At 35.8% G+C, this 57,671-nt stretch carries 57 protein-coding genes, 2 tRNA genes and 1 riboswitch (2 of these 60 only partly in view); of the genes, 32 read left to right on the top strand and 27 right to left on the bottom strand.

The genetic code is table 11. The features are described 5' to 3' along the window. Positions 1-1,109, bottom strand: the 5' portion of a protein-coding gene (locus tag B4F31_RS03630; RefSeq protein ID WP_286760644.1) for a T9SS type A sorting domain-containing protein. 8,593 nt of this gene lie to the left of the window's left edge; only the first 1,109 of its 9,702 coding nucleotides appear in the window; the start codon lies at positions 1,107-1,109; its stop codon lies beyond the left edge, outside the window. A gap of 325 nt (positions 1,110-1,434) precedes the next feature. After that, positions 1,435-3,078 (bottom strand): L-glutamate gamma-semialdehyde dehydrogenase, encoded by a 1,644-nt coding sequence (pruA, locus tag B4F31_RS03625; RefSeq protein ID WP_075324665.1) that lies wholly within the window; start codon positions 3,076-3,078, stop codon positions 1,435-1,437. A gap of 139 nt (positions 3,079-3,217) precedes the next feature. Here pruA and B4F31_RS03620 point away from each other — a divergent pair, with 139 nt between their 5' ends. Next, positions 3,218-3,934: an NRDE family protein gene (locus B4F31_RS03620; protein ID WP_075324664.1), complete on the top strand. Its 717-nt coding sequence runs from the start codon at positions 3,218-3,220 to the stop codon at positions 3,932-3,934. On the opposite strand, the gene apaG is transcribed toward B4F31_RS03620, so the two are convergent. The 3 genes from apaG to B4F31_RS03605 are packed head-to-tail and all read right to left on the bottom strand — an operon-like array spanning position 3,931 to position 6,680. Continuing rightward, positions 3,931-4,317, bottom strand: coding sequence for a Co2+/Mg2+ efflux protein ApaG (gene apaG / locus B4F31_RS03615; RefSeq protein ID WP_093304019.1), 387 nt, complete (start codon positions 4,315-4,317; stop codon positions 3,931-3,933). The two genes, B4F31_RS03620 and apaG, sit on opposite strands and share 4 nt — an antisense overlap. A gap of 3 nt (positions 4,318-4,320) precedes the next feature. Next, positions 4,321-5,397: a DUF3667 domain-containing protein gene (locus B4F31_RS03610; RefSeq protein ID WP_075324662.1), complete on the bottom strand. Its 1,077-nt coding sequence runs from the start codon at positions 5,395-5,397 to the stop codon at positions 4,321-4,323. A gap of 29 nt (positions 5,398-5,426) precedes the next feature. Next, positions 5,427-6,680 carry a DUF5103 domain-containing protein gene (locus B4F31_RS03605; protein WP_286760643.1) on the bottom strand — a complete coding sequence of 418 codons (1,254 nt, stop codon included), beginning with the start codon at positions 6,678-6,680 and terminating at the stop codon, positions 5,427-5,429. A 170-nt stretch (positions 6,681-6,850) separates the two neighbouring features. Here B4F31_RS03605 and B4F31_RS03600 point away from each other — a divergent pair, with 170 nt between their 5' ends. The 11 genes from B4F31_RS03600 to B4F31_RS03550 all read left to right on the top strand — a co-directional run bounded on the left by B4F31_RS03600 (position 6,851) and on the right by B4F31_RS03550 (position 16,553). Continuing rightward, the gene (locus B4F31_RS03600; RefSeq protein ID WP_093304016.1) at positions 6,851-8,194 is read left to right on the top strand and encodes a Na(+)-translocating NADH-quinone reductase subunit A; all 1,344 of its coding nucleotides are present in this window, start codon (positions 6,851-6,853) and stop codon (positions 8,192-8,194) included. A 14-nt stretch (positions 8,195-8,208) separates the two neighbouring features. Next, positions 8,209-9,390 carry an NADH:ubiquinone reductase (Na(+)-transporting) subunit B gene (locus tag B4F31_RS03595; protein WP_075324659.1) on the top strand — a complete coding sequence of 394 codons (1,182 nt, stop codon included), beginning with the start codon at positions 8,209-8,211 and terminating at the stop codon, positions 9,388-9,390. A 2-nt stretch (positions 9,391-9,392) separates the two neighbouring features. Further along, entirely contained in the window at positions 9,393-10,136 is a 744-nt protein-coding gene (locus B4F31_RS03590; protein ID WP_075324658.1) for a Na(+)-translocating NADH-quinone reductase subunit C, read from the top strand. A gap of 2 nt (positions 10,137-10,138) precedes the next feature. Beyond that, positions 10,139-10,885, top strand: coding sequence for an NADH:ubiquinone reductase (Na(+)-transporting) subunit D (locus tag B4F31_RS03585; protein WP_075324657.1), 747 nt, complete (start codon positions 10,139-10,141; stop codon positions 10,883-10,885). A 29-nt stretch (positions 10,886-10,914) separates the two neighbouring features. After that, positions 10,915-11,529, top strand: a complete 615-nt coding sequence (gene nqrE, locus B4F31_RS03580) for an NADH:ubiquinone reductase (Na(+)-transporting) subunit E (RefSeq protein ID WP_075324656.1) — start codon at positions 10,915-10,917, stop codon at positions 11,527-11,529. Between the two features lie 16 nt (positions 11,530-11,545). Beyond that, the gene (nqrF, locus tag B4F31_RS03575) at positions 11,546-12,832 is read left to right on the top strand and encodes an NADH:ubiquinone reductase (Na(+)-transporting) subunit F (protein ID WP_075324655.1); all 1,287 of its coding nucleotides are present in this window, start codon (positions 11,546-11,548) and stop codon (positions 12,830-12,832) included. 48 nt (positions 12,833-12,880) lie between these two features. Further along, complete coding sequence (locus B4F31_RS03570) at positions 12,881-13,237, top strand: Na(+)-translocating NADH-quinone reductase subunit F (protein WP_286760642.1); 357 nt, start codon at positions 12,881-12,883, stop codon at positions 13,235-13,237. Positions 13,238-13,300: 63 nt separating this feature from the next. Beyond that, positions 13,301-14,308, top strand: a complete 1,008-nt coding sequence (locus B4F31_RS03565; RefSeq protein WP_075324653.1) for an FAD:protein FMN transferase — start codon at positions 13,301-13,303, stop codon at positions 14,306-14,308. Positions 14,309-14,465: 157 nt separating this feature from the next. Then, the gene (locus B4F31_RS03560; protein WP_286760641.1) at positions 14,466-15,092 is read left to right on the top strand and encodes a hypothetical protein; all 627 of its coding nucleotides are present in this window, start codon (positions 14,466-14,468) and stop codon (positions 15,090-15,092) included. Positions 15,093-15,159: 67 nt separating this feature from the next. After that, the gene (locus B4F31_RS03555; RefSeq protein ID WP_286760640.1) at positions 15,160-16,029 is read left to right on the top strand and encodes a hypothetical protein; all 870 of its coding nucleotides are present in this window, start codon (positions 15,160-15,162) and stop codon (positions 16,027-16,029) included. A gap of 14 nt (positions 16,030-16,043) precedes the next feature. Beyond that, positions 16,044-16,553, top strand: coding sequence for a S41 family peptidase (locus B4F31_RS03550; RefSeq protein WP_286760639.1), 510 nt, complete (start codon positions 16,044-16,046; stop codon positions 16,551-16,553). Positions 16,554-16,589: 36 nt separating this feature from the next. On the opposite strand, the gene B4F31_RS03545 is transcribed toward B4F31_RS03550, so the two are convergent. The 6 genes from B4F31_RS03545 to gpmI are packed head-to-tail and all read right to left on the bottom strand — an operon-like array spanning position 16,590 to position 21,270. After that, positions 16,590-17,354, bottom strand: coding sequence for a class I SAM-dependent methyltransferase (locus B4F31_RS03545; protein ID WP_286760638.1), 765 nt, complete (start codon positions 17,352-17,354; stop codon positions 16,590-16,592). Between the two features lie 19 nt (positions 17,355-17,373). Beyond that, positions 17,374-17,937: an HNH endonuclease signature motif containing protein gene (locus B4F31_RS03540; RefSeq protein ID WP_075324649.1), complete on the bottom strand. Its 564-nt coding sequence runs from the start codon at positions 17,935-17,937 to the stop codon at positions 17,374-17,376. After that, positions 17,921-18,745, bottom strand: a complete 825-nt coding sequence (gene map, locus B4F31_RS03535; RefSeq protein ID WP_075324648.1) for a type I methionyl aminopeptidase — start codon at positions 18,743-18,745, stop codon at positions 17,921-17,923. Before map ends, B4F31_RS03540 begins: the two co-directional genes overlap by 17 nt. Positions 18,746-18,754: 9 nt before the next feature. Continuing rightward, positions 18,755-19,162 carry a BT0820 family HAD-type phosphatase gene (locus B4F31_RS03530; protein WP_286760637.1) on the bottom strand — a complete coding sequence of 136 codons (408 nt, stop codon included), beginning with the start codon at positions 19,160-19,162 and terminating at the stop codon, positions 18,755-18,757. Between the two features lie 49 nt (positions 19,163-19,211). After that, positions 19,212-19,745 carry a TlpA family protein disulfide reductase gene (locus B4F31_RS03525; RefSeq protein WP_093303998.1) on the bottom strand — a complete coding sequence of 178 codons (534 nt, stop codon included), beginning with the start codon at positions 19,743-19,745 and terminating at the stop codon, positions 19,212-19,214. 7 nt (positions 19,746-19,752) lie between these two features. After that, positions 19,753-21,270 (bottom strand): 2,3-bisphosphoglycerate-independent phosphoglycerate mutase, encoded by a 1,518-nt coding sequence (gene gpmI / locus B4F31_RS03520; protein ID WP_075328033.1) that lies wholly within the window; start codon positions 21,268-21,270, stop codon positions 19,753-19,755. 391 nt (positions 21,271-21,661) lie between these two features. Here gpmI and B4F31_RS03515 point away from each other — a divergent pair, with 391 nt between their 5' ends. After that, positions 21,662-22,402: a murein L,D-transpeptidase catalytic domain family protein gene (locus tag B4F31_RS03515; protein WP_075327826.1), complete on the top strand. Its 741-nt coding sequence runs from the start codon at positions 21,662-21,664 to the stop codon at positions 22,400-22,402. On the opposite strand, the gene B4F31_RS03510 is transcribed toward B4F31_RS03515, so the two are convergent. The 3 genes from B4F31_RS03510 to B4F31_RS03500 are packed head-to-tail and all read right to left on the bottom strand — an operon-like array spanning position 22,399 to position 24,923. After that, a complete protein-coding gene (locus B4F31_RS03510; RefSeq protein ID WP_198036126.1) occupies positions 22,399-24,042 on the bottom strand; it encodes a L,D-transpeptidase family protein in 1,644 nt (547 codons plus the stop codon). The genes B4F31_RS03515 and B4F31_RS03510 overlap by 4 nt on opposite strands. A 43-nt stretch (positions 24,043-24,085) precedes the next feature. Continuing rightward, positions 24,086-24,367 (bottom strand): GNAT family N-acetyltransferase, encoded by a 282-nt coding sequence (locus tag B4F31_RS03505; protein ID WP_286760636.1) that lies wholly within the window; start codon positions 24,365-24,367, stop codon positions 24,086-24,088. Between the two features lie 4 nt (positions 24,368-24,371). Continuing rightward, entirely contained in the window at positions 24,372-24,923 is a 552-nt protein-coding gene (locus B4F31_RS03500; RefSeq protein WP_075327823.1) for a ClpP family protease, read from the bottom strand. 206 nt (positions 24,924-25,129) lie between these two features. Between B4F31_RS03500 and B4F31_RS03495 the strand changes: the two genes are divergently transcribed. From B4F31_RS03495 to B4F31_RS03475, 5 genes are all read left to right on the top strand, one after another. After that, a tRNA-Gly gene (locus B4F31_RS03495) sits at positions 25,130-25,202 on the top strand. A gap of 382 nt (positions 25,203-25,584) precedes the next feature. Next, a riboswitch (TPP riboswitch) is annotated at positions 25,585-25,673 on the top strand. Between the two features lie 69 nt (positions 25,674-25,742). Then, on the top strand, positions 25,743-26,468 hold the full coding sequence (locus B4F31_RS03490) for a class I SAM-dependent methyltransferase (RefSeq protein WP_286760635.1): 726 nt from the start codon (positions 25,743-25,745) through the stop codon (positions 26,466-26,468). Continuing rightward, complete coding sequence (locus B4F31_RS03485; RefSeq protein WP_286760634.1) at positions 26,468-27,523, top strand: AIR synthase-related protein; 1,056 nt, start codon at positions 26,468-26,470, stop codon at positions 27,521-27,523. The genes B4F31_RS03490 and B4F31_RS03485 overlap by 1 nt, the downstream gene beginning before the upstream one ends. Further along, positions 27,520-28,182, top strand: a complete 663-nt coding sequence (locus tag B4F31_RS03480) for a thiamine phosphate synthase (RefSeq protein WP_075327820.1) — start codon at positions 27,520-27,522, stop codon at positions 28,180-28,182. Before B4F31_RS03485 ends, B4F31_RS03480 begins: the two co-directional genes overlap by 4 nt. Continuing rightward, the gene (locus B4F31_RS03475; protein ID WP_075327819.1) at positions 28,160-28,456 is read left to right on the top strand and encodes a Trm112 family protein; all 297 of its coding nucleotides are present in this window, start codon (positions 28,160-28,162) and stop codon (positions 28,454-28,456) included. The genes B4F31_RS03480 and B4F31_RS03475 overlap by 23 nt, the downstream gene beginning before the upstream one ends. 68 nt (positions 28,457-28,524) lie before the next feature. On the opposite strand, the gene rho is transcribed toward B4F31_RS03475, so the two are convergent. Further along, positions 28,525-30,183 (bottom strand): transcription termination factor Rho, encoded by a 1,659-nt coding sequence (gene rho, locus B4F31_RS03470; RefSeq protein WP_286760633.1) that lies wholly within the window; start codon positions 30,181-30,183, stop codon positions 28,525-28,527. A gap of 197 nt (positions 30,184-30,380) precedes the next feature. Here rho and B4F31_RS03465 point away from each other — a divergent pair, with 197 nt between their 5' ends. After that, positions 30,381-30,791 carry a DUF4293 domain-containing protein gene (locus B4F31_RS03465; protein WP_286760632.1) on the top strand — a complete coding sequence of 137 codons (411 nt, stop codon included), beginning with the start codon at positions 30,381-30,383 and terminating at the stop codon, positions 30,789-30,791. A 507-nt stretch (positions 30,792-31,298) separates the two neighbouring features. Continuing rightward, entirely contained in the window at positions 31,299-32,696 is a 1,398-nt protein-coding gene (gene ltrA, locus B4F31_RS03460; protein WP_286760631.1) for a group II intron reverse transcriptase/maturase, read from the top strand. 299 nt (positions 32,697-32,995) lie between these two features. Here the strand turns inward: ltrA and B4F31_RS03455 are convergent, their stop codons facing one another. Then, positions 32,996-33,490, bottom strand: coding sequence for a metallophosphoesterase family protein (locus tag B4F31_RS03455; protein WP_286760630.1), 495 nt, complete (start codon positions 33,488-33,490; stop codon positions 32,996-32,998). A 114-nt stretch (positions 33,491-33,604) separates the two neighbouring features. Between B4F31_RS03455 and truA the strand changes: the two genes are divergently transcribed. Together truA and B4F31_RS03445 are read left to right on the top strand one after the other, a co-directional pair. Then, a complete protein-coding gene (gene truA, locus B4F31_RS03450; protein WP_286760629.1) occupies positions 33,605-34,348 on the top strand; it encodes a tRNA pseudouridine(38-40) synthase TruA in 744 nt (247 codons plus the stop codon). Further along, entirely contained in the window at positions 34,349-36,115 is a 1,767-nt protein-coding gene (locus tag B4F31_RS03445; RefSeq protein ID WP_093305811.1) for an ABC transporter ATP-binding protein, read from the top strand. A gap of 3 nt (positions 36,116-36,118) precedes the next feature. Here the strand turns inward: B4F31_RS03445 and cdaA are convergent, their stop codons facing one another. Together cdaA and folP are read right to left on the bottom strand one after the other, a co-directional pair. Beyond that, positions 36,119-36,892, bottom strand: coding sequence for a diadenylate cyclase CdaA (gene cdaA / locus B4F31_RS03440; protein WP_075327814.1), 774 nt, complete (start codon positions 36,890-36,892; stop codon positions 36,119-36,121). 37 nt (positions 36,893-36,929) lie between these two features. Then, a complete protein-coding gene (gene folP, locus B4F31_RS03435; RefSeq protein WP_286760628.1) occupies positions 36,930-37,754 on the bottom strand; it encodes a dihydropteroate synthase in 825 nt (274 codons plus the stop codon). A 121-nt stretch (positions 37,755-37,875) separates the two neighbouring features. Here folP and B4F31_RS03430 point away from each other — a divergent pair, with 121 nt between their 5' ends. From B4F31_RS03430 to B4F31_RS03390, 9 genes are all read left to right on the top strand, one after another. Continuing rightward, positions 37,876-38,421, top strand: coding sequence for a DUF1599 domain-containing protein (locus B4F31_RS03430; protein WP_075327812.1), 546 nt, complete (start codon positions 37,876-37,878; stop codon positions 38,419-38,421). A gap of 46 nt (positions 38,422-38,467) precedes the next feature. Continuing rightward, positions 38,468-39,562 (top strand): BT_3928 family protein, encoded by a 1,095-nt coding sequence (locus tag B4F31_RS03425; RefSeq protein ID WP_286760627.1) that lies wholly within the window; start codon positions 38,468-38,470, stop codon positions 39,560-39,562. A 139-nt stretch (positions 39,563-39,701) separates the two neighbouring features. Beyond that, complete coding sequence (gene tpiA / locus B4F31_RS03420) at positions 39,702-40,454, top strand: triose-phosphate isomerase (protein ID WP_286760626.1); 753 nt, start codon at positions 39,702-39,704, stop codon at positions 40,452-40,454. A 1-nt stretch (position 40,455) separates the two neighbouring features. Next, positions 40,456-41,289, top strand: coding sequence for a 50S ribosomal protein L11 methyltransferase (gene prmA / locus B4F31_RS03415; protein ID WP_286760625.1), 834 nt, complete (start codon positions 40,456-40,458; stop codon positions 41,287-41,289). Between the two features lie 50 nt (positions 41,290-41,339). After that, the gene (locus tag B4F31_RS03410; protein WP_075327808.1) at positions 41,340-41,609 is read left to right on the top strand and encodes an ATP-dependent Clp protease adaptor ClpS; all 270 of its coding nucleotides are present in this window, start codon (positions 41,340-41,342) and stop codon (positions 41,607-41,609) included. Between the two features lie 88 nt (positions 41,610-41,697). Next, a tRNA-Arg gene (locus B4F31_RS03405) sits at positions 41,698-41,771 on the top strand. 227 nt (positions 41,772-41,998) lie between these two features. Beyond that, positions 41,999-43,237 (top strand): site-specific integrase, encoded by a 1,239-nt coding sequence (locus B4F31_RS03400; protein WP_286760624.1) that lies wholly within the window; start codon positions 41,999-42,001, stop codon positions 43,235-43,237. A gap of 714 nt (positions 43,238-43,951) precedes the next feature. Continuing rightward, a complete protein-coding gene (locus tag B4F31_RS03395) occupies positions 43,952-45,373 on the top strand; it encodes an amidohydrolase family protein (RefSeq protein WP_286760623.1) in 1,422 nt (473 codons plus the stop codon). A 20-nt stretch (positions 45,374-45,393) separates the two neighbouring features. Continuing rightward, positions 45,394-46,926: a membrane dipeptidase gene (locus B4F31_RS03390; protein ID WP_286760622.1), complete on the top strand. Its 1,533-nt coding sequence runs from the start codon at positions 45,394-45,396 to the stop codon at positions 46,924-46,926. 62 nt (positions 46,927-46,988) lie between these two features. Here B4F31_RS03390 and B4F31_RS03385 read toward each other — a convergent pair whose 3' ends face one another. The 4 genes from B4F31_RS03385 to B4F31_RS03370 form a co-directional block, all read right to left on the bottom strand. After that, on the bottom strand, positions 46,989-48,878 hold the full coding sequence (locus B4F31_RS03385) for an alkaline phosphatase D family protein (protein WP_286760621.1): 1,890 nt from the start codon (positions 48,876-48,878) through the stop codon (positions 46,989-46,991). Positions 48,879-48,890: 12 nt separating this feature from the next. Beyond that, positions 48,891-49,457: a hypothetical protein gene (locus B4F31_RS03380; RefSeq protein ID WP_286760620.1), complete on the bottom strand. Its 567-nt coding sequence runs from the start codon at positions 49,455-49,457 to the stop codon at positions 48,891-48,893. Between the two features lie 245 nt (positions 49,458-49,702). Beyond that, positions 49,703-49,945, bottom strand: a complete 243-nt coding sequence (locus tag B4F31_RS03375) for a hypothetical protein (protein WP_286760619.1) — start codon at positions 49,943-49,945, stop codon at positions 49,703-49,705. A 12-nt stretch (positions 49,946-49,957) separates the two neighbouring features. After that, a complete protein-coding gene (locus B4F31_RS03370) occupies positions 49,958-50,305 on the bottom strand; it encodes a hypothetical protein (protein ID WP_286760618.1) in 348 nt (115 codons plus the stop codon). A 774-nt stretch (positions 50,306-51,079) separates the two neighbouring features. Between B4F31_RS03370 and B4F31_RS03365 the strand changes: the two genes are divergently transcribed. Continuing rightward, positions 51,080-51,640 (top strand): hypothetical protein, encoded by a 561-nt coding sequence (locus tag B4F31_RS03365; RefSeq protein ID WP_286760617.1) that lies wholly within the window; start codon positions 51,080-51,082, stop codon positions 51,638-51,640. 4 nt (positions 51,641-51,644) lie between these two features. On the opposite strand, the gene B4F31_RS03360 is transcribed toward B4F31_RS03365, so the two are convergent. The 5 genes from B4F31_RS03360 to B4F31_RS03340 form a co-directional block, all read right to left on the bottom strand. Continuing rightward, the gene (locus tag B4F31_RS03360) at positions 51,645-52,361 is read right to left on the bottom strand and encodes an Eco47II family restriction endonuclease (RefSeq protein ID WP_286760616.1); all 717 of its coding nucleotides are present in this window, start codon (positions 52,359-52,361) and stop codon (positions 51,645-51,647) included. A gap of 42 nt (positions 52,362-52,403) precedes the next feature. Beyond that, complete coding sequence (gene dcm, locus B4F31_RS03355; RefSeq protein ID WP_286760648.1) at positions 52,404-53,699, bottom strand: DNA (cytosine-5-)-methyltransferase; 1,296 nt, start codon at positions 53,697-53,699, stop codon at positions 52,404-52,406. 381 nt (positions 53,700-54,080) lie between these two features. After that, positions 54,081-55,040 carry a hypothetical protein gene (locus tag B4F31_RS03350; RefSeq protein ID WP_286760615.1) on the bottom strand — a complete coding sequence of 320 codons (960 nt, stop codon included), beginning with the start codon at positions 55,038-55,040 and terminating at the stop codon, positions 54,081-54,083. Beyond that, positions 55,027-57,096: an AAA family ATPase gene (locus B4F31_RS03345; protein ID WP_286760614.1), complete on the bottom strand. Its 2,070-nt coding sequence runs from the start codon at positions 57,094-57,096 to the stop codon at positions 55,027-55,029. The genes B4F31_RS03350 and B4F31_RS03345 overlap by 14 nt, the downstream gene beginning before the upstream one ends. A 165-nt stretch (positions 57,097-57,261) precedes the next feature. Continuing rightward, positions 57,262-57,671, bottom strand: partial view of an HNH endonuclease gene (locus B4F31_RS03340; RefSeq protein ID WP_286760613.1) — the 3' end only. 892 nt of this gene lie beyond the right edge of the window; 410 of the gene's 1,302 nt are visible here — the last part of the coding sequence; its start codon lies beyond the right edge, outside the window; its stop codon occupies positions 57,262-57,264.

Below are 57,671 nucleotides of genomic sequence, written 5' to 3'. Positions count from 1 at the left end.
TTACCAGGGGTATTAGGAATATCTGCTTGCACAGTGATGTTTAACTCACGTGCAATACTCTCTCCACAAGTATTTATAGCGATTACTTCTAAAATCGTATTGCCTGGATTCCCGGTTGTTAGGTCAATTGTATTAGTGGTACTACTGCCGCTCCAATCGCTAGGAAGAATCCATTGGTAAGACTCTGCATTTGGAACTTCACTTATTGAATAACTTTCAGGGGTGCCGGGACATACTTCAGTATTGCCGGAAATTCCTCCCGGCTGAGTAGGGGCACCCGGTTCCACATTTACAGAAAGTGTCTGCTCAGTTTCCCCACAATCATTAATAGCTCTTACACTAATTTCTCCTCCCTGGCTTCCTGTGGTCACTTCTATACTGGTGCCGGTGCTGCTACCATCCCAACCCTCAGGTAATTCCCATATATAGGAATCAGCAAAATTTACTGCTGAAATATTATAAGTAGTGCTTATGCCCGGACAAATACTTATTTCTCCCTGGATGCTTCCAATACTTGCCGGTGGACCGTCTTTTTCGCTTATACTAATAACATTACTGGAAAAATCTTCTGTACAGGGTAAGCTGGAACTTACTAAAAGCTGTACATTATCTCCTTCAACTAAGTTTCCGGAAAAAGAATTGCCTGAACCTTGAATTTCACCATTCACCTGCCATTGATAATCTGGGTTGGTTCCTGTATTGGAAGAAGATGCTATATTAAAGCTGATGAGGTCACCGGGACAAATTTCTTCTGAATTGGCTGCAATCACCGCGCTTCCTACTCTAACGGGGTTTACTGTCATCTGAATATAATCACTGGTAAGGTTACATTCTGTATCATCATCACTGGTCACAATAACTTTTATGCGGTCATTATGTGAAAGAGTACTGGTGGTAAATTCGGCGGCATTAGGGCCAGTATTCGTATTGTTAATTTGCCATTGATAATTAAGATTACTGCCAGTATCTGCCGTGGCGCTGAAAGTGACTTCTTCTCCCGCACAAATTTCCCTGCCGTTGTTAGAACTTATACTTAGCGAGTTGGGGCAGGCCTGCCCGTAAATACCTAAAGGAACTATTATAAATATTAGGAGTAGTATTTTTCCCATAATTGTAATGGATTAGCCGATTAAAAAAAATACGTAGGGGTATAAGGTTAAATGGCTTGAGACGATAAGTCCCTGGGGTGAAGTCGATTAACAATTAAAAATACTACTTTAAAAAATCGTTCTAAGTGATTATCGTTGAAGTGAAGTTTTATTCGATTAACTACTGATTTTACGATTTTTCCTACTAAAATTAATGAAGTACTGAAAATTAGTAGTCTGTAAGGATTTTAAAGCAGGAGGAAATACAAAATTAACTTTCAAAAATTATTAAATAAAAAAGCCACAGCTTTTAAACTGTGGCTTTTTGAAATTATATTTTACAGAATTATTCTCCCAAAAATGGATATCTGTAATCTTTTGCTGGTACAAAAGTTTCTTTAATCAGCCTAACTGAAGCCCATCTTAATAGGTTCATTTTAGAACCGGCTTTATCATTAGTACCGCTGGCGCGGGCACCACCAAATGGTTGCTGTCCAACTACTGCGCCGGTAGGTTTATCGTTTATATAGAAATTACCTGCAGCATTTTGAAGTAAGTCGGTAGCGATTGCCGCCATATAACGGTCTCCAGAGAAAACTGCTCCAGTAAGTCCGTAAATACTGGTGTTATCTACAGTTTTTAGTAAGTCTCTCCACTTTTCTTCACTGTAGTTTTTATCATCATATACATAGATGGTTACCACTGGGCCAAATAATTCGGTTTCCATTGTAGTATAATGAGGATCTGAGGTGAGAATAACGGTAGGTTCAATAAAATAACCTTCAGATTTATCATAATTTCCACCAATTACTACTTCAGCGTTTTTGTCTTTTTTGGCGCGGTCTATATAGCCTGCCAGTTTATCAAATGCTCCTTCGTGGATAACTGCATTAATAAAGTTAGACATATCTTCTGGAGAACCCATTTTAAAAGATTCTAAATCTGTTTTCACAAATTCTTTAATCTCTGGCCAAAGACTTTCTGGAAGGTAAACTCTTGAAGCGGCACTACATTTTTGTCCCTGGTATTCAAAAGCACCACGGGAAATTGCCGTAGCTACTTCTTTTGCGTTAGAAGTTGGGTGAACCACAATAAAGTCTTTACCACCAGTTTCTCCTACAATTCTTGGGTAGGTTTTATATTTATTGATGTTGTTACCAATTTTACCCCAAATTCCTTTAAATACGTCTGTACTTCCTGTAAAGTGAATTCCGGAGAAATCAGGACTGTCAAGCACGGTATTGGTGATCATTTCAGGATCTCCCATAACCATATTAATTACACCATCTGGTAGACCGGCTTCCTGGAATACTTCCATAATCACCTGCGCAGAGAAAATCTGGCTGTCACTGGGTTTCCAAACAGCTACATTACCCATAAGGGCTGCACTTGAAGGAAGGTTGCCAGAAATAGCGGTAAAGTTGAAAGGTGTAATTGCGTATACAAAACCTTCCAATGGTCTATATTCTACTCGGTTCCAGTTTCCGTCAGAAGATTCAGGTTGCTCATTGTACATATCTGACATATATTCTACGTTAAAACGTAAAAAGTCACAAAGTTCGCAAGCTGAATCAATTTCTGCCTGGTATATATTTTTTGACTGCCCAATCATAGTGGCAGCGTTAATTCTTGATCTGTAAGGCCCTGCAATTAAGTCGGCTGCTTTTAAGAAAATCGCAGCACGTTGTTCCCATTCCAGTTTTGCCCATTTTTCTCTGGCCTTTAAAGCCTCGTCTATCGCTTGTTGAACGTGCTTCTTCTTGGCGCGGTGGTAAGTTCCTACTTTATGTTTATGATCATGAGGAGGACGAATATCTGCAGTATCTCCTGTCTTTATTTCTTCAGATCCAATATAAAGTGGTACTTCCATATTGGAATTGTAGAGATCTTTATAAGTGAGTAAAACTTCTTCCCTTTCCGGGGTTCCCGGAGCATAAGTTTTTACCGGCTCGTTAACCGCCTGTGGAACGTGAAAAAATCCTTTTCCCATAGTTATTTTATGTTTTTTTGGTTTTTAATTATTGTGAGTATAAAGGTAAAAAATTTAGGTGATTTTGAATCCTTATGAAAGCGCATTCACGAAAGCTTAACTATTTTTGTAAATTCAATACTTTTATTAAGATAATTTTATGTGCACCATAAGTCTCACGCCTCATTTCAAAAATTCCAACGGATTTATCTTAACATCTAATAGAGACGAAGCTACAGAGCGGGAAACCTATCCGCCTGATTTTAAAATCGAAAAAAATACTTTATTACTTTTTCCTGAAGATGCCGTGGCCGGTGGAAGCTGGATTGGTGTGAGTGAAAAACAACGGGTTTTATGTTTGATGAATGGCGGTTTTGAAGCTCATAAACGCGAAGATTCTTATCGAAAAAGCAGGGGCGTGGTATTAAAAGACTGGCTAATTGCTGAAGATATTAAAACCGAAATTGAAAACTACAATCTCAAAAACATAGAACCCTTCACAGTAGTGATAGCCGATTGGTCCTCAGAATTATTTTTTGCTGAATTTGTTTGGGATGGAGCGCAGAAACATTTTAAAGAATTGCCGCTTCAGCCACAAATATGGTCTTCTTCTCCTTTATATACTTCAGCCATGAAAAAACTGCGGGAAGAATGGTTTTCTAAGTTTCAAAAAGAAAGAAATCTTTCTGCTGAAAATCTATGGGAATTTCATCATTCTGCAGGAGAAGGTGATAAAGAGAAAGATTTGATAATTGATCGAGGTTTTTTGAAAACCAAGAGTATTTCCCAGATAGAATTTTTACCGGGAAAATTGAATTTTAAATATGAAGACCTGGAACAGGGAAAAATAAGTAATAAAGAATTTACCGGGATTTAATTTAAAGCAAATGGGGCGCTTAATTTAAAAGTAGGAATCTTAACCCTGAATTTTCGGGTTGAGGTAAAGCTTACCATATTATAGTAACCACTCATAGATCCAAAAGGAGAACTAAGCAAACAGCCACTCTGGTAAGTATGGGATTCCCCGGGTTTTAAAACCGGTTTTTGTCCAATAACGCCTTCACCCTGTACAATCTCGGTATTGTGTAAAGCATCTTTAATTTTCCAGAAACGCGAAGTTAATTGTACTGAATCGTTACTTTGATTTTCTATAGTTATATGATAAGAAAAGGCAAAACGAGAGCCAAGGTTCTTTAAAAAAGTACCTTCAAAATTGGTGTGGACCGAAATTTTTATGCCTCTTGTAACTTGTTGAATCATATCTTAATATATGGCAAAAGATGCTAAAATTGAAATTATTGTAGCGATTCCCGCTAAAATAAAAAATATAAAGTTTAAGAGCATAAACTTTACAATCGTTTTAACACGCCCCTGGCAATAGAAACCACGTAAGGCTTTATATAAATAAAAAGCAAAAATAAAGTTGAAAAGTATAAATGCCCAGTTGCCCGGAAATAAGTAATCTACGAATAGCGCCAGGCTTAATAGTATAAAAAAGGTGGTTTGTACGTGAAAAGTAAAAACTAAATGCTCAATATAATTAAAAGGTCGTCTAATATATAATAACCAGATAAATAGTGCGAAAACCGGCAAATAGAAAAAGATGATAAAAGGAAGTTTATTGATAAAATAATTTAAAAACAACCCAGGATTCTCCTTTAAAGTATTCCAATCTACCGCTTTTTTATAGAGCCAGTGATTATAGCTGGTTTGCGGATATGAAAGACTGTCCATGGCAGTTTCGGCATTTCTAATGGTTGTTTCTTTATAAAACCTTGAGTAAAGATCAAATTTTAAATTCCCGGCGTCTAGGTAACTCATGGTATCCAGCTCCTCGTGAGGTTTGTAAAATTCCCGGTAAGGTTTTTTGGCGTTGCGTTGTTGATTTATAATTAAGGAGTCGAGATTAATTTCTTTCCCGCCGGGCGTAGGAATCATATTTGGACCGGTAATACTATCCTGAACTAATTCTTCAATTTCGTCATCATTTACTATGGGTTCTATATCAAAAGAATTTCCAAAGCCCCAGATCAGAAAAAAGATAATTGAAGCGCTTAAGTAAAATTTAAAGGGATTTGCATACCGCATTCTTTTTCCCTGGATATAATCTTTAGAAATTTTCCCGGGAGAAAATAATAAAACTCGTATGGTGCGGTGAAAACGGGAATCGTAGGCAAAAATACCGGAGAAAAATTCTGTAAAAAAATCATCGAATTTTAACTTTTTAGTGCTGTTTAATTGTCCACAGTTGGGGCAATATTTATCACTCTTATCCAGCGGATGTTCACAGTTAAGACATTTGGTGCCCCTGTACTTTAAATCGTATCTGCTACCTGCCATTTTTGTAACGAGTTGGTTAGTCTCTCAATCTAATTGGTAATCGTGGTAGAATTTCCTGAACCCACCCCAATTAAACGGTCGTATCTTGCGCCCGGACTTCGGTAATAAACCAAAACCTGGTAGGAGTTTTCGGTTTCGTCAAAATTTCCGGTAAAAAAGCCTTCATCAATAGTTCCGTCGGGCCGTTTTAAAACATATTTATAATTATAAAATCCTTGTTTAAATAACCTGGCTCCCTCATAAAGATCGTTTCCTTCATTATAAGTAAGTCGGGTGCTTTTATCTAAAGTAAAATTATTAAAACCTCCGTAAATATGTACTTCGCCTCCATTTAATTCAGAATAATTTTGAAGTTTAAAATGAACCCAAACATATTCAGCTTCAATTGAAGGATTTTCTGCAGGCAGGCTTCTTATTACAAACTGCCCGTTAATATCGGGATTGTATGTGTAAGGTTCATTGGCACGGGTGCGATCTGGAAATAGATAATGATGATAAAGTTCGTTAAGTGAAACTGAACTAATATCGGCAGAAGAGGCTCTTAATTCTTTATTGTCAAACTGAATATATTCGTTGCCGCCCCAAAAAGCGGTTTCAGAATCGTAACGGTAAACCAGGTTGTTCCCCACTGTGTACTGTGGTTTTATATTTTTAATTGCGGTCTTTAAATTGTGGTTTTGTGTAATGAGAACATTCACCGTATTATCAGGATTTTTAAGTATCAAGTCTGGAGATTCTATATTGAAATTCACCACTTGTTTTTCATCTATAAAATTCAAATCCCTGGAACGTCTAAGGTTTAACCTAACCCGGGCAATATTTTCGTAAACCATGAATTTTCGAGAAAAAACCAGTTCTTTCTGCCCGTTAAAGATTTTTATCATATAATTTCCGCTTAATTTAAATCCGCCAGTATCTTCATTGGGAATTTTGAGCTCGTAATGCGAGAAGGGCTGAAGCGTATTATAAGAATTCAAATAATTAAAAATCCTAATATCATCAAAACCAATTAAATATTCAGATTTTGCCAGTTGGTTAGGCGTCCAATCGTAATTATAATGTTCTATGGTATAATAATAATCGGCTTCGTCACCAATAATATCGTCAAACTTTAGAGAAAGCTGTTCTCCAAGTTGCAAAATAGGATTTCCCATATTGCTTTGAGTGTTTCCTGAGAGCTGAACGCTTCTTATATAACTGGGCGGAAGTGTTTCTTCTACAACCTGGGCAGCCAGGTTTAGCGAGAAAATTGTTACAAAAAAGAATATAAAATAGTTTTTCATTAAAACAGAATCTACGCAAATGTACTTACAAATCTTATTCCGCAATTTTTAACATTTCATTTTAACAGTTTTAAGTGCTTAAAATTCTTTGTTTTCTTGGGAGAAGTGCAGTTAAAATTCCTAAATTTGCACGACTTAAAACATAATATTTTTAACATACACTCCATCCTATGTCAAAAGACATTCGAATTAAAAGAGGATTATCTCTAAAATTAGAAGGGGAGGCGGAAAAAGAGCTTGTAAAAGCTCCAAGGTCTAAAACCTACGCAATTAAACCGCCAGATTTTCATGCTTTGGTACCAAAAATGGTCTTAAAAGAAGGAGCTAAAGTCCTTGCCGGTGATGAACTTTTCTTTTCAAAATACACTGATGAATTACGTTTTACCAGCCCCGTTAGCGGGACGCTTAAGACAATTAAGCGTGGTGAGAAGCGTAAAATCATGGAAGTGATTATTGAGGCTGATCCTGAAGACACTTACAGAGATTTTGGAAAAATGGACGCTGCTTCTTCTGATGCGGAAGCTGTAAAACAACGCGTTTTAGAAAGCGGTTGCGGTGCATTTATTAATCAACGTCCTTACGATATTGTAGCCGATCCTAAAGATACGCCAAAGGCTATCTTTATTTCTGCAGTAAGTACGGCGCCTTTAGCTCCAGATTGGGGTTTTATCTTAAAAGATAAGATAGCTGCTTTTCAAGAAGGAGTAAATGCGCTTAAAAAACTTACTCCGGGTAAAGTTCACCTGGCTGTAGATGCAAGTTCAGCACAATATTTAAAAGATATTAAGGGCGTAGAACTTCATACTGTAAAAGGACCGCACCCGGCAGGAAATGTTGGGATTCAAATTCATAAAATAGATCCTATTAATCAGGGAGATAGAGTTTGGACAGTGAATCCTGAAGATGTAACTATTATTGGTAACGTTTTCCTAACCGGAAAATTTATAGCCGATAAAACCGTTGCCGTAACAGGAAGTGAAGCCACTAACCGTAAATACTTCTCTACTATAATTGGCGCTGAGGTGGCAGATATCATCAATAAAGTTGATGAAGATGTACGTATCATTTCTGGAAACGTACTTACCGGACTTAAATTAGCCTACGATCAACACATAAGCTTCTTTTCTAACGAAGTAACCCTAATTCCTGAAGGAAATAATTACAGGGCATTTGGTTGGTTGCCATTTACATATAATAACATTCACTCTAACTCAAGAACTTCATTATCCTTTTTGTTTCCAAACAAGAAGTTTAAGCCTACCACAAATTTAAATGGTGAAGAGCGGGCTCTTGTAGTTACAGGCGAAATGGAAGAAGTTTTACCTATGGATGTTTACCCAATGCAGCTTATAAAAGCATGTATGGCCGGGGATATTGAGAAAATGGAGAATCTTGGGATCTATGAAGTAGCTCCTGAAGATTTTGCTTTGGTAGAATATGTGAATACATCTAAGATTGAAATTCAGGAGGTGATTCGTCTTGGTTTAGATTTAATGATTACTGAAGTAGGTTAAAAAGCAGTAGAATTATGGAATGGATTAGACAAAGATTAGACAAAATAAAGGAGCCCTTTGCACCGGGAAAAAAATATGAAAAGTATGCGCCTGCGGTTAACGCAATAGATACTTTCCTATTTACCCCAAATCATACCACGCAAAAGGGAGCTCATATTCGTGACGCAGTAGATTTAAAGCGTACGATGATAACAGTGGTGCTTGCACTTGTTCCGGCTTTACTTTTCGGGATGTGGAATGCAGGTTACCAGCACTTTTCTCAATTAGGTGAAGCATTTACCTTTTGGGAAGCACTTGGCCACGGGGCATTGAAATTTATTCCAATGATCGTGGTTTCTTATGCAGTAGGACTGGGAATTGAGTTTGCCTTTGCCATCTTTAGAGGGCACGAGGTTAACGAAGGTTACCTGGTAACAGGTTTATTAATTCCTATGATTATGCCTATAGACCTTCCACTTTGGATGTTGGCATTATCTGTAGTATTTGCTGTACTTATTGGTAAAGAAGCTTTTGGAGGAACAGGAATGAATATTCTTAACCCGGCGCTTACAGCAAGGGCATTCGCCTTTTTTGCTTATCCTACTTATATGTCTGGTAACCAGGTTTGGGTTAGTGAGGCAAGTAATGTAGATGCAATCTCTGGAGAAACAATTCTTGGTTCTCTGGCAGCAGGAGATAATGTAAGTTATGGAATGATGGATATGTTCTACGGAATTATTCCAGGTTCGGTTTCCGAAACTTCAACGCTTTTAATACTTGTAGGAGCCTTACTTTTAATTCTAACAAAAGTAGGAAGCTGGAGAATAATGTTAAGTGCATTTATAGGAGCCGCTGCAATGGCGCTTATTTTTAACGCTTTACCTGCAATGGGAGTTACCGGCAACGAACTTACAAACTTCCCATGGTACGGGCACCTAATAATAGGAGGACTTGCGTTTGGTATTGTGTTTATGGCTACAGATCCTGTATCGGCAGCACAAACATTGAAAGGAAAGTGGATCTACGGATTTTTAATAGGTTTTCTATCGGTAATGATTAGGGTGTTTAACCCGGCATATCCAGAAGGGGTAATGCTTGCAATCTTACTTATGAACGTTTTTGCGCCTACGATAGATCACTATGTAATTCAATCGAATATTAAGCGTAGAAAGAAAAGAATTCAATCCGCCACCGCACAGGTGAAAACAACAGTTTAGTTATGGAAGAGAAATCAGTAAATAAAACAAATAGTAACGGCTATACGTTTCTTTTTGCGGTGATTATGGTGATTGTTGTGGCCTCAGTATTGGCTTTTACAGCAACATCACTTCAGCCTATTCAAAGAGAAAACGTACGCCAGGAAAAGATGCAGAGTATTCTTGCTACTATTGGTGTTGAAACCGACAGGGCAGGAGCTGAAGAGCTTTACAACCGTTATATTACAGAAGCAGTTACTCTTGATTACCAGGGAGAAGAAAGAGAAGATGTTGATGCCTTTACGGTAGATTTGGCCAAGGAAATTAAGAGAGAAGATGAAGAGCAGAATTTCCCACTTTATATTGCCGAATATGAAGGAGAAAAATATTACATAGTTCCTTTAAGAGGTAATGGATTATGGAATGCAATCTTTGGCTACATATCTTTAAAAGATGATGTGAATACTATTAAAGGAGCTACTTTTGATCACCTTGGGGAAACTCCTGGTCTTGGTGCAGAAATCACCAAAGAATGGTTTAAAGAAAGTTTTGCCGAAGAAAAGATTTTTGATGGAAGCGGAAATCTTGTAGGAGTATCGGTTGTAAAAGGCGATATAGATCCTTCAGATAAAGAAGATAACCAGGTAGATGCAATATCGGGAGCTACAATTACCGGAGACGGGGTTTCTGATATGATTTCTGAAAGACTTCAGCGTTATCTGCCTTACTTCAAAAAGCAAACAGATATTAAAGTTGCAACAAAGTAATTATGGCTACAGAGAAAAAAAATATTTCAGAAGAGAAAGAAGCCAAAAAGAAAGAAATGATCCTTTTTCTATCTAGTTCAGAAGAAAAAGAACACTTCCTTTCTAAAGGCAATAGAAAATTATTGTCAGATCCTTTAGACGATAACAACCCAATTACCGTACAGGTACTGGGTATATGTTCGGCATTGGCAATTACGGTACAATTAGAACCAGCAGTGGTTATGGCAATTGCCGTTGTATTTGTAATGGCATTTAGTAACATTATTGTTTCTATGCTGCGTAATATGATTCCTAGTAGAATCAGGATTATTGTTCAGCTTGTTGTTGTTGCCTCCCTTGTGGCTTTAGTAGACCAGGTTCTTAAGGCTTACGCTTACGATGTAAGTAAACAGCTTTCGGTATTTATTGGTCTTATTATTACCAACTGTATTGTAATGGGACGTCTTGAAGCTTTTGCTTTAGGGAACGGAGTCTACAAGTCTTTCCTTGATGGAATAGGAAACGCAGCAGGATATGGTTTAATTCTTATAATCGTTGCATTTTTCCGTGAGCTTTTAGGATCAGGAAAATTATTCGGATTTGAAGTTTTAGGACATAAAGCAGCAACAGTAGCAGATTCTACTGGTCTATATGCTTTAGGTTATGAAAATAACGGTTTAATGTTGCTTTCGCCAATGGCACTTATTGTGGTTGGTTTGCTCATTTGGGTGCAACGTGCCAGAAACCGTAAACTGATAGAAGAGAACTAAAAGCACAACAGCTTAAATAAAACTAAATTATGGATTTTATAAATTTATTTGTTAGAAGTATTTTCATAGAAAATATGATTTTTGCCTACTTCTTGGGAATGTGTTCCTATTTAGCAGTGTCAAAAACCGTGAAAACAGCTGTTGGGTTAGGTGCGGCGGTAATCTTTGTACTTACCATTACTGTACCTATTAACTATTTGCTGGATAATTACTTATTAAGACCTGGAGCTTTATCCTGGCTTGGTGCCGAATTTGCCGATGTAGACCTTAGCTTCCTAAGCTTTATAATGTTTATTGCGGTAATTGCATCTATGGTACAATTAGTAGAGATGATCGTTGAGAAATTTGCTCCTGCATTATACGGTGCTTTAGGTATTTTCCTACCGCTTATTGCTGTAAACTGTGCTATTCTTGGTGGTGCGCTATTTATGCAACAAAAAGATTTTGGAGTTATAACCGAAGCTATCACCTACGGGTTTGGTAGTGGAATTGGATGGTTCCTTGCAATTCTTGGTATTGCAGCTATTCGTGAAAAAATAGCATACTCTAATGTGCCAGCCCCATTAAAAGGTTTAGGGATAACATTTATTATCACCGGACTTATGGCATTAGGTTTTATGAGTTTTATGGGAATTAAATTATAATCGCAAAAGAAAGATTATGACAGTTATTATAGCAAGTATAGTAGTATTTTTAGCATTGATACTTATATTGGTTTCTGTGTTACTGGGAGCAAAGGCAAAATTAGCGCCTTCTGGTCCTGTTACCATAAACGTCAATGGGGAAAGGGATATGGAAGTTGGTTCCGGTGGAACTTTACTTTCAACCCTGGGAGATAATAAACTCTTTTTACCTTCTGCCTGTGGTGGTGGTGGAACCTGTGTACAGTGTAAATGTATTGTAAAAGAAGGTGGCGGTGCCATTCTTCCTACAGAGGAGCCTCACTTTACCCGTAAAGAAATTGCACAGGGATGGCGATTAGGTTGCCAGGTGAAGGTGAAAGAAGATATGAAAATCACTATTCCGGAAGAAGTATTCGGAATTAAAAAATGGGAAGCTACCGTAGTAAGAAATTACAACGTTGCCTCATTTATCAAGGAATTTGTAGTTGAAATTCCTGAAGATATGGATTATAAAGCTGGGGGTTATATCCAGATAGAGATTCCTAAGTGTGAAGTGAAATTCGAAGATATGGATATCACTGCTCACCCTGAAGAACACGATACTCCAGATATGTTTGAAGCAGAGTGGGATAAGTTTAAACTTCGTCCACTGGTAATGAAGAACCCAGAAACTGTAGAACGTGCCTACTCTATGGCATCTTACCCTGCAGAAGGGCGTGAGATAATGCTTAATGTACGTGTAGCTACTCCGCCATGGGATAGAGCAAAAGATACCTGGATGGATGTTAATCCTGGTATTGCGTCTTCTTATATTTTCTCAAGGAAAAAAGGAGATAAAGTAATCATCTCTGGACCTTACGGTGAATTCTTTATTAATCACAGTGAAGCCGAAATGCTTTATGTAGGTGGTGGAGCTGGTATGGCGCCAATGCGTTCTCACCTTTACCACTTATTCCGTACGCTTAAAACGGGTAGAAAAGTGACTTACTGGTATGGAGGTCGTTCTAAAAGAGAATTATTCTATATAGAACACTTTAGAGCCTTGGAAAGAGATTTCCCTAACTTTAAATTTTACTTAGCGCTTTCTGAACCAATGGAAGAAGATAACTGGAAGGTGAAGGAAAGCCTTGACGATGAAGGGGACGGTTTTGTTGGATTTATTCACCAGGTTGTAATAGATAATTATTTAAGTCATCACGAAGAACCGGAAGACATTGAATTGTATTTCTGTGGCCCCCCATTAATGAACAAAGCTGTTCAGAAAATGGGTGAAGACTTTGGAATGCCGCCCGAAAACATAAGGTTCGATGATTTTGGAGGTTAATGAAAATAGAATCCCGCTTTTTAAAGCGGGATTTTTTATTTTTGCACTATGGCAAAGTTAAACGATCAGGAACTACATAATCTTGCAATGAATATTGTGGGAAAAGAGCTCGAAGCACAGGGTTACGAATTTCTTGGAGTTAATAGCGAGCTAAAAAAAGATCCGCAATTCGTGACATTAAAAGATAAGAAACTGCATTTTGTAATCGTTAGGGCAATAGAATATCCGCATAATCCCAAAGATTATGATCTTACGTTTCTTAGATCTATAAAAGACCATGCCGTTAAATTTAAAGCCCGTACTTTTTACGCCGGGGTAGGTCTGGCCAATTCTTCCGATTATGAAAAACCGGTAATGCACGGCGAAGAATATGTAGTAAATTACGAAGGCTGGCAAGAAATTTAATTCCTACCGTATCAGCTAAGGTTCAACTTCTGTTTAATTAATCTCCGCTAATCTTATATATAGATGAAAAAAATCTCAGTTTTACTTCTTCTTATTTTTCTTAGTTTTTCCTGTAAAAATGATAATCCCCAGGTCTATACCGAGACTGGGAAAGCATTAGGAACTACTTACCAGATAAAATATTTTTCTTCGGAAAACTTTAATACTGAAAAGGCTTTAGATTCTATTTTTGAAGTAATCAATACTTCAATGAGCACCTACCAGGATGATTCTGATATTTCCCGAATTAATACCCGAAATGAGGATATAAAGGTGGATATTCATTTCCAAGAAGTATTTCAGCTTTCCAAGCAGATTTTTAAGGAAAGCAATGGTTATTTTGATCCCACGGTAGGTAGTTTGGTCAATGCATACGGATTTGGCCCTAATAAGCCTTTAAATGAACCTGATGGTGCTGTTTTAGATTCTATAAAGCAACTAGTGGGATTTGAGAAAGTCAGGTTAACCAGTGATAATACTATTCAAAAAGAAAACCCGAATATCTATCTCGACTTTAATGCTATAGCCAAAGGTTACACTATAGATGTAATCGCGGAATATTTAGATTCTAAAAAAGTTGAAAACTACCTGATAGAGTTGGGGGGAGAATTGGTAGCCAAAGGCAAAAATTTAGAACGTGAATCCAGTTGGAACGTTGCAATAGATAATCCGCAGCAAACTGAAGCAGAACGTACTTTACAAACGGTACTTGCCCTGAAGAATCGTGCGATGGCAACTTCGGGAAATTACCGAAAATTCAGAATAGACAGCATTACTGGAAATCGTTATGTACACACTATAAATCCTTTAACCGGCAAAGCCGAAAAAAGCAATTTGCTCAGCGCATCTGTCCTTGCTGAAAATTGTACTCTTGCCGATGGATATGCCACCGCTTTTATGGCTTTAGGTTATGAAAAATCCTTAGAGATGCTGGAAAAACTGGATAATGTAGATGTTTATTTTATCTATGTTGATAAGCAAGAAAGTATTCGGGTTTTTACATCCACCGGTTTTGAGGAAGCTTTGCGTTAGATACTCTTGTGGCTTTATCTCCCATTCACTTATTTATAACTGTACGTTCAGGTAAATTTTTACCGTTTTTTAAAGTTATTTGTTTATACCTTATGTCAATTTCATAGAAATTAGTGGTAAAAACTTATATTGGTGAGGAATTAAGAACTTTAACATAATGAACCAACTCTTACTCCTCATTTTTCTAATTCCTATCCTCACAAATGCTCAGCCAAAATCTATTGAGCATTCTGATGTTGTGAATGTTTCCATACAAAACGGTCTGGAAGATTCAAATTTACAAACCTTATTTGATTTTGAAAATATTAATTATTCTGAATTTTCTTCTCAGGGAGAATCAATTAAGGGGAAGTATTTTGTGATAAGAATGAAAGAATTTTCCAATGGCGATTTAATAAATACCACCACTTTATTTGATGAAAGCGGCAATGATTACTTTAAAATAGATTCTACCCAAACATCATTTAAATTTCTTAGTAAAATAGGGAGAGAAGATCTTAAAACCTGGATTAGAGGCAATAGGTTTGGGAGTAAGAAATTATATTTTCCTATTGATGAGGATAATGGAAATTATGTAGCCAAAGATTTCTTTGGAGCTAGAACGGTTCTGGAAAAAAATATAAATAATCCGTTTTACATTTTGGCAATAATTACTCCAAATAGAAACCCGGACGGATCAGCGTCCTATTGCAGAGTTGCACAATCAGAAATAGATCCTGATAATTTTGGTAAAGAATTCAATATTCCACATTATTATTTAGTTGAAATAGAATTTACCAACTAAATATTTTGACATTTAAATATAGGTGTAACAAATAATAATTTGAATTGTCTTTATTAAAACCTCTTTAATGTTATTTAAAAGATTATGCGTTCTTATTTTTATATTTTACGGAGTAAATTTCTATTCTCAAATCCCTGAGAGCTTAAAAAATACAGTATGGACCCAAGAGGGTTATGACAGAATTTTAAAAATTGAAGATTCTACTTACTCTTATTTTAATATTGATAAATACGATTGCGCAACTTTGGTAGATGGGAAATTTGCCGGAAGGTTTAGAATTGTAAATAGTACTGACGATCAATTAATTTTGAATCCGGGTGGGATTGTAGATTATAGGTTTAAAAGAACTGAAAAACTACCGGAAATATGCACGAAGAGAAGCACTAAAAAAGAGAAATCTTTCGAGGATAATTTCAAGGCATTCTGGGAAACCTTCGATAACAATTATGCGTTTTTTGAAGAAAGAGATTTAGACTGGCAAAAAGTATATAATAATTATTTACCAAAAGTTCAAAAAGTACAAACCAATCACGAATTTGCTTTACTGCTGAAGGAGATAATAAGAAAATTCAACGATGGACATATAAAACTTGAAATTCCAGATTCAATTTTGGAAAATAAGCCACAATCTAAGTCGGTTGAAAACTCATTTACCCAGGAAGACATAGTATCAGATATAGATTCTAATTACCTGAAAGAGATAAATTCTTATAATAACGGGGTAATAAAATGGGGTACTGTGCAAGATTCTAATATTGGTTATATAAGAATAAGCGATATGAATGATTTTGCGAATTACGTCCCGAAGGAATATCAAAAGACAATTAAATTTGATAGTATTTATAATTTGAGAAAATACGCTGCAGAGCCTTTGAGGCAGTTTCAAGATGAAATTAACGGCGTTAACCGGATTATGAAAAGGTTCTCAGTGATTTAAAAGATAACGATCCAGTGATAGTAGACCTTAGGTTTAATGGCGGCGGATATGAAACTGTAGCCTTAGAGTTGTTAAACTATTTTGTTGCTCAAGACAAAGAGATTATAAAAATAAAGGCAAGAACTAAAGAGGGATTTACACCTGCTCAAATAATTTCATTACAACCAGAAACACAGAATCCTAAGAAAATCTATTTATTAATAAGTCCTGTAACAGCTAGTGCTGCCGAAATTTTTGCGCTTGGTGCCCTAAGTTATTCTAATATCGAAATTTTGGGTACGAAAAGTGCCGGAATCTTTTCAGAAATATTATGGAAAAAACTTCCCAATGGCTGGGAATATAGTCTCTCCAATGAAGTTTATATGGATAGGGAAGGGCGTGCTTACGAAAAAGAAGGAGTTCCTGTAGATTATGAGTTAAATTACCCCACTAAAAGATTTATGTTTTATAAAAGCTTCTATTCAAATAATGAATTTTCAGACTTAGCGATTGAAAAAGTTCTCAAGGGTAACTTTAGTGATTAATAAAAGTTTTCCTTTTTTGAAGTGCAATTTATTTTTTCATTTATAACAAACCGGAATAACTTCCCCTTTTGCCAATCGGTATTTATCGATTTCTTCTACAGATAATTGGTTGGTGTAATCCACTTCTTCTACCTTAAAACCAATACTTCTTAATTTTTCAAAATAATCCCTGCCGTAGATTCTAACGTGGTCATATTGGCCAAAAATTCGCTCTCGTTCTTTTCTATCGGTAATTGAATTATCTTCAAACGTAGTTTTCCGCTTTAAATCCTGCGGAATTTGCAAAATAGCCGTACCACCGGGTTTTAAAATGCGGTAAAGTTCCTGCATTGCTTTAGTATCATTTGGGATATGTTCTAAAACGTGGTTGCAGAGAATAAAATCGAATTCATTTTCTTTAAAAGGCAAATTACAAATATCAGCCTTAACATCGGCTAAAGGAGAGTTCAGGTCGGTAGTGGTGTAATCCAGGTTTTTCAGCTTTCTAAAGCGTTTATAAAAAGCCTGTTCTGGGGCGAAGTGTAATACTTTAAGATTTTTACTAAAAAATTCAGTTTCATTTTTTAAATAAAGCCAAAGTAGGCGATGGCGTTCCAGGGAAAGGGTAGAAGGGGAGAGTACATTTTCCCGCTGATTAATATATCCGTATGGTAAAAATTTAGAAAAGCTTTTCTCGTCTATAGGATCGGTGTATTTGCTTCCGCGAAGCGCATATTTAAAGAAGGGTTTTACCCAATAACTTAACCTGATAAGCAAAGGTCTTGGAACGGTGTTTAAAACTACTTTAAAAAGCTTGCTCATTAAAAATTGCTAACGCGATTCAGACTTTTATATCGCCCCAGTTTTCACCAGATTTAATACGATAAAGTTGCATTTCTGAAACTCCAAATTGTTTTGCTAAAACCTTTATCCTGGTTTTTCTTTTTGGGTCTAAAAGTTTCTTTTTTAATATTACCGCTTGTGCATAGGTAAGTTTTGAATAGGTAACAACACGTCTTAACTTTCGCTTCCGTTTGTTTTCTTTTACACCAGGACTGTTATGCTGGTGTTTTACCCATTCTTCCTGGGTGGTCCAGGCAAGGTTTTCTAGACGATTATCGTCTTTTTTAAAATTCTTATGTATTACGAATTTATCGTCGTCTTTTTTGTCAAGAAAAAGTTCAGCAACAATGCGGTGCACGTAATATGCTTTATGCTTACCATTTTGAAGTCTTGGTGAAAAACTGGTGTAACCATTTGTGCGTCCGCCATTTATTAATTCGCCATCAGGATTCTGCACATAGCTAATGATCCTACCATAGTTGGAAACATCATAAACAAAACGGTCCTGCCATTCTTCTTTATGAAGTCTTTTCCAAATTTCGCCTCTAAATTTCTTTACCATATACCTCGGCTTTAAACTCATCTTCTTCATCACTCTCTATTCCTAAAGCTTCATAAATATAATCGAAGGTAGATAATAATTGTGGTTTACCTTCTACAAGTGCAACATCATGTTCAAAATGAGCGCTTGGTTTATTATCTGCAGTTAAGATGGTCCAGCCGTCTGGCAATTGTTTAATTCTTCTGGTTCCCAGGTTTATCATTGGCTCAATAGCCACAACCATTCCCTCTATAAATTTCTTACCGCGACCGCGTTTACCATAGTTAGGCATTTCGGGATCTTCATGCATATCAGCACCTAAGCCGTGACCTACCAATTCTCTTACTACGCCATAGCCCCTGTCTTCAGTATATTTTTGAATGGCATAACCAACATCACCAACACGGTTGCCAATTTTAAATTCCCTAATACCAACATACAAGGATTCTTTTGTAGCTTTTAAAAGTTCCTTTACTTCAGGTTTTACCTCACCAACTTCAAAGGTATAAGCGTGGTCACCATAAAATCCGTTTTTTAGAGCGCCACAATCTATAGAGATAATATCGCCTTCTTCTAAAGGTTTATCGTTAGGAATCCCGTGTACTACCTGTGCGTTAGGACTCATGCAAAGCGAGTTGGGAAAATCGTACATTCCCAAAAAACCCGGTTCTGCACCGTGATCGCGAATAAACTCTTCGGCCATTTTATCTAATTCCAAAGTGGTAACTCCGGGTTTAATATGCGGCGCAAGCATTCCCAGGGTTTTAGACACGATAAGTGCGCTCTCACGCATCAATTCTATTTCTTCAGGATTTTTGGTAATTATCATATTCTGAATTTAAAATCGGCCTAAAAAACCGAATCTCTTCTTTTGCTTTTTATTTTCTCTAATTATAGCTCTGTCTTTCAATCGCTGGTAAATCTCTCCCCAACCCCACATTCCGCCTATATTGCGATCGTCTATAAAAATATCGGCCAGGATCTTACGACTTATGTTTTCCTCAAAAACCTCTTCAGGATAACTTTTATTAATAGCGTAAAACTGAATACCTCTTTTTTCGCAAAATTTAACTGCTTCTTCCAATTTATCTTCTGCCCGGTACGTCCATAAAATCAATCGGTGCCCGTCTTCCTGAAGCTTTTTAAGGGTTTCAAAAGCAAAAAGCTTTGCTTTCCCTATCTCCGGAAATTTATTTTCTACAATAGTGCCATCAAAATCTACTGCAATGGTTAAGGTATGGGGCATAACGCAAAATTAGTAAGATTTACCGAATATTAACTTCAGAAGTGCCTGTTTATTCTGAATAAGGATCTGTATATTTCTTCCCTTTCACTATTTTAGCTATATCTTCTTCCAGGCTTTCTATAGAATACTCTACAAAACGGTTCACTTCCTTTCCATCTTTCATAAAAATTATGGTAGGAACACGATGAATTTTGTATTCTTTATCTAGATCACCGGGAGCTTTTTTAGCCCGGTTTACAGCAATATTTTTAAGGTTTTTTCTATCAAAATTAACTTCATCTAAAAGCTTAAAAAACTTTGGTACCTCGTAACGGCTATCGCCACACCAGGTTCCCATAAACATTAGAATTTCATAATCGTGAATATTCTTTTTAATAGTTTTTAAAGCTTCTTTTTTAGGTTTGTAATTTTCATAAGCGGGAGTGAACCACCGAGAATGCGGTGCTTTCTCCAAATCGGCCTGCGTGAATTCACCTAAAAGAATCTCTACTGAATTTTTATTTTCTATACTTACTTCTTTATCGGAAACCTCGCCTGAAATTAGGGAGAATCCCAAAAAAAGCAATAATACCTTATTTATCATTTTTCAATTAAATTAGTGGGTCTTCAGTCATCATTTCCGGCTGGTCTATTCCCATTAACTTTAGGATAGTCGGCGCGATGTTTCCAAGCTTACCACTTTTAATAGATTTCACGTCTTTGTCCAGTAAAATTAATGGCACAGGACTGGTTGTATGGGCCGTGTTTGGGCTTCCATCTTCATTAATCATAATTTCGCTATTCCCGTGATCTGCAATAATAATTACCGAATAATCATTTTCTAGCGCAGTTTCAGCTACATCTTTAGCGCAAGAATCTACGGTTTCCACAGCTTTTACAGCAGCATCAAAAACACCGGTATGGCCAACCATATCAGGGTTTGCGAAATTCAAACAAATAAAATCTGCCGACTCGTCTTTAAGTTCAGGAATAATTTTATCCCTAATTTCAAAAGCGCTCATTTCGGGCTGAAGATCATAAGTAGCTACTTTTGGCGAATTACACATTAAACGCTTTTCCCCTTTAAATGGCTTTTCTCGACCACCACTAAAGAAGAAGGTAACGTGGGGATACTTTTCGGTTTCAGCAATTCTAATTTGCTTTTTGCCCATATATTCCAGAACTTCTCCCAGTGTAGATTTAATATTATCTTTTTTGAAAACTACATTTATACCTTTAAAACTATCGTCATACTTTGTTACCGTTACATAATATAGCGGTAATTTCTTCATATTATATTCAGGAAAATCGTCCTGGGTTAAAGCCTGGGTAAGCTGCCTTCCTCTATCGGTTCTAAAGTTGAAAAAGATTACAACTTCTTTCTCTTTTAAAGTTGCAACCGGCTCGCCGGCTTCATTGGTCATTACAATGGGTTCAATAAACTCGTCACTAATATCGTTTTTATAACTTTTAGCAATGGTTTCAGCAGCATTAGTGCTTTTGGTGCCTTCGCCTTTTACAATAAGATCGTAAGCTTTTTTCACTCTTTCCCAGCGCTTATCACGATCCATCGCGAAATAACGCCCAATTACCGATGCAAGTTTACCATTGGTTTTTGCCAGGTGTTCTTCAATTTCTTTAATAAAACCTTCCCCAGAATGTGGGTCTACGTCACGGCCATCGGTAAAAGCATGTACGTATTTCTCTTTTACACCAAATTCTTCTGCAGCTGAAAGTAGTCCTTTTAAATGATTGATGTGAGAATGAACTCCACCATCACTTAAAAGCCCCATAAAATGTATAGGTTTATTGTTTTTTATCGCGTAATTAAAAGCTTCTTCCAATACAGGTTCGTCTTTTAAAGTGTTCTTTTCAACCGCCATATTTATTTTTACCAAATCCTGGTAAACAATTCGGCCGGCGCCCAGATTCATATGCCCTACTTCACTATTTCCCATTTGTCCTTCCGGAAGGCCAACCTGCATCCCGTCGGTACGTAATTCCGCGTGCGGGTATTTTTCCAGAATACTATCCATAAAAGGGGTTTTTGCTTTGGCAATAGCTGATACGTCGGGGTTTTGCGTAATTCCCCAACCGTCTAAAATCATTAGTAGAACTTTCTTATTCATAATATTAGTTAATTTGGGCATAAAGATAAAAACAAATTGCCGGTATGCTAAATGCACACCCGCTAATGTTTTATTAAATATGGATTGAGGAAGCGGTTTTAGAAGAAATTTACTTATAAAATGATTCTGTAAAACTTATAAAATCAATTTACTTCTGAAAAAACTAAAATTTTAACATTCTTCACTGTACTTTGGAATACTTTTCTCTTTTATTCTACGTTCTTAAAAAGCACCTAATTGATGTGGTAATATGCTGAAGTTTAGCTTTATAAGTCTAAAAATGTTAAATTTTCCGTTCTTAGGCTTAAAAAATCTAATTATCGAGAATATTTTGTATGTTGGCATCACATTTGGAATAAATTAACAGAACATTTAATTTAAAACAACGTGTATGATTTATAGAATTCTGACTGTATTTGCAATACTAACTTTTTCCTTTGCATTTACAACTACAGATAATTTAAAACCTAAGCTTGAAAATTCAGAAATAAAAGCAATCGCTTCTTCAATTCCTGAAGATAATAAATCAAATTTCGAAAGTAAAGTCGCTACTCTTTATAGCGAATTTTCCACCAAAAATATTAGTGTTCCTGCTATGCCTGTGTTCGAAAAGGCCATTAAAGGCTATGAACAATTAGACGAAACTGGTAAAGTGGGTAAAAAAATACTTACCGTAATAGATTTCGGACTTTCCTCTACCAAAAAACGTATGTGGATTATGAATATGGAAACTAAAGAAGTATTGTTTAACACCTATGTTTCCCACGGAAAAAATACCGGTGGTGAGTTTGCTACCAAATTTTCTAATACCGTGAATTCCCTGCAAAGTTCCCTTGGATTTTACGTTACCGCTGAAACTTATTACGGAAAAAACGGCTTGTCTCTATTTATAGATGGGATGGAAAAAGGCTTTAACAGCAACGCCCGTAAGCGTTATGTGGTAATTCACGGAGCCGATTATGCCGAACCCAGTTTTATAAAGAGATTGGGAAGATTGGGAAGAAGCTACGGTTGTCCCGCAGTGCCAAATACTATCGCTAAAGATGTAATAGATACTATTAAAGAGGAATCTGTAGTATATATTCACAAAAACGATAATAATTATTTAAATAATTCTTCGCTGCTAAATTAATTGGCAGTAAGTAATTTATAGATGGCAGCATCTCTTTTGTAGATATCTTCTGCAAAACGGGTGCTGCCATTTTCGTTCCAGGCCGTCCAGTAAAGATGGTGCACTTTCACATTTTGGGTAACTTTAATTGTAGTGGTTCTGCCTGAATCAAGAATTTCTTTAATCTTCTCATTATCATATTTTGGTTGATCACTTAATAGCATCTTTGCCAGTTCTAAAACATCCTGTACCCTAACACACCCCGAACTTTGTGCCCGTAAATTTTTGTTGAAAAGCGATTTAGAAGGCGTATCGTGTAAATAGATCATATATTCATTAGGGTAAATAATCTTAACCAAACCAAGCGGATTTGCCGGTCCTGCTTCCTGTCTAAAAGTATAAGCTTTTACCTCAGATGAAGACCAGTCTACCTCGCTGGGAGCTAATCGCTGTCCGCTGCGATTAAAAATGCTGTAATTTTTTCGGGAAATATAATTGGGATCTTTTTTTGCTGAAGGAATTACATCTTTACTCTTAATAGTAGGAGGGATTGTCCAGGTGGGGTTGTAGACTATATGTTCTACTTCATCAGAGAAAACCGGGGTTTTTCTAGCTTCCGTACCCACCATTGTGCGATGTGTGGCAACAGTATCTCCATTTCTAACAAAATGTAAGCGGTAATTGGCAATATTTACTACAATATGTTGATCTCCCAAATCTTTGGGATACCAGCGCCAACGTTCCAGGTTTACCAGTATTTGTTCCAGCCGATCCTGATAAGTTTTATTTAAAGTTTTTATGGTGCCGCCGCCAATCACACCATCGGTTTCTATTCCATATTTCTCCTGGTATTCCTTTACTGCATTCTGAAGCGCTTCATCGTAAACTGTAGCAGTATCTATAATTTCTTTATCCCAATATCCCAGTTCTTTTAAGCGACGTTTTATATTAGGAATGCGGGAATCTTTTTCATCGGCTTTAATGCTTTCTCCTTCTTCGGAAATTATCGTAGAATTTTCTTCGTTTTCAGCAAGTTCTCGGTATTGTTTCAAAGAGCGTTTTAAACCTTTGTAAACTTCGTGTTTTGGTACCACTGAATCTATGGCGGCAAGAATATCATTTTGTTGAACTCCATACTCCAAAAGTCCGGGAAGATTAATTTTATTACTTTCTACTCCCCAGATACTATAAATTTCTTTGGGATTCAGCTTACCAGAATTATAGTCGGAAGCAAGTCCTAAAAAGGCATCGGTAAGAATAATTTCGGTTAGACTGCGTTCCTCATCATCTAACTGCGATAAATTAGCTAAAGAGTTTTGTAAATAGGTTAAATGATAATCTTCAGGTTCTAGGCCGTCTTCTGTGCTTCTTTCAATACTTCTGTAAAGATCTTCCCGCAATGCTCTATCGGTCCAAATTGGTGTATAATCTCTTTTTGAATAAATGGAGTCGAGCAAATTAGCGTGCTGTAATGCGATATTTCCAACCGAATTTGAAATCTCTGGAAATTTCCTGGCAATTAAATCGGCTGAAGCCAGTTTTTCAATGACTTCTGCTTCTTCCTCTTTAGCGGTTTCAATGCCAGGCTCCCTGTTTTTATCGTCCCCGCAGGATATTAAAAACGCGAAAAAAAAGAGCATTAAAAATTTAAAAAACTTCATAGGAAAAAGCAGGTTCATTGATCTTTTGGGGATAAACGGGGAATTATGCCCTTACGTCTTTGTAAGACTCATTTCGGTCAAATTGTACTTCGGCAAAAGGGCATAAAGGATCTATTTTATAGTTGTGCTCACGGGCAAAATCTACACTATGCGCCAGGAGTTTTGTGGCAATTCCCTGGCCTTCCAGTTCCGGTCTTACCTCTGTATGATCTATAGTAAGAACATCACCCGGTTTTTTAGTATAGGTTAGTTCTGCATAGATACCTTTTTCGTCCTCCACGAAAAACATTCCGCGACTATCGTTTTCTCGGTGTTTAATATTCATAGTCCTATTTATTAAAAATACCGTCTACAATTCCGTAATCCTGAGATTCCTGTGCATCCATCCAGTAGTCACGGTTAAAATCTTTGAGTACCTTTTCCGGGGTTTGTCCGCAGTTTTCAGCAAGAATTTTAGCACTTAATTCTCTTGTTTTTAATATTTCGTTCGCCTGAATTTCGATATTTGATGCCTGGCCTCTTGCACCGCCCATAGGTTGGTGAATCATCACTTTTCCGTGGGTTTGTATAAACCGTCGGCCTTTGGTTCCTCCTGAAAGTAAGATAGAACCCATTGAAGCAGCCAAACCACTGCAAATGGTAGAAACAGGGCTATTTAAACTCTGCATAGTATCGTAGATTGCAAATCCGTCGGTTACGTATCCACCGGGACTATTAATAAAAAACTGGATTTCTTTATCGCCTTCCATATCAAGATATAAAAGTCTGTCAATAACGTGCTTGGCCGATTTATCATTTACTTCACCCCAAAGAAAAATTTTACGTTCTTTAAGGAATTTTGCGTCTATTAGGTCCTGGGTTTTACCGGGTTTATTGCTCATAAAAAATTATTTTAAGATATATACTGTTAGGCATTAAAAATAAGATTTATTTGTCGGAACACTTGTTTTTTCATTACCCATTTAACAAGATTTTATCGCTTAGCTCCGGTTTTTTACTGAATACAAGGGTGATAGCATTTTACACCCAAAAAATTTTAATTTTCCTTTGGAATTTGAAATCTTTAAACTTTATATTTGCAGGGCAGGCGGGAGTAGCTCAGTTGGTAGAGCGTCAGCCTTCCAAGCTGAATGTCGCCGGTTCGAACCCGGTCTCCCGCTCAAAGAAAAACCTCAACAGAAAAGTTGGGGTTTTTTTATGGAAAAGAATCAGAGAAGAATACCACCGGGTGAGAAGCCTGTCCCGATTAGAGCTTGAACCGGCTGTCCCTTATAATTTTTTACGTCATCCTGAATTTATTTCAGGATCTAAGTTGTGAAAATTAGTAACATGTTAGAAACTGAAACAAGTTCAGTTTGATGAAATTAAATTCCTCCGTACTGCGGACTGGGAGTGAATTCAGCTTTGCTGAAGAAAGGGGTAATTACACATTTGATATATTATTTTTCAGTCCGAAATAACTTTCCACTTCCTTCTTTATTTTGTATTTTTCTCCCGATTAACTGATAAAATTAATAAATAGAGATTTAGTATAAACAGATAAATTCACGCACGGGGTGCCGCAAGGCTGAGATAACACCCGAAAACCTGATTTGGATAATGCCAACGTAGGGATGCAGGATTAAAATTTCCATTTTAAGACTCCATGTTCTCTGGCATTTTCCGGGTAGCGTGGAGTTTTTCTTTTTTAAAAAGTAAATATGGAAATTGAGAAAAGCAGTCGATTTGAATTACTTCCCATAAATCATCAAAATTGGCAAAATCGGGAAGAATGGTTTTTTAACCGAAAACACACCGACACCTACGAGCAGTGGTACGAAGGGCGATATAAACGGGCCGAAGTCTGGCAGAAAAAGGTGATGGAGCAACTTGTTTCTAAAGATAAACGCGTTAAAACCCTACTCGAGTTTGGTTGTGGAACCACGCGTTTTACCAGGTGGTGGAAGGAAATAGGAATTGAGGCTACCGGTGGTGATATTTCCCCACTAATGTTATCACAAGCCGTACATTTATTTGAGGGAGATCTGGTAATGGCAGATTCCCATCATATGCCATTTAAAGATCATACTTTTGATTCCCTCGCATTTATAACCACTTTTGAATATTATAAAGATCCCGTAAAAGTTATTCGGGAAGCAGCCAGGGTTGGAAAATACGGTATAGCCCTTGGAATGATGAACAGGAATTCTACCAAAGTAGTTCGTCGCCGCGTCCAGGAAATTTTTGGTGCCAATCCATTTTATCTTACCGCAACTTTTTATACACCCAAAAAACTTACTAAAATTATAGAAGAAGCCTTGCAGGGGCGGGAATACAGTGTAGAATGGTCTTGCACCGGTTTACCAAAATGGTTCCCAGTTCAGCAATGGGGATTACCCTATGGTGATTTTTTCGGATTGTATGTAGAATTTAAAGATGTAAAATGATGAGTGAGAAACTAGGAAAAATAGCCGAAGCAGAATTAGAGGGATTTATCCTGGAAAATTGCGGGCATACTCGTAAGGAAGTCAGCACAAAACCAGAGTTTGGGGTAGATGTTTCATTAATAGAATTACCCAACGAGCTGGCCTTAATATCCACAAGTGATCCGTTGTCACTTATTCCTACGCTCGGCCTGGAAGAATCAGCCTGGCTTTCAGTACATCTAATGGCCAACGATATGGCAACTACCGGGTTTGCTCCACAATATGCGCAAATGGTTTTGAATCTTCCGGCATCACTTTCGAGGAATGATTTTAAAACTTACTGGAATTATATTCATCAATTCAGTAAAGAAATTGGAGTGGCTATAACTGGCGGACATACCGGATTTGTAGAAGGCCAGAATTCAACAATTTCGGGTGGAGGAACTTTTTTTAGTGTGGCTCCCAAAAAAGAGATTATTCTTTCTAAAGCCGCAGAGGAAAATGATGTAATTCTGGTAACCAAAACCTGTGCCTTATCATCTTCTGCCTTATTAACCTTGAGTTTTCCTGAAACTATAAAGAATAAACTGGGAAAAGGAACTTATACGGCAGGCCGTGAAATGTTTTGGCAAACCTCGTCTTTAAAAGACGGACTTACAGCAGCAGGAACAGGAAGTAAATTTCCCGAAATTCACGCTATGCACGATGTAACTGAAGGCGGTGTGCTTGGGGCAATATATGAAATGGTTAAAGCGTCAGGAAAAGGAGCTATTATTTATGATAAAGCCTTGCCGGTAACTTCCTGGCAAAAGGAAGTTTGTGATTTATTCCAACTGGATTACAGGGAGATAATAGGGGCAGGTTCAATGATAATATCTTGCGAAAAAGGAAAAGAAGAGCAGGTAATTTCACGTTTAAATGCTGAAAACATTGCCTGTACTGCGGTTGGTGAGATTAAAAGTGAAGAAGAAGGAATTAAAATAGCTAAAAACGATGAAATTAAAGATTTAGAATATAAAACTGAAGATCCTTACTGGAAGGCCTTTTTTACCGCAATTAAATCTGGCTGGAAATGATAAAAAAGAAGAAAATAAAAGAAGGGGTGTACCTCGTTGTAGATCCGCAGATGCAGAAAACTGTTTTAATAAATAAGCTGAAGCAGATTATGGCTAAAAGTGAAATTGCCGCGGTTCAAATATGGGATAATTTCAAAAATGCAGAGAATAAAATTTCCCTTATAAATGAAATCTGTAAAGTTTGTGAAAACTATAAGGTTCCTGTTTTACTGAATAATAATTGGGATCTTTTAAATCAAACTGAAGCAAGCGGGATACATTTTGATAAAATTCCCAATAATTTCAAAGAGATTAAAAATAACATTCCGCCAAAAGCTTTACTGGGATTAACCTGTAATAACAACCTGGAAACTGTAAAATGGGCCGATAGAAATAACATGGACTATATTTCTTTTTGTTCCATTTTTCCTTCCTCAACCGCAAATAGTTGTGATTTAGTAGATTTTGAGATCATTAAGAAAGCCCGGGAAATTACCGAAATGCCAATTTTTTTGGCGGGAGGAATTAAACCTTCCAATATGCATTTGCTTAAAGAGTTGGATTTTGAAGGCGTAGCGGTTATTTCAGGAATAATGAGTGCCGAAAACCCTTCAATTTCAGCAGAAAATTATAATTCAGAATTTAAAAAAATAAAAAATGAGAACTTCAACAATAGATAAATTATGCTGCCCTTTTGATAAAAAGGACCTGGAACTCACAACAATTTCAAAAGATTTGGAAGGGAAGATTATAGAGGGATTTTTAAGTTGTAAGAAATGCAAACGTATTTACCCTATGATAAAAGGGATTCCAATTATGAATCCCGATGAATACCGGGAATTTAAACTGGAAGCTCCACTTATGGAAAAATGGAGCAAGCATTTAAAGGGTAAAAAAATTGAGAATTTTAGATTGGTAGCGAAGGATTCAGATGTGAATAGTTTAAAAGAATAATATTTCAGCATAAAAAAATCCGGAAACTCTAAAGCTTCCGGATTTTTAAGTTTATAACTAACAAGGTTTTATCCGTTCATCGAGATCAAAAACTCTTCGTTGTTTTTTGTTTGCTTAATTCTATCGTTTATGAATTCCATAGCTTCAATTGGGTTCATATCGGCAAGATATTTACGCAGCACCCACATTCTTTGTAATGTAGCCTCGTCTAATAAAAGATCGTCTCGACGTGTGCTGGACGAAGTAAGATCTATTGCAGGGAAAATTCTACGGTTAGCAATTTTTCTGTCTAATTGCAGCTCCATGTTTCCAGTTCCTTTAAATTCTTCAAAAATTACTTCGTCCATTTTAGAACCGGTATCGGTAAGGGCGGTAGCGATAATTGAAAGAGAACCCCCGTTTTCAATATTACGGGCAGCACCAAAGAATCGTTTTGGTTTGTGCAGCGCGTTGGCATCTACACCACCACTTAAAACCTTACCACTGGCAGGTTGTACGGTGTTGTAAGCACGGGCCAAACGTGTAATAGAATCCAAAAGAATCACTACATCATGACCACATTCTACCAAACGTTTTGCTTTTTCTAAAACGATATTAGCAACTCTAACATGTTCGTGTGCTTCCTTATCAAAAGTTGAAGCTACCACTTCCCCACGTACATTACGTTGCATATCGGTAACCTCTTCAGGACGTTCATCAATTAGTAGAACTATTTGATAAACTTCAGGATGGTTTGCTGCAATTGCATTCGCAATATCTTTAAGCAACATTGTTTTACCAGTTTTAGGCTGGGAAACAATCATACCACGCTGGCCTTTTCCAATAGGGGAAAAGAGGTCCATAATACGGGTAGACATGCTGCTTTGCTTTTCAGCAATATTGAATTTTTCCTTCGGGAAAAGCGGAGTTAAGTGTTCAAAAGAAACACGGTCTCTCACTACCTGCGGGTCTAATCCGTTAATTTTGTTGATCTTGATTAAAGGGAAATATTTTTCACCTTCTTTTGGAGGTCTTATTTGCCCTAAAACAGTATCCCCGGTTTTTAATCCGAATAAACGAATTTGAGATTGCGATACATAAATATCATCTGGAGAAGTAAGGTAATTATAGTCTGAAGATCTTAGGAAACCATAGTTATCCTGCATAATATCCAGTACACCTTCACTTTCTATAATCGCGTCAAACTCATAGTCTGGTTCGCGGTAGCGGTTTCGCCCATCACGGTTGCCAGAATCGCGGCCTCCATTGTTTTTGTTGCTATTATTGCTACGTGTGTCTTTTTTATGGTCGCGAGGATTATTTTTACCTTGAGAAGAATTACTATTGTCTTCCCTTGGTTTTTGTTCCTGCTTTTTTGGTTCCCTGGCTTTTGCCGGCGCATCTTCTTTCTTAGGAGAAGAATTTTCCTTTCTTGCAGGGCGGGGCTCTTTTTTTTCTGCGGTTGCAGCAGCCCGTGGTGGTTTTTTATTACTTCCTATTTTGCCACCTTTCTTTGGTTGTGGCTTTTCTGAAGTTTTACTACGCTCGTCACTTTTAGGAGTTTCTTCCTTTTTAGTATCGTCGGTTAAGGCTTCTTTAGCTTTTTTAGGATTTGCAGCCTGATAGTCCAGGATTTGATAAACCAGGTCTAATTTTTTTAAAGTTCTAAATTTGGGAACGTTTAAAGTTTTAGCGATTTCCTGCAGCTCAGGAAGCTTTTTAGCTTTTAATTCTGAAATTTCAAACATGAATAATTAAGAATAAATTTGTGTTTGGGTTGATTGTTAAACTTCTCGAGGAAGAATCGAAAAAAATTTGGAGACTTAAGTAACCTGTTTTGAATTGGTTACGAAATGTTCCTGCAAGTATACAACTTTATTTTAATATTTTAAATAGCATTTCTAAAAAGAATCTTTATTTTTGTTCGCGAATTCCACCAGAAGTTATGCTACAAAGAATACAAACAGTATATTTACTTATTGCTGCCATTATTAGCGGCGGACTTATTTTCGTATTTTCACTTTGGGAAAATAGTGAAGGTGTAGCTATGTATGCACAAGATTATCTTATGGTTTTTGTTGCATTTCTGGCTTCAGCTTTATTATCTTTGTTGAGTATTTTTATGTTCAAAAATAGAAAGCTTCAATTTGTATTGGGGCGTCTAAATATCTTATTAAACTTTTTTTTACTAGGAGTGTTTGTTTATTGGTCGCTAAGTTTACCTGGAGAAATGGATATTTCAGAGAAGGGTATTGGGATGTTTCTTCCAATCATTTCTATCGTTTTTCTTGTTTTGGCCAATAAGGCCATTAAAAAGGACGAAGATCTCGTAAAATCTGTGGACCGATTACGATAAGCCTATCATCTTAGTAGTATTAGTGCGTGAAAACCCGAAGTGAAAGCTTCGGGTTTTTTAGTGTGCGCCGTGCATGGCGTATCACTTGACGGTGCAAGTCCGTTATGAGGGTTTATAGCTACCTATCATTAGCCAAAGGCAAGGGTGTCCACCGCGAGGTGGAATCTGAAGGAAGCCGGCGGCAAAGTTCCGGTCCGAGGAACACGAACATCATATGAGGCATATCTGATCTGGATGAGCTTGCACTACAAAGCGAAATCCTAAAGCTATACGGAGATCAGGGTGTAAATGATGCGGATATATGGAATGAAAGTGATACGTCTTACCGCGGGAGATCTCACAGACATAGGCGAAACAGCGTATGAACCTATGGTTGAAACAAGATTTACTGTGAGAGGTCAGCTGACGTCGTAGTACCCAAAGTCAACGAGGTGCATAAACTGCACAGGTCTCACAATTGGGGAAGGACTGAACCTTAAGAAGTAAGAAGTCAATGATTGTTACCTTATGAAGGGAAGAATGCAGAAAATATCGAAAGATACCTGGCTGCAAAAGGATAGGGCGGAACCCGACAGTTATGCAGCAGGGCAGACCTTTATGAGGATAACTGAAAACAACCTTACTGATGTTACTACTTTAGAAGATGGATTATTAGAACAGATCCTGTCCCCTTCCAACCTGAACCGTGCTTACAAAAAGGTTCGGAGCAACAAAGGAAAAGGAGGAGTAGACAAGATGGGAATCGAACATTTACAGGACTATCTTGTAGAAAACAGGGTTGAGCTATTACAATCCATAAGGGACGGAAAATATCGTCCTAAACCAGTACGACGGGTAACAATACCCAAAGAGAATGGTAAGAAGCGATTGCTTGGTTTGCCCACAGTGGTAGACAAGGTAATCCAACAAGCTATTACTCAGGTACTCTCTCCTATTTACGAGAAGCAATTCTCTGCCTACAGTTACGGCTTTAGACCCGGTAGAAATGCTCATCAGGCACTTAAGAAATGCAGGGATTATATCAGCGATGGCCACATCTATGCTGTCGATATGGACCTGCAGGAGTTCTTCGACAAGGTAAGCCACAGTAGACTTGTGGAGATCTTGTCAAGAACAATAAAGGATGGGCGGGTAATCTCGCTCATTCACAAGTATCTTAGGGCTGGAGTAATGATCGGGAATAAGTTTGAAGAAACCGAACTGGGGGTTCCTCAGGGAGGACCACTAAGTCCACTGTTGAGCAATATAATGTTAAATGAGTTGGACAAGGAACTCCAAAGAAGGGGGCACCGCTTCGTCCGCTATGCGGACGATCTGATGATCGTCTGCAAAAGCAAGCGAAGCGCTGGGAGAACGCTAAGGAATATTATTCCTTTTATCGAGGATAAGTTATTCTTGAAAGTAAATAGAGAGAAAACAAATGTTTCTCACGTCTCCAAAATCAAGTTTCTCGGACATACCTTCTATCGAAGTCACGGAAAAGGTAGATTCCGAGCTCACCCTACAAGTATCCGAAAGATGAAACAGCGGTTAAAACAGCTCACATCAAGGAGCAATGGATGGGGCGAAGACCAAAGAAAGGAATCACTCAACCACTACGTTAGAGGTTGGGTGAACTACTTTAAAATGGCAGATATGAAAAGCCTACTGAGAAAGATAGATCGCTGGTACCGTCGACGTCTAAGGATGTGTATCTGGAAACAATGGAAACGCATCCGCACGAAAGGAAAGATGCTTATCAAGCTTGGCCTGAACAAGTGGAAAGCGTGGGAATATGCCGACACGAGGAAAAGTCACTGGCATATCGCCAACAGCTTTATCCTCACAAGGACCATCACCACGCACAGACTGAGACAGGCTGGCTACCCTTTTCTGCTGGATTATTATTCTAAAGTTAGAACATAAATTAGGGAACCGCTCAGTACGGATCCGTACGCTGAGTGGTGTGAGAGGACAGATAGGGAATTAATCCCTATCTTCCTACTCGATTTTTGTAAGTATAAACTATTGCCACGAATACACGAATATTTTGTGATTAGTTGTTCTTGTTTCGTCATTGCGAGAAATAATTTGACCACAGGAGAATTATGACGCGGCAATCTGTAATTAAAATAAGGATTGCTTTTTATTAATAATGAACAGATTGCTTCAGTTGAGCTTCCATCGCAACGACGCGAATTCTGCTCACTGAGACTGCAAACTGTTTATTTTCCTTTCAATTCTATCACTTCTAAATCCTGAATTTCCGCAGCATCAATTTTAAATCTCAGCATAGTACGTTTCTTATGAAATCCCTGTTTTCCTGCTGCACCCGGATTCATATGAAGTAATCCCAGGTTTTTATCGTTCATTACCTTTAAAATATGAGAATGTCCGCTAATAAAAAGTTTTGGTGGATCCTGTTTTATTTGATCCCGAATTGCGGGAGAATATCTACCCGGATATCCTCCAATATGGGTGATCCAAACATCTACTCCTTCGCATTTAAAACGCTGGTGAAGCGGAAATTCCTTTCTTATCTCCGCATCGTCAATGTTGCCATAAACTGCTCTTAGGGGTTTTATTTTTTGCAATTCATCAGAAACAGCGGTAGTGCCAATATCACCGGCGTGCCATATTTCATCAGCTTCCCCGGCATAATGCAAAATTCTTTCGTCTATATGACTGTGGGTATCACTTAGCAAGAGTATTTTTTTCAAATCTGGAATATTTTATTTAGAAAAATCATTTTAAAACCGATGCCTTCAAAGGATTTAAGCTTCTAATAAATGCCTTATCTTTGCAGTTCGCAAATATAAAAATAAAGAACTCGGTTGAGGTATTTTTTAGAACTGGCATATTTTGGAAAGGCTTATCACGGTTGGCAAAATCAGCCAAACGCCATTTCGGTTCAGGAAGAAATAGAACGGGCACTTTCGGTTGTTTTTCAACAAAAAACAGCTATTGTTGGCGCTGGCAGAACAGATGCGGGGGTGCACGCAAAACAGATCTTTGCGCATTTTGATACCGCTCACGAACTTGAAAAGGAAGCTTTTCAGTTTAAATTGAATTCTTTGCTTCCGGCAGACATAGCTATACGGGATTTTTTTAAAGTGAAGCCGGATGCACATGCCCGCTTTGATGCTTTAAGCCGGAGTTATGAATATCATATCGTTCAGCATAAAGATCCTTTTTTAGAAGATAGAAGTTATTTTATGAAGAATAAGCTGGATGTTGAAAAAATGAATAAGGCCGCAGAAATCTTAAAGGATTATACTAATTTTAAGTGTTTTTCAAAGTCTAAAACCGATGTAAAAACCTATAATTGCAAGATTACTGAAGCAGTTTGGAAAATAGAAAATGGAGTGTTGGTTTTTCATATTTCAGCCGACAGATTTTTAAGAAATATGGTGCGTGCAATTGTGGGAACTTTACTGGAAATTGGTTTAGGGAAGCAACCTATTGAAAATATTCACGAGGTTATAAGAAGTAAAGACAGGAGTAAGGCGGGAACTTCGGTGCCTGCAAAAGCATTATACCTTACAAAGGTTACTTATCCGGAAATAGCAATAAAATAAATGGCATCTAAAACAGGTAACGCATTCGATTTTGATTTATTTAAGCGCCTGCTTAAATACACTAATCCCTACAAAGTAACTTTCTATTTTGTGGCGGTTGCTGCGATTTTGCTTTCATTTTTTGCTGTTTTAAGACCCTATTTATTAAAGGTTACTGTAGACGATGCAATTACCCCGCAGGATTATGATAACCTGGTTTTTTATGTGGGTTTAATGGCTGGAGTTTTAGTGCTGGAAGTTATTTTTCAGTTTCTATTTGTGTATTTCGCCAACTGGCTGGGACAGGAAGTGGTTAGAGACCTTCGGGTGAACCTTTTTAAACATATGCTCAACTTTAAAATGACTTATTTTGATAAGTCGGCAGTTGGGCGTTTGGTAACCCGCGCGGTAAGCGATATTGAAACAATAGCCAGTATTTTTAGCCAGGGGCTTTTTATGATTATCAGTGATATTCTAAAAATGTTGGTGGTAATAGGTTTTATGTTTTACCAGAGTTGGCAGTTAACCTTGTTGGTATTGACGGTGCTTCCTTTAATTATGTATGCTACGCGTGTATTTCAGAAGAAAATGAAAGTTGCTTTTGAAGAAGTAAGAACCCAGGTTGCCAATTTAAACACCTTTGTTCAGGAGCGAATTACAGGAATGAAAATCGTTCAGCTTTTTACCCGCGAAAAAGCCGAATACAATAATTTTAAAGAAATAAACGGGAAACATCGTGATGCCTGGGTGAAGACGGTTTGGTATAACTCTATTTTCTTTCCAATTGCCGAAATGGCAACATCCATAACCATTGGTTTGATCGTTTGGTACGGTGGACTGCGAGCTGTAGCCGATGACGGAATTACCCTTGGGGTAATTATCGCTTTTATTGAATTATCGCAATTATTATTTAGACCTCTTCGCCAAATTGCCGATAAGTTTAACACGTTGCAAATGGGAATGGTAGCGGCTAATCGTGTATTCGGAATTCTCGATACCGAATCTTCAATAAGTAATACAGGTAAGATTGAAGTAAGCGATCTTAAAGGAGAAATTGAATTTAAAGATGTGCGTTTTAGTTATACCGATGATGAAGAGGTGCTGAAAGGTGTTTCTTTTAAAGCGAATCCCGGGGAAACTATTGCAATTGTGGGAGCTACCGGTGCAGGAAAATCTACCGTTATCAACCTGCTGAATCGTTTTTATGAGATAAAAAGCGGGCAAATTTTGGTTGATGGTATTGATATTAAAGATATTACTTTAGAATCCCTGCGTTCTGAAATTGCCGTGGTGTTGCAGAATGTTTTCCTTTTTGCCGATACCATTTTGAGTAATATAAACCTTAACGATCCCGATATTACGGAAGAGGAAGTGGTTAAAGCTGCAAAACAAATTGGAATTCACGAGTTTATAAATACGTTACCAAACGGTTATCATTATAATGTAAAAGAACGCGGAGCAATGCTTTCTTCGGGCCAGCGCCAGCTTATTTCATTTTTGCGGGCGTATATGAGTAATCCAAGTATTTTGATTTTGGATGAAGCAACGTCTTCAGTTGATACTTATAGCGAACTTTTAATCCAGGAAGCAACCGATAAAATTACGAAAGGACGTACTTCTATTGTAATTGCACACAGACTTGCAACCATTAAAAAAGCCGATAAGATTATGGTGATGGATGCCGGTAAAATTGTAGAGATAGGAACTCATACCGAACTGCTTCAAAAGAAGGATGGTTATTACAAAAACCTGTATGAAGTTCAGTTTATGGCAGAAGAATCTTTGTAAAAATTATAAAAGGTCTTCCTTAATTCGTTCAATAAGTTCTTCGTTACTTTCAAACATGACAAATTCCCCGTCTCTTATATAAGAAATTTGTCCCGTTTCCTCACTTACAACAAGTGCGAGTGCATCGGTTTTTTCAGTAATTCCCACAGCGGCGCGGTGTCGTAACCCAAATCTAAGCGGAATAGACCTATCGTTAGAAACCGGTAAAATAACCCGGGTGGCGGTAATTTTGTTGTCTTCAATGATCATCGCGCCATCGTGAAGTGGTGAATTTTTATAGAAAATAGATTCAATAATGGGTTGATTGAGTTCAATATTCATATCGTCCCCGGAATTTTTTACAAAATCCAGATTCGTGTTTTTCTGAATAATAATCAATGCCCCCGTAAAACTCTGACCCATCACTTCGCAGGCTGAAATGATATCTTCTACATTCGTGCTGGTTTCTAGATCACCTTTTAAGAATCGAAGTTGGGTGAAAAACTTTCCTTTTTGAGTGAAATTGGTAGAGCCAATCATTAAAAGGAATTTCCTAATTTCCTGTTGAAAAACCACAATTAATGCAAACATTCCCACGCCAATAAATTCACCAAGAACACTACTCAAAAGCTCCATTTGCAGCAATTGCGTAAGGCTTCCCATTAAGTAAATAATAACGATCCCGATAAAGATATTCACCGCAACCGTTCCTTTTACCAGCTTGTACAAATAATACAGCAGTAGGGCTACAAATACAATATCGAGAACATCAAGAAAACGAAGGTTTATTATATCCAAATTAGCGTGGTTTTGTGTAAAAATAGAAAATATGCAGCTACTTATTAAGTTCTGCGTATAATTTAGTGCATTCTATCGCTTCTTTCACATCGTGCACCCGTAAAATGGAAGCGCCTTTGCTTAAAGCGATGGTATTTAAAAAGGTTGTGCCATTGATAGCTTCCTGCGCTGAAGTATTTAAAGTTTTATAGATTAAGGATTTTCGTGAAAGTCCGGCTAAAATGGGAAGCTCTAAAGTTTTAAAAAGTTCCAATTTAGAAAGCAATTCAAAATTCTGACTAATATTTTTTGCAAAGCCGAAGCCGGGATCTACAATAAGATCGTTAATTCCCAACGTTCTTGCTGTATTTATTTTTTCTGAAAAATAAAATAATATATCCTGAACAAGATCGTCGTATTGATTCAGTTCTTTCATAGTTTGCGGTGTGCCCCGCATATGCATCATAATATAAGGGACCTGGTATTTTGCCACGGTTTTCATCATTCCGGAATCAAGGCTGCCGGCTGCAATATCATTGATTATTGCGGCTCCTGCTTCAATGCTTTTTTCGGCTACACCTGCTCTAAAAGTATCTACGGAAATTAATGTTTCCGGAAAATGCTTCAGAATTTTTTCTACTGCGGGTAAAACACGTTTCAATTCCTCAGGTTCTTCCACTTTAGGTGCGCCCGGCGGAGTGCTATAACCACCAACGTCAATAAAATCGGCGCCATCTTTCAGCATTTGCTCTACTTGCTTTAGGATTTCGGTTTCCGAAGTTTTTCGGCTTTCAGCATAAAAGGAATTCGGGGTAGCATTAATAATTCCCATTACTTTTGGGCTGCTAAGATCTATAAGTTCACCTTTACAATTTATGGTCATTTTTTATCTGTTTTTCTGAAGTTGAAAAGCGATGGTTTTTAAAGCTTACTTCAGAATTTATAAAATGCAGTTTTAGTATCTAAAATATTTGCACGAAATTTACGCAAATTAGATCTCTTTTATGCAGAATACCTCAGAACAGTATGACGCGGTGGTGGCTACCTGCCGCAGCCTGTTTATTAATAAGATGAAAGATTATGGAAGCGCCTGGAGAATTCTTAGGCTGCCGTCACTTACCGACCAGATTTTTATTAAAGCCCAGAGAATAAGGAAACTTCAGGAAAATGAAGTGAGAAAAGTAGATGAAGACGAAAAATCTGAATTTATCGGGATCATCAATTACTCGGTAATGGCTTTAATTCAGTTAGAAAAAGGTGTGGTCGCCCAACCCGATCTTGGGGTAGAAGAAGCTTCAGAACTTTATGACGAAAAAATAGCTGAAACCAAAGCTTTGATGATGAATAAAAATCACGATTATGGCGAGGCCTGGCGAGATATGCGGGTTAGCTCTTTGACCGATCTTATTATTCAGAAATTGTTAAGGGTGAAGCAAATTGAAGATAATAAAGGGCAAACCCTAGTGAGTGAAGGGATTGATGCGAATTACCAGGATATGATTAACTATTCAATTTTTGCAATGGTTTTAATGACCGAAAAGGAAAACTAGTTTTTGTAACTTTTAAGCAGATAAAGCATTATTTAAATAAAACAGAATGAAATTATTAGTAGGAATTTCCAGAGTACTGGTTGGTGTATTATTTATTTTTTCAGGATTTATAAAACTCAACGATCCGCTGGGATTTTCTTACAAACTCCAGGAATATTTTAGCCCGGAAGTTTTGGGACTGGAATTTTTGGTGCCCTACTCTTTGGTAATTGCCATTATTTTAGTGGTTTTTGAATTGGTAGTAGGAATAATGATTTTAATAGGCTACCTGCCTAAGTTCACCGTTTGGAGCCTGCTGTTAATGATCGTTTTCTTTACGTTTCTTACGTTTTATTCGGCTTATTTCAATAAGGTGACAGATTGTGGGTGCTTTGGCGATGCCATCCCGCTAACGCCCTGGCAGTCTTTTATAAAAGACGTGATTTTACTCATTTTCATATTAATTCTATTTTTTAATCGAAAATTGATCACCCCGGTTTTACACCCAATTTCTCACCGTTGGATTATCTTTTTGTCTTTTATGCTTTCCTTTTGGTTTTGCTATCACGTTCTGATGCACTTACCGGTTCTTGATTTTAGAGCTTATAAAATTGGAAATAATATTCCGGAGTTAATGGAAGTTCCCGAAGATGCTCAAAAAGCGGTTTATGAATACGAATGGACGTTTCTTCATAATGGCGAAGAGGTAAACGTAACTACAGATGGAAGTTACCCCAACCAGGAAGGTGAATTTGTTGAAGTGCAAACTACTATGGTAGAAGAAGGTTATGTCCCACCAATTCAGGATTTTGAAATAGAAAAAGATGGCGAGGTTATGACCAGTCAAATTCTTAACGCCGAAAAACTTTTTATGGTGGTGGCCTATGATCTCTCACATACCGAGCAGGAAGGATTTAAAGCTATACAAAAACTTGCGGCTGAAGCTGATGAAAAAGGTTATAAAGTAGTTGGTTTAACTGCTTCAAATGATGCAGATCAGGAAAAAATTATCAATAAATTCAAACTCGATTTTGAATTTTACCAGGTAGATAAAAAAGTTTTACAGACACTTGTGAGGTCTAATCCCGGACTTTTGGTTTTAAAGAGCGGCACAATTACCCAGAAAAAGCATTGGTTTGATGCTGAGGATATAAAATTATAAATCATCCTTATGTTTTTTTAAAATATTGGTAAAAAGCCAATCTTCATTCGGCTTGGGCGCAGCTATGTTTATTCTTATCAATATATTTGTAGGTGTGCGGATTTTTTCCGCGGAAATAAATAAAATCAACTAAGAAATTATGAGAAAAAAAATAGTAGCCGGAAACTGGAAAATGAATAACGATCTTGCTGAAACGCAAGAACTGCTTTCACATTTAAAAATGCAATTGGTAAAGGAGCCGCAAGCCGAAGTTATGGTGGCACCCGCTTTTACTAATTTGTATTCAGCTTTTCAGGGTTTAAAAGATACTCCGGTACAGGTTGTGGCGCAAAATATGCACCAGGCAGAAAATGGAGCTTATACAGGAGAAGTTTCAGCAAAAATGCTTAAAAGTATTGGTGTAGATACCGTAATTTTAGGCCATAGTGAGCGCCGTGCGCATTTTGGAGAAACTAATGATATTCTTGCCGAAAAAGTAAATGCAGCCTTAAAAAACGAGATGAGAATTATCTTTTGTTTTGGTGAAGAACTGGCCGATAGAAAGAGCGATAAACATTTTGATCTTGTAGCGAAACAGCTTCATGAGAGTTTATACCAGATTTCAGATTCAGATTGGAAAAATGTGGTATTGGCTTACGAACCGGTTTGGGCCATTGGAACGGGAGAAACTGCTTCCCCGGAGCAAGCACAGGAAATGCACGCTTTTATAAGAAAGAATATTTCAGAAAAATTTAATGATGAAATCGCACAAAATGTTTCTATCCTTTATGGAGGAAGTGTAAAACCGGCCAACGCTAAAGAGATCTTTGCAAAAGAAGATGTGGACGGCGGACTTATTGGTGGTGCCAGCCTTAAAGCTGTAGATTTTGTTGAAATTATAAACGCCTTTTAATATGTCTTCTAATTATCTCGAATTCAAGTTTAAAATAGAGCCGCTACAGCCTGCTTCAGAAATACTGGTGGCAGAGCTTGGCTATTTGGGTTTTGAGAGTTTTGTGGAAGAAGAAGACGGCCTTACAGCCTATATCCCTGCCGAAGAATATGAAGATGATCTTTTGGCAGGGGTTCATATTTTACAATCGGATGAATTTCAAATTACCTATTCCAAAGGAGAAATTGAGCAGGTAAACTGGAATGAAGAATGGGAAAAGAATTTCAGCCCCATTATGGTAGACGATATTTGTAGTGTTAGGGCGCCATTTCATCCAGAATCCGATACAGAATTTGATATCGTGATTGAGCCAAAGATGTCTTTTGGCACCGGGCATCACGCTACCACACATATGATGATTCAGCATATTTTAAAAAACGACTGGAATGATAAAGCGGTTCTGGATATGGGCTGCGGAACTGGCGTTTTAGCGATTCTGGCAAGTATGAAAGGGGCAAAGTTTGTAGATGCCATAGATATCGACAATTGGTGTTACCAAAACACCCTGGAAAATGTGGGCAGAAACGATTGCGATAATATTAATGTAGAAGAGGGCGGCGCCGAATTATTACAGGATAGAAAATATGATATGATTCTGGCGAATATTAATCGTAATATTTTACTTAGGGATCTTCCAATTTATAAAGATTGCCTTAATAATGGCGGAAATCTTTTTTTAAGCGGATTTTACGAAGAGGATATCCCTGTGATAAAAGAAGCCTGCCAGAAATTAGGTTTAAATTATATAGAACATATTGAAAGAAGTAATTGGGTTGCTGTAAAGTTTTCAGAGTAAGCATTTTATAGATAATTTGTATATTTGAAGCTTTAAAATTGTAAATGACGATGAGTACTAAAGAAGAAGTATTAGAAGAAGTAAAAACCACTACGCAGAAGGAGAATGAGATCGTACTTTATAATGACGATTACAATACTTTTGATCACGTAATAGAAACTTTAATCTATGCCTGCGAGCATACTCCTGTGCAGGCAGAACAATGTGCTATCCTGGTTCATTACAAAGGAAAATGTATTGTAAAAACCGGTTCTTTTGATGATTTAAAACCCAGATGTTCAAAATTACTGGAAGAAGGATTAAGTGCAGAGATAATTTAGATCAAAAAACTTGAAGATTCTTTTCAGATTATAAAAATAATAATATATTTGCAGCCGCTTAACCACCTAGGAAAAGCGATATTTTAATGGCCTTGTGGCGCAACTGAATAGCGCACCTGATTACGGCTCAGGAGGTTCCAGGTTTGAATCCTGGCAAGGTCACTTTTAGAGAATTCAAATGATATCAAAACCCTGTAAACGCTATGATTTACAGGGTTTTATGTTTTTTAGAGCTTTTGTTAGAAGGACTTTTATTATATTTATTATCTAACAAATCGTCAACATAAATTTTACCCCGTCAATATGTTGACAGTTTGATTACCAGTAGCTTAATTTTTTTGTGGATTTGACTTTCGTCTTAACTGAATATTAATTTAAAGACGATACCTATGCGTACTTCTAAAACATTTTCCATCTTATTCTGGGTTTATGCTTCCAGAGTGAAAAACAATCAAATAAATCTCTACGTTCGAATTTCCCTTGATAGCCGTAGAGTAAATATTAGTCTAAAATCTAAAGTTCCATTCGATCTTTGGGATTCTTCTACACAAAGTGTCAAGGGTAATTCTAAACAAGCTAGGGAGGCTAATAATCTCATTTCGGAGACCAAAACAAAGATTTTTCAAAATTACCAGGACTTAAGGTTCCAGAATAAAAAAGTAACCGCAGACCTTCTTAAATCAAATTTTTTAGGTGAAGGGCCTAGAGATAAAACTTTGTTAGATATTTTAGAATATCACAAAGAAAAGATTGAGAAAACGCTTACCAAAGGAACCATCCGTAATTTCGCTGTTACAGAGAAATATGTTCTTAAATTCTTAAACGAAGAACTTAAGACGACCACTATTTATCTGAACGAACTTAATTATAAGTTTATAAATGATTTTGCGAATTTCCTTTTTAACTACTGGCCAAAAGGCCATGTGAATGCCATGAGCCATAACACGGTAATGAAGCATTTACAGAGACTTCGTAAAATAGTAACTCTTGCTTTTCATTTGGAATGGGTTGAAAAGGATCCGTTTATACGGTGGAAGCCTACTTTTCAAAAAAAGGAAAGAGACTTTCTAAATCTTAGTGAGTTAAAACAAATTGAGGATTTTAATTTTTACAATGACCGTTTGGATAGGGTGAGGGATTTATTTGTTTTCAGCTGTTATACTGGGATCAGTTTTACGGATATGAATGATCTAACCAAAGATAACGTTAGGAATGGTCTGGACGGCCAGAAGTGGCTTTTCACTTCAAGAAATAAGACTAAAGCCAAAGTTAAGATACCTTTACTGGATAAAGCTCTAGAGATACTCGAAAAGTACAATGAACATCCAATGACCGAAATATCCCAAAGTCTTTTACCAGTTATAACTAATGTTAAGGTTAATCTTTATTTAAAGGAAGTAGCTGATTTATGTGATATCAAGAAGAATCTGACCTTTCATATGGCCAGGCATACTTTTGCGACTACTGTTACGCTTTCTAATGGAGTACCTATAGAAACTGTCTCTAAGCTTTTGGGGCATACGAAAATAGCAACAACCCAAATATATGCGCGAGTCCTTGAAGATAAATTAAGTCAGGATATGTCTGAACTTAGTCGGAAGCTTAGAAATTGGAAGCCTAATATTTAATTAGAGATTAAATAAAATCTGGTAGTAGGCATTTGACCAATTCTGTTCTTAAGGCTTGGTACATTGAAAAAGAATAATCAAGATTTGTGTTTTTAAATTCTATGAATAGATATGGCTTAAATAGCAAGTATAATTGAAATAATGTATTATTCGATTTATAAAAAAATCGTTAGTTAACGATTTAATTGATAGTAAGAAGGGCTACCCCATCTGTAAGAATCGATTACTGAGTTTAAAATTTTTAAATATGGCGTTAGTCAAAACCCGAAGGTCAATGGTTCGAGTCAAATTCCCGATACTAGCAAAGACAAGGCTTCACAGGAATGTGGAGCCTTTTTTTAAAAGGGTTACAGAATATCAATATTTTTTATGTTTAAAATATTTTCATTTGAATTGGTATCAAATGATAGAATTTGATAGTTAAGAATTTATTCTTAAGATTGAGTGCTTATGTATAAACTGTTAAAGCAAGAACTTTATTCGCTATTTGGTCTCTTCGGAATTTTGCTTCCTTGAAAATGAAGAGTAAAGGAAATTGCAATTCAACTCAATTTTGGTTTATTCATTAATATTCCATTTTATCTTCTACAATTTATTATTCCGGAAAAATACTTGTTTTCAGGGTATTTCTTACTCATAATCATTTCGTAATTTGTTGCTTTCTAGCTTTTTAATAAATTTCGGTAAATTTGAGTTAATACTAATAATCTAATCATGAGTTATCCAGAAAGAATTATTGATATACATACACACATATTTAATCTTAAGTATTTACCTATTAAGGGGGTAATGATATCAAGAGGAATCAATCCTACCCTCGCTGCCGGAATAGAAAAAATACTGATCGCATTAACTGGAAATTATCTGAATTATAATCGCTACAATATCTCAAAATTCATTAATCTTCAAGATCCGAATTTTGAAAAGGATTTGTTTAATTTTTCAATGGACGATTTAGTAAAGGATATTGGATTTAAAACTACTTTAGAGACTTTTGAATCAATCCAGGTGCAGAAAGCTTTACTTCATTTTGCCAGAGAGAAAAAAGTTATTGAGTTTTTCGAGACTGAAAATATAGATAATCTAAGCGAAAACCATGAGTTTTTAAATATTAGGTTGCCATACATAATTAGTTCCTTCGTTCGTCATGTATTCGAAACCATAGAAGACGGTTTAAATTACCTTCGGTGGTTTCTTTTTATGACTTTAGGTGAGGAGAAAATAATAGAACGTATGAAGAACAGCTATCCTTCTGTTCAAACATTTGTTTTTCATATGATTGATGCAGACTGGTTCTTCGAAAGAAATTTTTCGACTTATAATATCGACCAGATGTTAAATAATATGTCTTATTTACAGGAGGTTAATTCAGAATTAGTAGGCTTTGCACCTTATAATCCGATGAGGGGTACAACAGGTTTGAGAAAAATCTTCGATCTCATTAAGATGAAGAAATTTCGAGGAATTAAATTTTATCCACCTCTTGGTTATAAACCGGTCAATAATTCAAATTTTGAACTGAATAATCTGAATTATGAATTATTTGATTTATGTTTAGAACACGAAATCCCGATTTTCACTCATTGTACTCCTACAGGTTTTGAGGCAATCCCACACAAAAGCGGCCTAAATAGTGACCCTGAATTTTGGGAAGAGCTTTTAAATCAACCTAAGTATGCTAGACTCAAAGTTTGCTTCGGCCATGCTGGTGGTGAGGATGGTTGGTTTGCAGAATATACACCCGAAGATGAAAATCTTTTCCCTCCTAAAACGGAAAAAAACTTTTATGCGGAACTTGTTTATAAACTTTGTATCAATTATGAAAACGTATTTTGTGAGGTTGGATTTCTTGAACATCAGCAGCATAAGAATGGTATTGCAAATATGCAAAACAGATTAGAGGAAATCTTTAGAATTGATGAGAGTGGTGAAAATAAGTATGAGTTTCGGAATAAGGTTATATACGGAAGTGATTGGCATATTTTGTTCAATCACGGTTTGGAACTTAATTACATAAACCCATATATAAAACTATTCACAGAATCAGAAATACTCAAAAAATATAGCGACAGATTTTTCTATAAAAATGCCGAAATATTCCTTTCTAATCAGTTTATAGAAGATTCACCAATATAGGAACTAAATTAAAAATAATTATGGCAGAGCATTTCTTTGATTCTCATCTACACGCAACTACCAAGTCCTTTTTGAGCCAGGGAGCTTTAAGTCCATGGGAAGAATATAAAAGTGGACTTGATTTTATGGTTGGTAATATAATTGACAGTCAATCCTGTTTAAAGCAATTAGTAGAGGCTAATTATAAGTTAGTTTTATTATCAATCATACCTATTGAAAAAGGCTTTGCTAAAAGCTGGCTAATTCGAAATGTTCTACCTAAAATAGCACCTTTAAATAAGGATTACCTGGAATTAATAGTTTCTGAAGAGGATAATTATTGGCAACGTTTTAATGCAGAGTTTTTACATCTTAAAAAATATCTAAAGAATAGAGAAGATGTTCAAATCATTACCTCTATGAATGAATATGATGATTCTAAATTGAATTTGGTAATGAGTCTTGAGGGTGGACATTCATTCTTTGATAGAGAAGGTAATGTTATTCAAAATTTAAAATCTTTAAAGAAAAGTAATAATAGATTTTTTTACGTTACTCTTACACACTTAACTGATTTTGGTAAGGAATATTTAAGTAATCATAGTTATGGCTCAAAGCTTATAAATGTCGAGGATTTCAAACCAAAAAAATATGCAATTTCAGATTTGGGCTATGAATTTATTGATGAATGTTATAGTGATAAAAGCGGTAAACCTATATTGATTGACGTCAAGCATATGAGTCTATTAGCCAGAAAAAAATTCTATAACTACAGAAAATCAAAGTTTTCAAATTTTCCAATTATAGCCTCGCATTGTGGTGTAACAGGTATTTCTTGGAATCAATTCAAATCTTTTATATTAGGCAACAACGTCTATATAGATAACGACATAGCAGGAGTTAGAATCAAGAAACCAATTGGATTACATTCAGGGAGATTAGGGTATCATACTTTTTTTAATCCATGGACCATTAACTTGTTTGATGAGGAAATAGTAGAGATTATTGGAAGTGGTGGTCTTATAGGTTTAAGCATTGATCAGCGAATTTTGGGTTATACCTCGCGTTTTATTGAATTTTTAACATGGCCTGCTAAAGAATATATTCAACTTGAAGAGTTTAAGGAAAATTTTGGTGAGGACTTTAATTTCATAGATGGAGAATTAGATCCAGATCTTTCCGATGATGAAGAGATGGAATTTCTCCATCAAAAGGCTGTTGCAAAAGGAAATAGCTTCATGAAGGAAAAGAGTACTACTATGAATTACAATAAAAAGCTTCATACTTCTTACATGGTAAATAATTTGCTACATATCATTAAAGTTGGAGGAGAAAAAGCTTGGGATCATATTTGTATTGGATCCGACTTTGACGGAATGGTTAATGCTATAAATTCGTGCTCAAACGTATACGATATGGAGAATTTTGAGTATGAGCTTATTGAGGCTATAGAAAGAATAATTAGAAAATCGAATTTTAAGAATTCCGATTTCTATATAACTGATCTTTCTCTTCAAATTAGAAAAGTCATGTATCTAAATGGGAAACTTTTTATGAATAAAAATTTTAACTAAAGCCCATCTGAGCTCTAGTAAATTGCCATGAGTAATCAAATTTTAAAGAATAAAAGCTTCTTTTATTCTTTAAAATTTGTGAAGGATATGTAATTATAAGGTACGTCTTGAGGTCTAAATTTACCCCATTTGAAAGGATTTATATACCAGTGCCAGGGCTTGGTAGTTTTAGATAGATATTCATTATAGTTTTCTGTCCAATTTAAGCTTAGATATCTTTGGATAATATTCTTTTCATTATCTCCATTAATAAAAAGCGATACGACTGTTTTTTTTCCATTCTCGAACTGAATTCCACCAAAATTTAATTTAGCCCTAGTAAATTCGTATACAGGGTATACGTCAAAGTTTTCAAGAGTTTGAGTGGGGTCTTTTACTCGTACCAATTCCGATCTTTTTTGCAAATTGGCTTGGAAAGCATTCCGGTTTTCTCCCAATTTCTCGTGTGAGAGTCCACTAAAAATAAATTCATAAGCCAGTCTTTTATTATCTTTTGAATTCTCACCAGATTTTTTAAACCAAATACTCATCATTGCGCCAACATGGGCATCTCCCGAAATAATGATTGGTTTAATATCTCTATTTCTCATCCTTATTAGTTCAGCAATGATTTGATTTCGTTGTTCAACATTCGGTTCTGAAAACCAACTATCATTAAAATCATCTCTTAATTCACCTTTATCTACTAATTTTTTCGCCAATCCCTCTGCAACTAAATTTGACTTGTAGAATAGGGGCATGGAAGATATGATTAATACTTCAGAATTTTCTTTCACACTTTGAGACCATTTTTTGAAATCATTCATTTGGGTATCAGAAATAACCCTATTCTCACATATATTTCGATTGGACCTCAAATCAAAAGCGAAGATTTGAACATTTTTTATTTTTAGTTCTTGGTGAAGCGATTGGTTTTCTTCTATCAGATCATCAGAGATTTTTATCGGGCCAGTTGCTAGTTGATGTTCTACAAATGCTTTTCTGGCTAGTAAATAGTAGGGTCTTAAACTATCATTGAGTTTATCATTGATATATTCGTCTCCATGGGATCCCCAACCATCTCTAATTTCATGGTCATCCCAGACATTCATAGACGGTAATCGGTTTAAAACGTTTCTAAAATTTGAAAACGAATAAAAACTGGTGTATCCATTGTGCAAGTGTTCTTTAAATGCTGCTAAGTCTAGAAGAGGATATGGGTTATTACAAGTGTGACCCCAAGCAGATAAAGGATGATTTTTAAGGGCTGACTCAAGATAACCGGCATCTGAATAGAATTGATCTCCAGTACCTATTATCAATTTGGGATTTTTGAGAATGATGCCATCTCGCTCTTTCTCCTTTCTAGGTGAATAGTCTAATTTCTCGCTGTTAGCTATATCTTGGAAACCTTTTCTGAAATAGTAATTAAATGGATTTTTAGCATCATGAAGAATAGTGGATTTTTGAGATTCTACTGTAAAGGGCTGGAAGCAACCATAAAAGATTATCGAAAAAGATTCATCCTTTTTGTAAAAAGAAGTTGTTTTAGGAAAAATATTTCTAGTAATTATATCACCCGATTCCCCTTCAAACTTAATCTTTAAGGAATCGTAGGCTTCGTTCAATTCGAAAACATGAGTGTAAAAAGGCTTTTTTAATTTGGCATTATGTATTAATTGTTCACCATTAAATTTATATACGCTTACGTTTGGTTTGGTAGAATCGCTTTTTACCCAGAACCTGATTTGATTATCAGATTTTGGAACACATATTTTCACTTGTTGGCTATTAAACTCATAGTCTAAAATATTGTTTTCAGGAAAGTAAGTATGATCGTTTCTTATCTTTTCCTCAAGACATTGCTTATTTCTTTCCTTATTAATATGACTGCAATCATTAGTTTGGGAATACAGGTTGAGAAAACCAAGAGTACAATAGCATATTAAAACTCCTTTAATGATTAATTTCATTTTTATTCAAATTTATTTGTTAATAATATTTTGAAGGTGACTCTTAATCTGTGCTTTGTCAAGTTTATTTTCTTTTTCTAACCAATCAATAAAATCACAAAACTCTTCATCGAGGCCTAAAAAATCCGGCCTGATTTTCTTCCAACCTAGTTTTGTTATATTTTGAAGTTCATTGGTAGATTCAGAATTGAATTCTCTATTCCGAGACAACATCCAACTAGAAAATGAGTCAAGGCTAATGGTATTCTTTTTTGCTTGTAAAAATTCATCAAACTGTAATCCCCAAAATGGCAAATAAAGAATCTCTAATTTTTGAATTGGATTTTCAAGAATTTTTGTGATTATTTTTGCATATCTCAGGTTGTAATGACTCTCTAGTTTAGCTTGATTTCCCTTTAGATAGGAGTCAATTATTTTTCCCTCTACCACATTACTAATAAAGTCTCGCTGTTTAGCAGCTAAATTTTTCTGTCCTTTATATAGTATAAAAGTAGGTAAAGCCGCGACAAGTATCGCGAGTATAACCTCCCATATGTCGAAAGTGCAATTTGTATCTAAAATTAACAAAACATTTTCCATAATTAATACACTGGTTTTCAGTAAATTAAATTAGATGAAATCCTGTTAATTAAAAAGGGGATTTTCCCCCTAAAGCAGAGGTAGGCTGTCTAAATAGGAAAAGAAAACTATGCGAAATAAATTTCAATTACTGGGTATATAAAGAAGTATGTTCATTTACTTTGAATAATGGGGTGCTAAGTTAACTGGACATAACGGTTTTGCACACCAATGGTTTTCAATGATACATAAGCGGTATAATCAGATCAAATAAGCAAGATTTCCCCATTGTAACGATCAGTTCGACCGTCTGTTCTTGGTAATATTAAGTTAATATTTCTATCTCTAAAAGGCAGTGAAGCTCTCCTTGTAGATGTCTTACCACATTCAGGACAATTATATTCTTCACGATCGTTGTGCGCTTTTTGTTTAGTAGTGTTTACTTTAAATTTTGCGCCACAATTCTCTTCAAAAGAATCGCCACCGGAGATAGTAAAACCATGATTCATTAGGCGAATTTGCTAATCATCTTCATCAATTGTTACTTCTCTCACAGTATCAAGTTCTGGATTATTATATCGAGGATCATTTGAAATGTTTATAGTTACATTTAACCGCTCTAGTACGTCATCAATATTAAGGTCCACCTTAGGGTAAACTTTAACTAGCACTTCATTTTCAGGGGTGCTTTGGTGATTGTCTATACAAAACAGGGAAATATTGGGTTCGGTTGTTCCATAAAGAGAAATTCCAATTATAGAATATCTTTCCCCCAGATTACATCGTTGAGCAATATCATCATAATTAATTCCAGCTATATCAGCCGAAGCGTGTCCTATTCTATCGTTGTATTGTACAGATGGTTTCATTCTCAAAATTTTAGTAAAACAAAAATATTTCCTTTAGATAACATGAATTTATCGAACACCATAAAAGAAGTAAGGTCTCTCCTTACTTTTTACCAGACGGAATACTAACTAACAAGAGTTATAGAGCTATAAAGGCTCTAGGTTAGGATTTAGTTTTTACAGTAAATCTTGACATAAAATATTAGAACGAGCCTGGCTAAATATAGAAATAAAGCCCCGAAATAATAAGGGCTAATCCCAGGCAGGCAATTACAAATTTAAGTCTAACAGACCATTCAGGCTTAAAAATCATCGATATTATAAAAGAAATGATCAGACCTATTAAAATTCCGGTTAGTATGGCATAGAATAAGTTCATAAAAGTTCAATTCTATTACCGGAGCAATTACCATTATTAGTCTCTTTTATAAAAGGGTGTTTTCACCCTTTTTCATTAAAAATTATGCTGAACTCTGTTTTTATCCATTACCCGGTGGATCTCCTGAACATCATAGAAAATTGTTCAGTCTACTTTGATTTAGGGTAGTCTGTAAGGTTACTTTTTCTAATGGAGTACTCATAGAAAACATTTATGAACTTTAGGAATATATAAAAATAGCAAGAACCCATATGTTCGCGAGTTCTTGAAGGAAAATTATGTGATGATAGGTCTGATTTAAATCGAAAGCTTAAGAATGGGTAAAACTATTTTCAAGTGAAAGTTTAATAAACTTTGATGGGTAAGCCTCTAAAATGAGGAGTGAATGTAGTAAATTGAAAGAAAAAATAATTTTAATGACAAACTATAAGCTATATGATAAGAATGGGGTAGAGGTTAATCATAGTGATTTACAATCTAAAAAATTATGGTGTAAAAACGGTGAGCAAATCGAAGAGGCTTTTGTAGAGAAATTCGGTGATAAATTGAAACTGAAGATTAATCCTGAAAAATCAACAAATCCATACGCGCCGGATTTAGTTTATGAAGAACAGATTTTGTGTGATTTAAAGACACAAAATACACCATTTTTTAAAGCAGAAAAACTATTTGGAATCGATCCGACTTATGCTGTAGTTTTTAATCGAAAAGATGCAATAAGATATTACAGGAAATATCCTGACATTGTTATTTATTTCTGGGTTGAATGGCATTCAGTAAAATTTGAAATGAGTAGGTTTTCAAAAGAGGTTGAATATTTAAATGGTGTTTATAAAATATCTTTTAAGGATCTAATTCCTTTTTTAAAAAAATCAAAAGAGCATTCTTATCAACAAAGAGTAAACGATCGGAAAGGAAATGCCAAATCAAGTTTCGTACTTGATTTGCGCGATGAAAGTTTTATAAAAGTAGCTTAATATTTTAATTATCTCCTATGTAGGCTTTCCGGAAAAAATCATTCATCACCTCCCTATCGTGGTTGCTTAAGTTACGTTCAGTAATACTTTCAATCACGTCTGGAATAACATCAAAAAGGTCTTTTAGAGCATGCTCTTCTCCTGTAACTAGTTCATAGAAACTGGCTCCATCAATAATTCTGATGAGTTCGTTAGCATGCACTCTTGTGGAAGTTTTTCTATTGGAAGGTGTGAAAGGTATATTATATCTTTCAGGACGTTTGGGGATAATTTGCACAAAGTACGCGGTGTAACCGTTATATATGCTGCTATTGGGCATTACTAACCCTTCTAAGTTTTTGTATACATCAAACAAGGAACCGCCAGTGACAGTATTATGTTTATTTTTAACTTCCGCTAAAAGTCTACGTTCGTCAGATTTCAAATCCATATTACCACCTATGCCCAAATTTCTCCAACCGTCAACTTCTCCAAGAATTTTTTGATGAAAATCTCCAATATGATTTTGGAGAGCTTTTTCAGCCTGTCTAGTTTTTTCGCTAGTTAACCAGGTAGCACCATCTAGATTAAATCCGGTAATTTGAAATAAGGCAGAAAAGGGGTCAATAACATTTCTATGAAATTTAACTTCCGATTTTTCTTTAGCAGCTTGGGCAGTAAGGATAATGTGTTTTACAGCGTTAATTAGATCTTCGTCTCTAATCCAATTCAGATAAGGCATGTTATGTTAATTTTTTGGCATTTCAAACTTAACGAAAATAAATTAACTCTCTGCCTCCTCAAATTCCATAATTTTTTGATTACTATTAATAATCTTATTTTCCAGATTATACTCTTTATAAGCTTTGTTGAGAAATGATATGATTGAATGTCCAATTTCCTTCGCCAAATTAACTGGAACTGCATTTCCGATTTGTTTATATTGGTTAGAAACAGAACCCGAAAACATCCAGCTATCAGGGAAAGTTTGGATTCTAGCATATTCTCTTATTGTAAAAGGTCTTGTTTCCTCAGGATGACATCTTTCAGTCTGTTTTTGAGCGGGACTACAAGTTAAAGTCAAACTTGGTTCCTCCCAACTAATCCTTCTTGCCATGCCTGTTTTGCCCCCTCCCAGATAAAAACTCTTTTGCATATATTCTTTTTGTATTTTCAAAGGAAGATCTCTCCAGTATCCTCCAGGAGGTACCAAATCTAATATTTCTTTTTTTCTTGCTGGATATTGGGAACCCTGGGATTCTGGAACATCACAATTATATAGGTCACCTTTTTTTAGGGCGTCTCTCAGGTTATACTGCCTCTTATAGGGTTTAGGAAATAAAAACTCTGTTTCAATGTCTTCTCTTATTCCAACTAAAAATAAGCGTTCTCTTTTCTGAGGAACATTGAAATAAAGTGCCTTAAGTACAGTAGGATTTAAGACTCTATATCCTAATTCTTCGAGAACGGATTTCATTCCGTTAATTGTATTTCCGTTATCGTGTCTTAATAAACCGCGTACGTTTTCACCTACACAAATTAAAGGCTTAACTTCATTTACAACTCTGGCGAACTCATAGAATAGTGTACCTCGTGCATCATTAAATCCCATTTTTTTTCCTGCATAACTAAAAGCCTGGCATGGAAACCCTCCAGTAACCACGTCTATTTTTCCTTTGTAATCAGAAAAATCTAATTTAGAAACATCATCTTCAATAACTGACCAATTTGGCCTGTTTGTTCTTAAGGTTTCACAAGCCCAGTGGTCTATTTCATTTAAGAATGTACAATTCAATCCGGCTTTTTCTAATCCAAGTGCCATTCCCCCTGCACCCGCAAATAATTCAATCGAATTATAGTTATGATTGGCTTTAGGATTGTCATTGGCTTTATCAGAATTGAAAAGAAAATGCAATTTATCGAATGCTTTAAGTTGCTCCTTAGAGTAAACTCTGTAATTATTTATTGGATGGCGTGTAGCCTTTAATTTATCATTATTGTCCCATCTTCTTAAAGTCTCTTTGCTAACACCCAAAAGGTCAGCCACCTCAGAAATAGTAAAATATTCTTTCATAACCAAATTAGTCAACATTATACATGGTTACAAATATAATAGCTTTTGATTGAATAAAACAAGGATGTTTTTGGCATTTTAAAAAAGTTGCGAAAATAGACCTTGAAAAGAGGCATTTAAATAAGTGTCAGACAATATGCATATTTATACGGGAAATTTCAGCAAAAATTTACAGCTTTTCAATAGAAAAGAATATTCGGTGAGCTATGATTTTATATTAAGACCATGGAAAATAAACCTATTTGGCTGAAAAAGATAATCATAAAATAATTGTCAATACTTACTAAGCAATTAATTCAGTTGAGATTCCAATAGTCTCTTTTTGATTTCAAAATTTTTTGATATAATATAGAAAATTAAGTTTCCAAAGGATACTATATAATGAAATTATAAGCTTATCTTAAGCCCTGCTTCCCTAGCAATATCCTGCATAAATTTAGCCATGGGGCGTTTATGTATTTCATTAGGATTTGTATAATTACCAAGGATTATCCTATCTATATGAGCATCGTTTATATTTTCAAATTTCTTCAATTGTTTACGCAAATTTTTATCATAGGTCTGAGATTTTAAGATAATATCTTCGGCAACATCCTTTTGCGACTTATAGATTTCCGTAATATGAAATTTTTCATCATACTCGGGACATGTCTTATTAAAGAAAGTATATTCAATTTCTCTGCTTTCCCGAGTTACCAAAAATTTTGATTTTTGAGCTTGATCTAATTCAAATCCCATTAAGTTATGATTAATTTCATGCCTTTCCTGGTAAAGCTGAAATTGGATATCATCATCCTTCTTAGCATTATTACAGGATGCGCACGTAGGATAAAGGTTAAATAGTGCAATACTTAGATAAGGATATTTAGCCTTTGGATAGTAATGATCAACCTGAAATTTAGCAATATATTTCTTTTTAGTACCTATCTTCTCCTTTTTTAGGCTTAATGTTAATTGAGAATTGCAATATACACATGATTTAATACCAAGTTCACTAAAATATTCTGGATAAAAACTCCCTCTTTTCGTTTCGTATCCTAAAGCCTTTAATATTTCATCTTTTAGAAATGTTTTTGAATTCTTTCCGGCAAATTTTCTTTTTGGAGTTTTGGGCATTATACCAATTTCTTCAGACAGGTTTACCATTTCGTTTATAGATAAAGTTACAAGGCTAAATTTTTTAAACCCACGAAGAATACGTCTTAGAATATGTGATTCTTTATGGGATAAGATATTGTTTTTTTTAAGCTTTTCTAGTTTATCATATGCTCGGTTATGCTGTCTTTTTAGCTCAGTATTTCTTTTTTTAATGATTTTGTCTACTTGTGCTTTATCAATTGCGATCATTTTTTCTTTTCAAGTTTTGCAAACGTTCGATCTCTTCATCAATCATTTCAGAAGTCATCTCGTATTTTTGATAATAAAGTTTAGATAACGAGTCTTTTAATACGGGTTCTCCAATTCGTTCAATGAATAATTTTGAATTAGCGTCATTCCATTCAAAACCTGCTGTTGTAGTATTGTTTTTCGATGCATTCGTTTCATCAGATTCTTCTTTAAGATGATCTATCAAATTTAAAACTTTGTTCTTTACAAACTCTCCCATAAAGCTATTTTCCAGAAAAAAGTCATTATAGAGCAACTCATGTATATTAGCTCCTAAGGTCTGGTGTGATTCTTTATAAGGTTTTACCTTTCCATTTTTTAAACGTAAAATATTTTCTTTAGGGATGTCAGAAAGAATAAAGGGAGAATGTGTAGAAAATAATATATTGATCCCCTGTATGTTATTAAATCTTTGTCCATTTAACTTTCTTAAGAGTTCATATACAAATTTTCGTTGGAATTCTGGGTGGTAATAAAGTTCTATTTCATCCAATATAATATTAACGTAAGGGTAGTTAATTCTTTTGGATTCTATATTATTAGGTACTGAATCAACATTTAAGATATGGTATAGAACAGAATGTATGGAGTGTACGAAATGCTGTTCTCCAGAACTCATACTGGCCAGGCTTATATCCCCCGATTGTAAGATTACATTGTAGCAACCAATAGGAATTAATTCTTCAATTTCTAGCATTTTATTTCCCTTCAAAATAGTCTCTAGGGTAAAATTTAATTCATTCAAATCCTTTATATCATAGGTCTTGTTTTTACCACCCCTGTCAAGATAATTCCAATCTCCCGGGACTAGGTTAAAGCGTAACATGTTGAGAACCTGGCGTAACTTATAAGTTATATGAGTTTTATCCAGACTTAACTTTTGGCAGAAGTCAAAGAAATATTTGTTTTTTAACGGAACTCCTTCTTTTAGGAATATGGTTTGATAGTCCGGATAGTTGGATATTTTTAAAATTTTACGGAAAACGTAATTTGCTATAAATCCTATCTCGGCTGTAATTTCAAATTTTATTTCTTTAAGCTGTTTATAATCCCCCTCTTTATTATAAATCAAACAATCAACTTTTTTTAGAAAAGCCATATCGTCTAATTTATTTGATTCTTTAAAATCACTAAATATTTGGTTGTAGTCTGGCTTACCGATAGAGTCTGAGTACTTCTTATCATCTTTCTCGTAAACAATTTTTGAAATAATCTGGCCATTCACTTCCTTGTTATTTTTATCTATCACAATATTAGTCAGCAACCTAGTTTGTGCCAGATGTAATTCATTGTTTACATCAATATTTCCTTCTGTTCTAAAAGGATTAATTACTAATGGGGTTTGATATCCATCGTTTTTATGGAAAAGTCTTTCCACCCACGGACCCATAAATTCCGAATTTAATCCATACAAGGAATAATTAATTGCTATGGTGTATGGAAATTTCTCAGATAAAAAATTTTTAAAGTGCGATATTGTAGAAAAGCTTTTAGCTTCTGAAAAACAATAATCGTTATTTGTATTTTTATATATAGATAGACCAAAAATGGTATCTAAAGCTTCTAAGCAGTAAATTTCACCTTGATAAGAATAATACAGAGCCACCTTCAATTCTTTATATACCTCCAATACATAATAAAACCATTCTTCTTCTCTAGGGCTATGGTTCTCTGTATTTCTAAATGTTTTGATTATTTCAGCTTTACAGGCTAAGGCAAAGCAAATGGCGTAATACAGTTCCAGAAGGGTACTTTTACCAGATCCATTTTTGCCCACTACTGCTGAGATATTTACTTGAAGTCCATTCTCAAGGTTATATAAATTCTCTGGAATTTTTTTATTTTTCCTTATATATTTTAAATTTCTGTTGCCAGGTAGCATTTCATTTCCGTTCTCGTCAAGAAAAATAAATTCATCGTAAAATTTATATAGTTTACCTATTTCCAGATTTTTTCTAAATCGCTTTTTGCAACCTTTTAAAGGCTGAATTGCAATTATTCTAAAGTCATTATCCATTTAAAATTTTTAATTTAAATTAAACTCTTTGTGCCTACTAAACTTTACAATACGACGAGTAGCGTTAGCTAATATTTCAATTCCCGAAATAAAAGTTTTTAAAACGGGCCAACAAAGATGTTTCTCCAAATTCGAAACAGGTTTACATTATTAAGAATACTCCTACTATTCTATAAAGATATTTTTAAGGTGCCAGCTTAAGGACTCAGTTGAGGGAAACCATGATTCTTTATTTGGCAGTAATATAGGTTTGTTTTGAAATTGAGATAAAGTAAATTCTGAATCTTTATCATTGACCAAACCTGATACTTTGACTTCATAATCTGGGGTGATACTTATCAGTCCCCGGTCGAAAGCACGATGTAAGGTAGGGGATAAAGCAATACCATTTGTTACGGTATCATCATTGGAAATACTGAACGGGTGAATATGGCAGGCATCGATCATTTGAATATTTGGCGGCCCCATAATACGCATACCGGAAATACAACACCTCTGATCATAGATCTTTGGGATGCTACGCTTAAATAAACCACCCCTTATAAAAAGTTCTTCCTGGTACTGACTTTCATCCA

It is taken from the genome of Salegentibacter sp. UBA1130 (assembly GCF_002311535.1).
Lineage (GTDB): Bacteria > Bacteroidota > Bacteroidia > Flavobacteriales > Flavobacteriaceae > Salegentibacter > Salegentibacter agarivorans.
Note: the sequence above shows the minus strand (reverse complement) of the source record. Positions and strands in the feature narration are given on the sequence as shown.

What these genes read in the sequence shown, in the direction of transcription:
- B4F31_RS03565 (WP_075324653.1), top strand. Translation starts at nt 13,301, where the DNA reads ATGAAAAAAATCTCAGTTTTACTTCTTCTTATTTTTCTTAGTTTTTCC.
- B4F31_RS03475 (WP_075327819.1), top strand. Translation starts at nt 28,160, where the DNA reads ATGAGAACTTCAACAATAGATAAATTATGCTGCCCTTTTGATAAAAAG.
- B4F31_RS03530 (WP_286760637.1), bottom strand. Translation starts at nt 19,162, where the DNA reads ATGCCCCATACCTTAACCATTGCAGTAGATTTTGATGGCACTATTGTA.
- B4F31_RS03445 (WP_093305811.1), top strand. Translation starts at nt 34,349, where the DNA reads ATGGCATCTAAAACAGGTAACGCATTCGATTTTGATTTATTTAAGCGC.
- B4F31_RS03385 (WP_286760621.1), bottom strand. Translation starts at nt 48,878, where the DNA reads ATGAAATTAATCATTAAAGGAGTTTTAATATGCTATTGTACTCTTGGT.
- nqrE (WP_075324656.1), top strand. Translation starts at nt 10,915, where the DNA reads ATGGATTTTATAAATTTATTTGTTAGAAGTATTTTCATAGAAAATATG.
- folP (WP_286760628.1), bottom strand. Translation starts at nt 37,754, where the DNA reads ATGACCATAAATTGTAAAGGTGAACTTATAGATCTTAGCAGCCCAAAA.
- B4F31_RS03490 (WP_286760635.1), top strand. Translation starts at nt 25,743, where the DNA reads ATGGAAATTGAGAAAAGCAGTCGATTTGAATTACTTCCCATAAATCAT.
- B4F31_RS03370 (WP_286760618.1), bottom strand. Translation starts at nt 50,305, where the DNA reads ATGAAACCATCTGTACAATACAACGATAGAATAGGACACGCTTCGGCT.
- pruA (WP_075324665.1), bottom strand. Translation starts at nt 3,078, where the DNA reads ATGGGAAAAGGATTTTTTCACGTTCCACAGGCGGTTAACGAGCCGGTA.
- B4F31_RS03620 (WP_075324664.1), top strand. Translation starts at nt 3,218, where the DNA reads ATGTGCACCATAAGTCTCACGCCTCATTTCAAAAATTCCAACGGATTT.
- nqrF (WP_075324655.1), top strand. Translation starts at nt 11,546, where the DNA reads ATGACAGTTATTATAGCAAGTATAGTAGTATTTTTAGCATTGATACTT.
- B4F31_RS03360 (WP_286760616.1), bottom strand. Translation starts at nt 52,361, where the DNA reads ATGCCTTATCTGAATTGGATTAGAGACGAAGATCTAATTAACGCTGTA.
- B4F31_RS03595 (WP_075324659.1), top strand. Translation starts at nt 8,209, where the DNA reads ATGGAATGGATTAGACAAAGATTAGACAAAATAAAGGAGCCCTTTGCA.
- B4F31_RS03525 (WP_093303998.1), bottom strand. Translation starts at nt 19,745, where the DNA reads ATGATAAATAAGGTATTATTGCTTTTTTTGGGATTCTCCCTAATTTCA.
- B4F31_RS03570 (WP_286760642.1), top strand. Translation starts at nt 12,881, where the DNA reads ATGGCAAAGTTAAACGATCAGGAACTACATAATCTTGCAATGAATATT.
- B4F31_RS03485 (WP_286760634.1), top strand. Translation starts at nt 26,468, where the DNA reads ATGAGTGAGAAACTAGGAAAAATAGCCGAAGCAGAATTAGAGGGATTT.
- B4F31_RS03545 (WP_286760638.1), bottom strand. Translation starts at nt 17,354, where the DNA reads ATGAGCAAGCTTTTTAAAGTAGTTTTAAACACCGTTCCAAGACCTTTG.
- B4F31_RS03345 (WP_286760614.1), bottom strand. Translation starts at nt 57,096, where the DNA reads ATGGATAATGACTTTAGAATAATTGCAATTCAGCCTTTAAAAGGTTGC.
- B4F31_RS03500 (WP_075327823.1), bottom strand. Translation starts at nt 24,923, where the DNA reads ATGAGCAATAAACCCGGTAAAACCCAGGACCTAATAGACGCAAAATTC.
- B4F31_RS03365 (WP_286760617.1), top strand. Translation starts at nt 51,080, where the DNA reads ATGACAAACTATAAGCTATATGATAAGAATGGGGTAGAGGTTAATCAT.
- B4F31_RS03430 (WP_075327812.1), top strand. Translation starts at nt 37,876, where the DNA reads ATGCAGAATACCTCAGAACAGTATGACGCGGTGGTGGCTACCTGCCGC.
- apaG (WP_093304019.1), bottom strand. Translation starts at nt 4,317, where the DNA reads ATGATTCAACAAGTTACAAGAGGCATAAAAATTTCGGTCCACACCAAT.
- B4F31_RS03600 (WP_093304016.1), top strand. Translation starts at nt 6,851, where the DNA reads ATGTCAAAAGACATTCGAATTAAAAGAGGATTATCTCTAAAATTAGAA.
- tpiA (WP_286760626.1), top strand. Translation starts at nt 39,702, where the DNA reads ATGAGAAAAAAAATAGTAGCCGGAAACTGGAAAATGAATAACGATCTT.
- ltrA (WP_286760631.1), top strand. Translation starts at nt 31,299, where the DNA reads ATGAAGGGAAGAATGCAGAAAATATCGAAAGATACCTGGCTGCAAAAG.
- B4F31_RS03390 (WP_286760622.1), top strand. Translation starts at nt 45,394, where the DNA reads ATGGCAGAGCATTTCTTTGATTCTCATCTACACGCAACTACCAAGTCC.
- B4F31_RS03350 (WP_286760615.1), bottom strand. Translation starts at nt 55,040, where the DNA reads ATGATCGCAATTGATAAAGCACAAGTAGACAAAATCATTAAAAAAAGA.
- B4F31_RS03610 (WP_075324662.1), bottom strand. Translation starts at nt 5,397, where the DNA reads ATGGCAGGTAGCAGATACGATTTAAAGTACAGGGGCACCAAATGTCTT.
- gpmI (WP_075328033.1), bottom strand. Translation starts at nt 21,270, where the DNA reads ATGAATAAGAAAGTTCTACTAATGATTTTAGACGGTTGGGGAATTACG.
- rho (WP_286760633.1), bottom strand. Translation starts at nt 30,183, where the DNA reads ATGTTTGAAATTTCAGAATTAAAAGCTAAAAAGCTTCCTGAGCTGCAG.
- B4F31_RS03605 (WP_286760643.1), bottom strand. Translation starts at nt 6,680, where the DNA reads ATGAAAAACTATTTTATATTCTTTTTTGTAACAATTTTCTCGCTAAAC.
- B4F31_RS03560 (WP_286760641.1), top strand. Translation starts at nt 14,466, where the DNA reads ATGAACCAACTCTTACTCCTCATTTTTCTAATTCCTATCCTCACAAAT.
- B4F31_RS03540 (WP_075324649.1), bottom strand. Translation starts at nt 17,937, where the DNA reads ATGGTAAAGAAATTTAGAGGCGAAATTTGGAAAAGACTTCATAAAGAA.
- B4F31_RS03410 (WP_075327808.1), top strand. Translation starts at nt 41,340, where the DNA reads ATGAGTACTAAAGAAGAAGTATTAGAAGAAGTAAAAACCACTACGCAG.
- B4F31_RS03480 (WP_075327820.1), top strand. Translation starts at nt 27,520, where the DNA reads ATGATAAAAAAGAAGAAAATAAAAGAAGGGGTGTACCTCGTTGTAGAT.
- B4F31_RS03400 (WP_286760624.1), top strand. Translation starts at nt 41,999, where the DNA reads ATGCGTACTTCTAAAACATTTTCCATCTTATTCTGGGTTTATGCTTCC.
- B4F31_RS03505 (WP_286760636.1), bottom strand. Translation starts at nt 24,367, where the DNA reads ATGAATATTAAACACCGAGAAAACGATAGTCGCGGAATGTTTTTCGTG.
- B4F31_RS03375 (WP_286760619.1), bottom strand. Translation starts at nt 49,945, where the DNA reads ATGAATCATGGTTTTACTATCTCCGGTGGCGATTCTTTTGAAGAGAAT.
- B4F31_RS03515 (WP_075327826.1), top strand. Translation starts at nt 21,662, where the DNA reads ATGATTTATAGAATTCTGACTGTATTTGCAATACTAACTTTTTCCTTT.
- B4F31_RS03510 (WP_198036126.1), bottom strand. Translation starts at nt 24,042, where the DNA reads ATGAAGTTTTTTAAATTTTTAATGCTCTTTTTTTTCGCGTTTTTAATA.
- B4F31_RS03380 (WP_286760620.1), bottom strand. Translation starts at nt 49,457, where the DNA reads ATGGAAAATGTTTTGTTAATTTTAGATACAAATTGCACTTTCGACATA.
- B4F31_RS03585 (WP_075324657.1), top strand. Translation starts at nt 10,139, where the DNA reads ATGGCTACAGAGAAAAAAAATATTTCAGAAGAGAAAGAAGCCAAAAAG.
- B4F31_RS03465 (WP_286760632.1), top strand. Translation starts at nt 30,381, where the DNA reads ATGCTACAAAGAATACAAACAGTATATTTACTTATTGCTGCCATTATT.
- prmA (WP_286760625.1), top strand. Translation starts at nt 40,456, where the DNA reads ATGTCTTCTAATTATCTCGAATTCAAGTTTAAAATAGAGCCGCTACAG.
- B4F31_RS03425 (WP_286760627.1), top strand. Translation starts at nt 38,468, where the DNA reads ATGAAATTATTAGTAGGAATTTCCAGAGTACTGGTTGGTGTATTATTT.
- map (WP_075324648.1), bottom strand. Translation starts at nt 18,745, where the DNA reads ATGATAATTACCAAAAATCCTGAAGAAATAGAATTGATGCGTGAGAGC.
- B4F31_RS03555 (WP_286760640.1), top strand. Translation starts at nt 15,160, where the DNA reads ATGTTATTTAAAAGATTATGCGTTCTTATTTTTATATTTTACGGAGTA.
- B4F31_RS03395 (WP_286760623.1), top strand. Translation starts at nt 43,952, where the DNA reads ATGAGTTATCCAGAAAGAATTATTGATATACATACACACATATTTAAT.
- B4F31_RS03590 (WP_075324658.1), top strand. Translation starts at nt 9,393, where the DNA reads ATGGAAGAGAAATCAGTAAATAAAACAAATAGTAACGGCTATACGTTT.